The organism is Pseudomonas sp. GW821-FHT09C08 (genome assembly GCF_059418125.1).
Genome location: NZ_JBWKPG010000017.1, coordinates 1 through 56798, shown reverse-complemented (window position 1 = coordinate 56798; position 56798 = coordinate 1). Strand labels below are relative to the sequence as shown.

Genomic DNA, 56798 nt, shown 5'->3' with positions numbered 1-56798 from the left:
TAGCGGTTGGCCGGCACGTCCAGGCCAAGGTTGTCGCGCAGCGTGTGGCCGCTGTACTCGGTGCGGAACAGGCCGCGCTGTTGCAACACGGGCACCACCAGTTCGGTGAAGTACTGCAAGCCGTCCGGCAGCACCGAGTTGATGATGAAACCGTCGCTGGCACCGCGCTCGAACCAGGTCTGGATGGCATCGGCGACTTGCTCGGGGGTGCCGACAAAATCACGCTTGGGCCGCGAGAACCGCAGCGCCACTTCGCGCAGGGTCAGGCCTTCGTCCCTGGCCAGTTGCTTGATCCGGTCGGAGCCGCCTTTCTGGCTGTTGGCGCCGAGGTCGCCAAGTTCCGGGAAGGGCGCGTCCAGGGGGTACTTGCTGAAGTCATGGTCATTGAACGGGCGGCCGAGGGCGACAATCGCGTCTTCGACGGTGACCAGGTCCACGGCCTGCTGATAGCGGCGTTCCACTTCGGCTTCATCGCGGCCGACAATCGGCCGGATACCCGGCAGGATCGACAGGCTGTCGGCGTCACGCCCAAAGCCTGTGGCGCGGCGTTTCAGGTCCTGGGAATAGGCCAGGCCTTCCTCGATGCTCTCCACGTGCACAAAGATCGCGTCGGAGTTTTCGGCGGCGAAGTTGCGCCCATCCTCCGAGGTACCGGCCTGGAAAATCACCGGTTGACCCTGGCGCGAGCGTGCGATGTTGAGCGGGCCCTTGACCGCGAAGAACTCGCCCTTGTGATTCAGTGCATGCAGCTTGTCCGGGGTGAAGAATTCGCCGCTTTGCTTGTTGTAGGCAAAGGCGTCGTCTTCCCAGGAATCCCACAGGCCCTTGACCACGTTCACGTGTTCCTTGGCGATGCGGTAGCGCACGGCGTGGGGCGGGTGCTCGGCCTTGCCGAAGTTGTCGGCGGTGCCGCTGAGCCACGAGGTCACCACGTTCCAGCCGGCGCGGCCGCCGCTGATATGGTCCAGCGACGAGAACTGGCGAGCCACTTGGTAGGGCTCGGTGTAGCTGACCGTCACCGTGGCGACGAGACCGATGTTCGTGGTGATGGCGGCGAGGGCCGAGAGGATCGTCAGCGGCTCGAAGCGGTTGAGGTAGTGCGGGCTGGATTTGGCATGGATATGCAGGCTGTCGGCGATGAACACGAAGTCGAACTTGGCAGCTTCGGCCAGTTCAGTCTGCTGCTTGTAGAACCCGAAGTGGGTGCTGGCATTCGGTTGGGCGTTCGGGTGGCGCCATTCGCCCCAACCGTGGCCGACACCGTGGACCATGGCACCCAGTTTCAAATGGCGTGGCTTGGAGGGATGTGGCTTGCTCATGTTCTGCTCCTGTTAGCGCGATGCTTGGGAAAAGGGGACACGCTTGGCGTTAAAGCTCTTGTCGAAGCCTTGCGACACGTCGATGTGCTTGGTCAACAGGCCTTCTTTTTGATAAGTGTCGGCGGTCGCTTGCAGGCCGCTGATCACCGAGTCGTCGATGGCGACCGGGCTCAGGCGGGTGTCCTTGGCCACTTCCACGTGGACTGCCAGCGGCAGGCCGGTGATCTTGGCCTGGGCGGCAGCGTATTCATTGGGGTGGGTGTTGGCCCACGCATAGGCGCGGTCGAGGCGTGCGACAAAGTCGTCGAGTTGCGGGCGCTTGTCGGCGATGGCCTGGCTGGTGGCGGCGAGGTACAGGTGGTTGCTCAGCAGGTTGCTGCCACTGATCAGCACGCGGGCCTGGCTTTGCGAGGTGACCACGGTGGTGTACGGGTCCCAGGTGGCCCAGGCGTCGGCGGTGCCGTTATCCAGCACCAGGCGTGATTCGCTGGGCAACAGGAAAATGAACTGCACATCCTTGGTGGTCAGCCCGGCAGTGGCCAGGGCCTTGATCGCCAGGTAATGACCGATTGAGCCGCGTCCGGTAACGATCTTCTTGCCCTTGAGGTCGGCGACAGTCTTGATCGGCGAGTCCTTGGGCACCAGCAGCGCGGTGGTATTGCGCCCTTCGGCGTGGATGATGCTGACCACCTTGAGCGAGGCACCGGCACCCAGTGCGAACACGTAGGGCGCATCACCGAGGGCGCCGATGTCCACGGCGCCGGCATTCAAGGCTTCACCCAGGGGCGAGGCGGAGGGGAATTCCGACCACTGGATTTCATACGGGACGTTCTTGGTTTCGCCGGAGACTTCCAGGAGTGCCTTGATGGTGGATTTCTGGTTGGCCACCCGCAGTGGCTGCAGGTCGGCGGCGTGGGCGCCGCCGCTCAGGCCGAGGGCAAGGGCGGCGCCCAGGAGCAAGCGTTTGAAGGGGGTGGTAAAGACCATGGGATGCAGGCTCCAGGCAGATCAAGAAGGGGTTCGGTTACCTCCGCCTGGAGAAGGGGTCGGTGAGTGGGGTTAACGTTATGCCCATAAAAACTCGCTGTGAAGTTCTTTTTGGTTATATGTTAATTATTAAAATATTTGATTATGTGTGAACTGATTATTCTCTAATTGCATTTGGCGGCGCGCTGCGGGCCAGGGCGAAGATGCCATCCATGCGCCAGTGCTCGTTGCGGTGGGCAGGGTCATCGGCCCATTCGTCCCAGCCCGAGTCGCGGCGGTATTGGCCGAGCAGCCCGGCTTCGCGGACTGCCACGGGATCGGGGTGGCGCAGCTGCTCGCAGTCGGGGTCGACGTACAGTGCATCGCTGCTGCAATACAGCTCACACATGAAGCAGGTCTGGCAGGCCAGCTGGTCGGCAATCACGGGTTTGCCCAGGGCGTCGGCGGCAAGCACGTTGGTGGGGCAGACGGCGACACATTGGCCACAGCCGTTGCACAGGTCGGAGTAGATCAGTTCAATCATTGTGGGTGGCCTTGATGGATGGGGTCGAAACGCGCCTGCACCTGGCCCACTCCAGCCAACCGCAAATGCGCGTCAAACTGCGAATGCTGCCGCGGTGTGTCGCTGCGCTGGTGCATGCCGCGGCTTTCCTTGCGCAACGCGGCGGCGGTGTAGCACCAACGCGCGGTGGCGGCCATGGCCACGGTTTCGCGGGCGCGCAATGGGTTGTCGGGGCAGGGTGGGCCGTCGCTGATCTGGTCCCAGATGTTGTCCAGTTCACGCAGCGAGCGCGCCAGTTGGGCGCCGCTGCGGAACAGGTTCTTGTCCAGCGGATGGACTTCGGCCTGGATGCGTTGGATCAGTTCGGCACTGCCGCCCACCGCGCCGTCAAAGCCTCGCAGCGCGCCGTGATACAGCGCTTTTTGGCGGGCCAGCCGCGCGGCACCGCGACCGGCCCATTGCCCGGTGGAGAGCGCCCAGGCCGAATTCTGCGCGCCGCCGCCGGAGGTGGCGCCGGCAATCGGCTCGCGGCTGGCGGCATCCCCGGCAGCGAAGACGCCGGGCACAGTGGTCTGGCAATCGTCATCGACCAGGCGTAAACCGCCGACGCCGCGAATGGTGCCTTCGGGATGCAGGGTCACGGCGAATCGCTGGCGATAAGGGTCGACTCCGCGCCGGTCGAACGGCAGCATCAGGTTGGGCTGGATACTCGGCAGTTGTGCGCGGATATCCGGCGGCACGCGGTTCAGGCGGCAATACACCGGACCGTTGAGCAGCGCCCTGGCCAGGTCTTCGGTGAAGCCAGGACCGGTGGCAATCCCCAGCGGCCGATCCGCGGCATCGAAATACTCGCCAAAGCTGTACACCATCGAACGGGTCATGCTGCTGCCTGCGGCGGCGATGCAGTAGTAGTTGGAAAACTCCATGCCCGACAGTTCGGCGCCGGCCTCGGCGGCCATCAGGTAGCCGTCGCCGGTATTGGTGTGGTTGCCCAGCAGGCGCGACAGGAACGCGCAGCCACCCGTGGCCAGCACCACCGCGCCGGCGCGGATCAGCCAGTCACCGCCGGCCTGGCGGCGCCAGCCGCGTGCGCCGACCACTGCGCCGTGATCGTCACGCAGCAGTTCCAGCGCGGGGTGGTGGTCGAGAATCGTCACGCCACTGTCCAGCACGCGCCGCCTGAGGCCGCGCAGGTATTCGGGGCCGCGCAGCCCGCGATACTGGGTCACGCCATGTGCGTCCTGCGGGAAGTCGTAGTAGCCGCTCAGCCCCGGCAGGCTGGTCCAGGTGGTGTCGATGGCGCGGGCCATCCAGCGTGCATCGGCAAGGCCATAGGCGGTGCCCAGGCGTTTGTCGATCGCCGCTTCACGGGCGTCGGGCGGCACCCACCAGTGGCCGGGTCCGGCGGTGGCGGTCACGCCGCTGGTGCCGCAGTAGCCCTTGTCGACGAGGATCACCCTGGCTCCTTCGCGCGCCGCCGCGATGGCGGCCCAGGTGCCCGCCAACCCGCCGCCGATGATCAATACATCGCTATTCAATTCAGTCATTACCCGCGCCTCAGAAGTTATACGCCAGGCGCGTGTAGTAATACGCGCCACCAAATCCGAAGGGCGAGAACTGCCCATACTCGTACCCGCCGGCCCAGTCCTTGATGCCTTTTTTATCCGGGTAGACGTTGAACAGGTTGTTGGCCCCCAGGGCCAGGGTGAAATGCTTGGTGATGTCGTAGGCGGCGTCGACATCGCTGATCCATTTGGCGCTGAACTTGCGATCGTTGATCGGGTTGTTGTCACCTTCGATGTAGCTGCCGAAGCGGGTCAGGGCGAGGTTGAGGGTGTAGGCGCTGACCTTCCAGTTGGCCGCCAGGATCAACTTGGATTGCGGGGTGGCGACGGTCAGGTCCTTTTGCAGGCGGCGGTCGAAGATCTGGTAGTTGGAGCCCAGGCTGGCCAGCGCAGGTGGGGTGTCCTGGAGCTTTTCGATCTTGGTCTGGTTCCAGTTGTAGGCCAGGCTCCAGCGCACCTGGCCGTACTGGTCGAGCTGCTGGCGGTATTCGTTGATGATGTCGATGCCACGGGTGCGGGTGTCGACGGCGTTGGTGTAGTACTGCGCGTACAGGCCCGGCGACAGGCCGTTGGCGACCAGGATCTGCGACACCGCCGGCCCGCCCAGCAGACTGGTGGAAACGATGCGGTCGCGAATGCCGATCTGGTACAGGTCGGTGGTCAGCCGGTAGTTCGCGGTCGGCTCGTAGGTGAAGCCCAGGCTGTAGTTCAGCGACTTCTCGGGCTTGAGTTTTTCCGCGCCCAGGGCCTGGGCCTCGGGGGTGTCCACCGGCAGCACCTTGACCGGTACCGAGACCTGCTGGCCGTTGACTACGCCGCCGGAGGTGAAGGTCGACGAGGCGTAGATCGTCTGTGCCAGCGACGGTGCCCGGAACCCGTTGTTGATCGTGCCGCGCAGGGCAAACTCGGGCGTGAGCTTGAAGCGCGTCGACAGCTTGCCGCTCCACGTGCTGCCGATGTCCTGGGTGTAGCGCTCATAGCGGGCGGCGGCGCCGATGTACCAGCGGTCCGTCACGTCCAGGCCCAGGTCGACATAGCTGGCGACGTTGCTGCGACTGATCTCGCCGGCATCCGCGGTGCTGGTGCCGTTATACGACGCCAGGCCCGGCAACGGTGTTTGGCCGGCGAAGGGACCACTGGGCAGCACGTAGTTGCCGGGCGTATAGGACGCGTAGTCGCCGGCCTCGATCTGGTATTTCTCCCAGCGGTACTCGAAGCCGAATGCGGTTTGCAGCGGGTGGCTCAGGCCGATATCGAAGGTGCGGCTGAGGTCGAGGTTGTTGGTCCACTGGTCGAAGATCTGCGAGGCCAGGTTGAACGAGGTCGGGCTGGTCGGCCCCAGGGATGGGTTGAGGGTGTTGTTGGCGTTGAGGGTCGAATCGTCTTCACCCCAGGTGGAACTGATGTCGTAGTCCCAACCACCGACCAGGCCCTTGAAGCCGCCCGCCACCTGGAAGTCCTTGGTGCGGTTGCGCCGTTGCGCGTGGATGCCATCGGGGTAGGGCGTGTTCGGGTCGCCGGCCAGGGAGGTGATCTCATTGGGGCGGTAGTTGCCGGTGACCTTGGTGGTTTCCATGTAGCTGGCGGTGGAGAACGAGTAGAACTTGAGGTCGTCCTGCAGCGGCAGTTCAAGGTTGTAGCTGGCGTTGGTGACCTTCTCGCGACCCAGGCCGTAGCTGGGGTTCCAGCCGTGGCGGTTGACCGTCTGATCGCGGCTGTCGGGGGCGGCGGCGGTGCCGTAGAGGCGGCCGGTGGCACTGCCGGTGCGGTTGAAGGGTTCCTGTTCCTTGCTGTCCAGCGCCAGGTTGGCGAAGCCGTCGTTGGGCAGCGCCAGGCCGTAGTTGACGGTCTGGTGCACGGTGTCGCCGTCGCCCGCACCGTAGCGGCCGAAGGAGGTTTCGGCGCTGCCGCCGCTGTCGTTTTCCTTGAGGATGATATTGATCACCCCGGCGATTGCGTCCGAACCGTACTGCGCGGAAGCGCCGTCGCGCAGCACTTCGATATGGTCGATGGCCGACACCGGGATCAGGTCGAGGTTGACCGGTACCGCCGCCGTGCCGATGCGCGCCAGGTTGTTGATCAGCGCGGTGTTGTGGCGGCGCTTGCCGTTGACCAGGACCAGCACCTGGTCGCCGGACAGCCCGCGCATGGTCACTCCGCGCACCGACCACGACGTCCCACCGCCATTGATCGCCGGCAGGTTGAACGACGGCAGCAGGCGCGCCAGGAGTTCCTTGAGGCCGACCTTGCCACTGGCCTGCAGCTGTTCGGCACTGATCACGTCGATGGGCGAGGGGCTGTCGGCGATGGTCCGCGCCTGATTGCCACGGTTGCCGGTGACCACCACGGTACCGAGGGTTTTGTCCGGGTCTTCGGCTTGGGCCGGGACATTTATGGCGAGCAGGGTCAGCGCGACTGCGCCGTATTGAAAGCGGGATGGAGGCATGGGGGCTGATTCCAGGAGACCAAAGAACACCGCAGATCCCGTGTGGGCGCGGGCTGGCTCGCGAAGGTGGTGTCAGCTACCCATGAGCTGGCTGAACCGCCGCCTTCGCGAGCAAGCCCGCTGCCACAGTGAATCTGTGTGGGACTTTTAAAGGGTGATCAGGCCGCGTCAGCGGCTCTGACCCGATGCGGAATGTCGTCATAGGCAATCAGCACCCGCTCCATGCGACGCGGGTAGTCGCCGTAGTTGTAGACCGGGTAGTGCAGGGTCGAGCGGTTGTCCCAGAACGCCACCGAGCCCGGACGCCACTTGAAGCGCACCTGGTGCTCCGGCTTGTTGAATTCCTGCAGCAGGCGGTCGATCAGTTGCTTGCTTTGCTGGGGCGTCCAGCCGATCACCGAAGGGTTCTGCGAGAAGTTGATGAACAGCCCGTCTTCGCCGGTTTCCGGGTGGGTGCGCACCAGCGGGTGGGCGAGGATCGGGTAGTCGTAGCCGACCTTGTCGAGGGCTTTCTTGAAGTCGTGGACCACATGCAGGTTGTCGATTTCAGCGCGCAGGTCATCCGGCAACGCGCGGTACACCGCCCCGGTGTCGGCCCACAGGGTGTCGCCGCCGACTTCCGGCAAGTCCACCGCGCGCAGCACGGCGCCGAGCGTGGGTTGCAGCAACCAGCTGGTGTCGGTGTGCCAACGGCCGCTGGTGCGCGGGCCGTAGAGCTTGCGCTCGTCCTGGGCTTCGATCAGGTGGGCCTGGGGGCGCGACGGGTCGTTTTGCTGGGTGGTGGGGTGCACGTACAGCTCGCCGAATTCCTTGGCGAAGGCGATCTGCTGTTCGGTGTTGATGGCCTGGTCGCGGAAGAACAGCACCTTGTGCGTGAGCAGCAGGTGGCGCAGTTCATCGCGCAGCGCCGAGGTCAGCGGCTGGCGCAGGTCGATACCGCCGATTTCGGCGCCGAGGGTGGGTTCCAGGCGGGTGATATGCAGGGTCATGCGGGTGTCCTCTCGTGTGTGGGTTCAGCCTCCGCCTGGAGAGGGGTCGGATGTGGGGGCCTGCACCCGGGGTGGGTGCAGGCGGGTCAGGTCAATCAGATCACATAGAAACCGTGGGTGCCGTCGCGGCCCAGTTGCTCGACCAGGCCGAATTCCCAGTCCAGGTAAGCCTGCATGGCTTCCTTGGGGTTGTCGGTGCCTTCGTATGGACGGCGATAGCGGTCGATGCGCGGGGAGGCCAGGTGCGTCTCGCCTTCTTCCAGCGGCAGTTGCGCGTTGATCCAGCCGGCGGTGCCGTCCTGCAGCAGGAACACCTGCTTGCCGGTGATGGCCTCGACCTCGGCCACCGCCAGGCGCGCCAGTTGGCTGCTGCCGCAGGTGAGTACATAGCGCTGGGCGGCCGGCACCTTGGCCAGGGCTTCGGGCAACTGCGCGCGCAGGGCCCACCAGGCGCCGGGGATATGGCGCTTCACGTAGTTGGCGCTGGCAGTGAAATCCAGCACCACGGTGTCGCCATGGGCCTGCCAGTCGGCGAGGGTCTGCGGGCTGATCAATTCGGCCTGGGGCGGCGCGGGCACCGGGGCGACCCAGGCGCCTTTTTCGCTGAAGTGCGCCGCTTGCAGGTCATCCAGCACGTGCACTTCCCAGCCCAATTGCGCCAGCCAGGAGGCGGACATGTTGGCCCGCACGCCGTCGTCATCCGCCAGCACCAGGCGCGCACCGCGCACACTGGCGACGTGGTCGGTTTCCTGCACCAACTGGCCGCCGGGGGTGGAGCGGGCGCCCGGCAGGTGGCCGGCTTCGAATTCTTCCGGGGTGCGCACATCGAACAGGTAGGTGGTGCGCGCGGTTTGCTGCTGCCAGGCGTGCAGATCGGCGAGGGTGGCCCGGCCAACGCGGGCCTTGTCGGCGACGCGGCGGGCATCGACGGCGGCGACCTGGCGATGTTCTTCCGAGGTCGGTGCAAAGCGGCGTGATTGGCCATGGGCGAGTTTCTGCCCGGCCAATGTCCAGCCGATGGTGCCGTTGCGCAGTGCGGAGACGGGGTTGGCCACGCCGGCGTTGATCAGCGACTGCGTGCCGATAATGCTGCGGGTCCGCCCGGCGCAGTTGACGATGATGCGGGTGGCCGGGTCGGGCGCCAGTTCACGGGCGCGCAGTACCAGTTCGGCACCGGGCACGCTGATGCCGGTGGGGATGCTCATGGTCTGGTATTCGTCGAAGCGGCGGGCGTCGAGCACCACCACATCGGCCTGGTTGTCGAGCAGCGCCTGCACTTCTTCAGCGGCCAGCGAGGGTGTGTGGCGCTCGCTTTCGACCAGCTCGCCGAATGCTTTGCTGGGCACGTTGACGTCGATAAACAGCTCTCCACCGGCCTGGCGCCAACCTTCCAGCCCGCCTTCAAGCAGGCTCACCTGGGTGTAGCCCAGCGCAATCAGGCGCTCGGCGGCGCGGGCGGCCAGGCCTTCACCGTTGTCGTAGACGGTGACCTGGGTGTCACGGCGCGGGATGCGCGAATACACCTCCAGCTCCAGCTTGGACAGCGGGATGTTCGCGGCGAACAACGGGTGGGACTCGGCAAATGGCGCTTCTTCGCGCACGTCTACCAGGGCGACTTCTTCACGGTCCAACAGGGCCTGGCGAATCCGGGCGAAGCTACGGGTCGATACGGTACTCATAGGGCAGGGCTCTTTTCTTTGGACAAATCCCAGATATTCGGGAGGAAGGCGTTGGAATAACCGGAGATAAACAGTTTCTCGCTGCCGTCGGGCTGGTACACCGCGCGGCGCACGGCGCCGATATTGGCGCCGTACACATGAATGCTGATGGACACCTGGTCGCTGTGGGCATTGCTGACCTGATGGATATCGCCGACCTTGGGCGACACCGCCTCGACCTGGCCCGGCACCAGCTGGATCGGCTTGCCTTCGGCGACCAGGCGACCGTCAGGCGCGCGCTCGAAGCCTTGGGAAAATTCCGCGCCGCGCAACATGCCGATCAGGCCCCACACTCGGTGGTCATGGATCGGCGTGTTTTGCCCCGGCCCCCAGACAAAGCTGACGATGCTGAAGCGCTGGCGCGAATCGGCATGCAGCAAAAATTGCTGGTAGCGCTCGGGGTCGGGTTGGGCAAATTCATCGGGGAGCCAGTCATCATGGCTGACCAGTTGCGCGAGCAGTTTGCCGCCACGGTGCAACAGGTCGCCTTCGCGTGGATTGCCGTCGATCAATTCCGCCAGGGCGCCTATGAAGGCTCTGAGTCTCTCGGGGTGTCGGGCCTGGGTCATGACAATTCCATCGGTGGGTGTTGATGGGTTTATCTAAGCATAATGTTTATAGTTAATATGCTATTTTTTAATGATTAGCTTATAGCTGCAGGTAATTTAGAACCGGTCTGAATAGCGTTAGACGTTATCGATTGCAGCGCGGGCTATCCAGACTGCGTTCCTGCAACTATGCTTCGCACACATCTTAATGACTGTTCTCTATGTGCGGCCCAAATGAAAATTGACGATATCGATGCCTTTGTCGAAGTGATTCGTTGCCAGTCCATCAGCCATGCCGCCGAGTCGTTGCAACTGACCCAGCCGGCCATTACCCGCCGTGTGCAGAACTTCGAGCAGGCGCTGGGTGTGGAGTTGTTCGACCGCAACACCAAGCCCCTCAAGCCTACGCTGATCGGCACCCGCGTCTATGAGCAATGCCGGCTGATCCTGCGCGAGATGGATGCCCTGCGCGAGCTGGTCGCCACCGACGCACCGCCCACCGGCCTGCTGCGCCTGGGCGTGCCGCAGACCATCGGCGACGTGGTGCTGCTCGACGCACTCAAGCACCTGCGCACCGAATACCCCGATTTGCGCGCGCAGGTCGCCACCGGCTGGGGCAGCCAACTGGTGGGCAAGATCGAGCGCGGTGAGCTGGATGCCGCAGCGGCGCTGTTCCCGGCCGGCAAGATTTTCCCGGACAACGTGGTGGGCGAGTCGATCGGCAAGATGGAATTGGTGGTGGTGTGTGCCAAGGCACAACTGCCGAAGAAACCCTGCAAGCTGGCGGACGTGTACCAGAGCGGCTGGATCCTCAACCCGGACGGTTGCGGCTTCCGCGCGGGGTTGCAGCGCACCTTGTCGGACCAGGGCCTGGCCTTGCGGGTCAACCTGGAAACCTTCGGCACCGAGCTGCAACTGGGCCTGGTGGCGGACGGCCTCGGCCTGGGCCTGGTGCCACGGCCCCTGCTGGAGCGCAGCGCGCACCGCGAGCAACTGGCGGTGATGCCGCTCAAGGATTTCAAGCCGGTGATGGACCTGTGGCTGATCTACCCGCACTTCCTCGGCAACCTGCAGGGGCCGGTGGATGCGTTCGGCAAGCTGGTGGCAAATTCCCTGCACAAGATCCGCAACGCCGCCTGACCCGCCCGGTGCAGGAGCCCGGCTGGCCGGCGATGAGACCCTCGAGACCAGGGCATTGCTCAAGGACGCCATCGCCGACAAGCCGGGCTCCTGCGGGGGGAGATGGTGTTAGTTGGGTTATAAAAAAATATGATAATTAGCTTAGATTAAAATGTGCTTTTTATTATTTTTTTGCATCCCCTAGGCTTGCCTGGAAGTCCTTAAGGCCATCCAGGAAGTTTTGCCATGAGCAGCGTCACCTCGATCTCCAGCGTTTCCAACAATGTTCGCCAGCGCGTCACTCCGGAAGAATGGGAAGTGCGTGTCAAACTGGCCGCCGCTTATCGCCTGGCGGCCCTGTACAAGTGGACCGACCACATCTACACGCACTTCTCCGCCCGCGTACCGGGCCCGGAGGAGCATTTCCTGATCAACGCCTTCGGCCTGTTGTTCGATGAAATCAGCGCCTCCAACCTGGTCAAGGTCGACCTCGACGGCACCATCGTCGACGACCCTACCGGCCTGGGCATCAACTACGCCGGCTACGTGATCCACAGCGCCATCCACGGCGCACGCCACGACTTGCAAGCAGTGCTGCACACGCATACACGCGACGGCATCGCAGTGTCGGCGCAGAAAGACGGCCTGCTGCCGATCTCCCAGCATTCCATCGGTTTCTCCGGGCGCGTGGCTTACCACGGCTACGAAGGCGTGGCGCTGGACCTCGACGAGCGCGAGCGCCTGGTCGCCGACCTGGGTGACAAGAGTGTGATGATCCTGCGCAACCACGGCCTGTTGACCGCCGGGATCAGCGTTGAACACGCCTTCCAGCAACTGCAGGGGCTGGAGCGTGCGTGCAATATCCAGATCGCGGCGCAGGCGGCGGGCAACGCAGAGTTGATCTTCCCGCCGACCGAGGTGGTGGCCAAGGTCGAGAAGCAGGCTGAGGCATTCAAGGCGGGGGATGGACCGGGGGTGGCGCGGCATTGGAATGCGCTGATCCGGCAGTTGGAACGCACCGATACCGACTACAAGAACTGATCTGCATATAAGCGCCAGCCCCCTGCAGGGGCTGGCTTGCCTGCGCCTACAGGGCGTGTGTTTATGCCACTTGTTGTGCTTGCTCGCGCTCGGCGATCAGCTGGCGGGTGAGCGGGATCAACCGCTTGCCGTAATCGATCGCATCGTTGAGCGGGTCGAACCCACGGATCAGGAACGTGGTGATCCCCAAGTCGTAGTAATCCACCAGCGCCTCGGCGACTTGCTCGGCGGTCCCGACCAGTGAGGTCGAGTTCCCCTGGGCCCCGAGCAAGCCCGCAATCCCGGTCCACAGACGCTTGTCCAGGCGCGAGCCTTGTGCTGCCGCTGCCAGCAAGCGGCGCGAGCCCTCGTTCGGTGGTTCGCGGCGCACAAAGCCATTCTTCTCGGCCAGCGCGGTAGCCTGCTGCAGGATGGTCTCGGCACGTGCCCACGCCAGTTCCTCGGTCTCGGCCAGGATCGGCCGCAACGACAGGCTGAAGCGGATGGTGCGCCCGTGCTTGGCCGCCTCGGCGCGCACCTGGGTCACGATCTCGCGCACTTGCTCATAGGTTTCGCCCCACAACGCGTACACGTCGGCGTGCTTGCCCGCCACTTCAATCGCGGCCTGTGAGGAACCGCCGAAGTACAGCGGGATATGCGGCTGTTGCGGCGACTTCACCGTGGAATACGCGCCTTCGACCTGGTAGTAGGTGCCCGTGAAGTCGAACGGTTGCTCGCTGGTCCATTCCTGGCGCACCACGCTCAAGTATTCGTCAGTGCGCGCGTAGCGTTCGTCCTTGCCGATATGGCTGCCATCGGCGCGCAGTTCGCGGTCGTCGCCGCCGGTGATGATATGCACGGCGGTGCGCCCGCCGTTGAATACGTCGAGGGTGGTGAACTGGCGGGCGGCCAGGGTCGGCTGGGCAAAGCCTGGGCGATGCGCGATCAGAAATTGCAGCTTCTTGGTCACGCTGGCGGCATGCGAGGCGATCAGCGTGCTGTCCGGGCTATTGGAATGGAAGGCCACCAGGGCGCGGTCGAAGCCGGCCTCTTCGTGGGCGCGGGCCACGGTTTCCACGTAGTCCGGTTGCAGGGTCGGGCCGCTGCGCGGGTGGATCTCGGAAGCGTGGTGGCCGCCGATGTAGCCGATGAATTCAATGCTCATGGTCTGTCCTTGTCGAGTTCGCGGGTTGCACCTCCGCCGGGCAGGGGGTCGGTTATTCGCGTCCAAAGTAGGGGCAGGGAAGGGGCCTGTAAAATGCCGATTGGTTCTAACCTAATTATTAAAAAACAGAATCATAAATTATTTGATGTATCAGTAATTTGCATGTTGATCGCATTAGGTTATTCCCAGAAAGACTTTCACCAGGGTTTTTTATGCGCTTAGCATGGACCCGCAACGGCGCTCCCGGCCGTGACGTTTTGAACAGGAAGGCCAATGACCGAGACGATTTCCCTCAATAAAGCCGAGGGCCAGCTGAAAGCGACCCGTGGCTGGCGCACGCCCGACGCGGTGCTGCGGCTGGTCAGCCCGATCGTGCTGTTGCTGCTCTGGGAGCTGGCCTCGCAGTTGGGCTGGATCCCCACGCGCGTGATCGCCGCGCCTTCGCAGATCGGCGGCACGCTGTGGGCGATGATCGTCTCCGGCGAACTCGGCAAGCACCTGCTGGTGTCGCTGCAACGCGCGTTGTTCGGCTTGAGTATCGGCGTCAGCATCGGCGTGGTGGCGGCCTTGATCACCGGCTTGTCCAAGCGCGGCGAGGTGATCCTCGATTCGCCCATGCAGATGCTGCGCACCATTCCTTCGCTGGCCCTGGTGCCGCTGTTCATCCTGTGGTTCGGCATTGGCGAGTTCACCAAGATCGCGCTGATCGTCACCGGCACCACGTTCCCGGTGTACCTCAACCTGTTCGCCGGCATCCGCAACATCGACCCCAAGTTGATCGAGGCTGCCAACACCCTGGGCCTGAACCGTCGCGAGCTGATCTGGCATGTGATCTTGCCCGGCTCGTTGCCCTCGTTTTTTGTCGGCTTGCGCTATGCCCTGGGCATCTCGTGGCTGGCACTGGTGTTTGTCGAGCAGATCAACACCACCGCCGGCATCGGCTTCCTCGCCAGTGATGCCCGCGATTTCATGCGCACCGATGTCATCGTGATCTGCCTGCTGATCTACAGCGTACTCGGCCTGTTGATCGACGGCCTGATCCGCACCCTCGAACGTTTCGCCCTGGCCTGGCGCCCATCCTTTGTGAGGAACTGATATGTCGACGATTGAAGCTGCGGTGCAGTTGCGCAATGTGGTGCGCCAATTCGGCCAGCAACGGGTCATCGATGGGCTTGACCTGGACATTGCCCCCGGCGAATTCGTCGCCTTGCTCGGCGCCAGCGGCTCGGGCAAGACCACCTTGCTGCGCAGCCTGGCCGGGCTCGACAGTATCGACAGCGGCCAATTGCGGGTGCCCAAGGCGCGGGCGGCGGTGTTCCAGGAGCCGCGCCTGATGCCATGGAAGCGCGCCTGGAAAAACGTGATCCTCGGCCTGCGCATTCCCGAAGCCAAGGCGCGGGCGGTGCAAGCCTTGACGGAAGTCGGCCTGGCCCATCGCCTTGAGGCCTACCCGGCGACCCTCTCCGGCGGCGAAGCCCAGCGCGTGGCCCTGGCCCGTGGACTGGTGCGCGAACCCAAGCTGTTGTTGCTGGACGAACCCTTCGCCGCCCTCGACGCACTGACCCGGATCAAGATGCACCGCCTGATCATCGAACTGTGGCGCAGGCACACGCCCGCGGTGCTGCTGGTGACTCACGATGTGGACGAAGCGATCCTGCTGGCCGACCGGGTGATCGTGCTGGCCGACGGCAAGATCGCCGAGCAACTGCGCATCGATCTGCCGCGTTCGCGGGACACCGGCCAGGACGGTTTCCAGGCGATCCGGGCGCGCTTGCTGAACCTGCTCGGCGTGGAAGTCGATGCACCGGCGGCGCGTCCGCCGGCGATCAACCTGCGGCGCGTGGCGCATGGGTGAAGGCTGACCGAGCCTAACGTTGTAATTTCGCCTGGCCTGAGGTCTGATGGGCGCCGAAACGGGCACGTCAACGGTTGGGCAATGATGCGAGCAGAACTAGCGCAGTTTGGCGGGATTACCGTGATGGTTCCGGCTGCCCTCATCATTGCTGTGTGGCTGCGGTATTCCAGCCCGTGGGCACTGCGAGGCTGGATCGTGACGGTGGGTGTCACGTATTCGATCGTGGCGTTCAGCAAGTTGCTGTTCAAAGGCTGGGGCTTGTCCTTTCAACACGTGGACATTGCCGTACTCAGTGGCCACGCCATGAACACCTGCCTGATGCTGACCGTGGGCTCAAGCCTGCTGGCACGTCAGTTCAGCGCGGCCCTGCGCTGGCCGGCGGCGCTGGTGGGCCTGCTGCTGGGGCTCTGGTTCAGCGCCTACTGTGTCGCCCCCTTTATCCATCCGCTCAATGAAGCCCTGGCCGGTGCGGTGCTGGGTGGCGTCGCGGCGATTGCCTTTCTGTGGCGGATTGAACCCACCGAGGTCAAGGTGTCCCCGGCGTTCATCGGCGCCGGCCTGGCGGTGTTGCTGGTCTGCGCCCTGATGCCCAAATACAACGCCGAACTGTTGCTCAACCGCGTCGCGGTGACGCTGTCAGGGGCCGAGCGTGCTTATCAGGAGCCTGCCTGGCGCCTGGACGCAGCGCCCAGGCAGGCTGAGTAGGCTGCCAGGTCCAGCGCCAGGTTGCTGTCCACCATCAACGCCAGCAATTGCGTCTGTGCCTGAAAGCGTCGTGCATCACGTCGACGGCGCGCGCCCTTCATTTGCCCGAACAACGCCTCGGTGATCTGTTGCGGGGAGCTGCCGTGCAACTGGTCCAGCCAGTGCCCGATGGCCTGGGTGTTGCGCTGATACTGTTCTGGCGAAGCCGGCTCCGCAAACCCTTCGAACATTCCCGTGAGCTTTCGCAGCGCATACCCGCGTTTCACATCCCCCCACAGGCTCATGGCCGTTCCTCGGTGCCGGAGATATTCGCCAGCAATTCGGCGGTTTTTACCTGCATGAACTGGCTGTCACCGCGACTTTCCACGCACAGGCACACCGACAACGCGTCGCTGACCTGCAATTTGAAGCGCCAGTCGGCGAACACCATCGACAGCCCGGCGCCGGTTTCGTCGGTGTCCAGGGAGTTGCTGGCATAGAGCACCTGCATGCGCGCGACAACGCTGGTCGAATTATTCACATCAATATGGATGTTTCCCGAAGAGGGGAATAAGCCAATACGTTCTACCAATAACTTTGACGTGTTCATGGCCGCTCCTCGCCGTTCTGTTCAGGTGGCACTTTATTATGATGTTGCGAGGAAGTAAGTGAATGTTAGATTTTGTCGGATGATTAATGCTTGTTATTTTTCGTCTGCCTCAAGAGATGGTCGAATAATAAAGCCTGTGTTCATAATTGCCTGGCTGCTGTGTTGAGGTTGTGTTGCTGTTTTATTCAGGGCGCAGGCACTTACCTTTAACTATTCATCTTCTGCGGCGCGTGAGAGGTTGCCTTGTTCAATAGGATTTTGATCGTGTGTGTCGGCAATATCTGTCGCAGTCCCACCGCGGAAAAACTGCTCCGCACGGCGCTGGCGTCTTCCGCTATTGAAGTGAGTTCGGCGGGGCTGGCGGCATTGTCCGATCACCCGCTGGAACCCACGGCTTCACAGGTTTTGCAAGAACATGGGCATGGCCCGTGCCTGCACAAGGCGCGCCAGCTGACCAGCGATGCGGTGAGTGATGCGGACTTGATCCTGGTCATGGAGCAACGGCATATCGACGGGGTGCTGAGCCTTGCGCCCGAAGCGCGGGGCAAGGTGTTCCTGCTGGGCAAGTGGCAGCAGAACCGTGAGATCAAAGACCCTTATCGCCAGGGTAAACCGGCATTTGTGCATGCCTATGCGTTGATCGAACAAGCCGCCCAGGCTTGGGCGCAGCGGTTAGTCGGCTGAACACGGTCACTGCAATAAAACGCTATTGATCACTGTTAAAAAGAGTAACGCCTAGTTAAATAAGCCTGGGGTGTTTTATCCGGCACTAGTGAGCGTTTGTGTATTGAGTGAAGTCGTTAAACGTGCAGGGAGCCGGGCGTCTTGCACCCTGTGCCATGCCTTGACTATTTGCAGGAAAAAAGAACTGACTTATGCAATCAGCACCCACTGTAACGTCACATAACACTGAAGAAACTGATCTGGATTTTATGATGCTGGTGGGGACACTGCTGGATCATAAATGGCTGATTGGTGTCATCAGTGCCGCCTTCATGGCCCTTGGCGTGGCCTATGCCGTGTTGTCGACACCTGTCTACCAAGCCACGGCACTGGTGCAGGTCGAGCCGAAAAAGAGCGACATGTTGGGGTTTTCGGATGTCGGCAGTCTGTTGGGCAAGGAGTCGCCCACCGTCACCGAAATCGAGCTGATCCGTTCGCGAATCACCATCGGTACCGCCGTCGATAACCTGAACCTGGACCTTGAGGTCAAGCCCCGGCGCTTTCCGCTGGTGGGGGATTTTATCGCCCGGCGTTTCAAACCTGCCGAGCCGCGTGCCGTGGCCAGCCCCTGGTTCGGCCTGGACCGCTTCGGCTGGGGCGGTGAGCTGTTGACGTTTTCGCGGTTGCAACTGCCCGCTGAACTGCTTGGCCAGGAGCTGACCTTGACGGCCGGCGAGGGCACCAGTTTTACCCTGACGGACCCGGATGACCAGGTGTTGCTGGCAGGCCAGGTCGGGCGCTTCTATGAGAGCAATGGCATCAGGCTGCAGGTCGATGCGCTTCAGGCCAACCCGGGGACGCAGTTCAGCGTGGTCCGTTCGCCGCGCCTGACCACTATCCTGCGCTATCAGAAACTGCTGGATGTGGCGGAGCGGGGCAAGGAGTCAGGCATCATCGGCCTGGCGCTGGAAAGCACGCGCCCGGCGGCCGCGATCCAGGTGCTCAATGAAGTGGCGCGGATCTACGTGCGACAGAACATTGATCGCACTTCGGCCGAAGCGGCCCAGAGCCTGGCGTTCCTCAAGGATCAGTTGCCGCAGGTGCGCAAGGACGTCGAGCAGGCTGAAACCGCGCTGAACCAGTTTCAGATCCGCAATAAAACCATCGACATCAGCCTGGAAGCCAAGGCGATTCTCGACCAGATCGTCGCGCTGGATGCGAGCATCTCCGAACTCAAGATGCAGCAGGCGGAAATAGAACGAAAGTTCACCCCCCAGCACCCGGTGTATCGAGCGTTGCTGACCCAATTGGCCGAGCTGACCGCACGTCAGGATGAGTTGGCCAAGAAGGTCGAGAGCCTGCCCACCACGCAGCAGGAGCTGCTGAGCCTGACCCGCGACCTGAAGGTCAGCACCGAGATCTACACCCAACTGCTGAACAAGTATCAGGAGCTGGATGTGATGCGCGCCGGCACCGTGGGCAATGTGCGCCTGATCGACAGCGCCGATGTCGACTTGCGCAATCCCGTCCGGCCGCAGAAAGCGCTGATTGTGGTGATCGCCACGTTGCTGGGTGCCTTCGTCGCGATTGCCCTGGTGCTGTTTCGCAAGGCGCTCAACCGCGGAGTCACCAACCCCAACGATCTGGAAAAGCTCGGCCTGCCGGTGTACGCGGCCATCCCGTTCAGCGCGATCCAGAAGGATTTCGACCAGACGCTCCTGCGCACCCGCAAGGCCGATGCGCCGCAGCTGCTTGCCGTCAGCAACCCGACCGACCTTGCCATCGAGGGGCTGCGCAGCCTGCGCACCAGCCTGCATTTCGCCATGCTGGAAGCCGGCAACAATCGCCTGATGATTTCCGGGCCCAGCCCACAGGTGGGCAAGACGTTCGTCTCGGCGAACCTGGCGGCCGTGGTCGCGCATTCGGGGCAGCGCGTGCTGCTGGTGGATGTGGACATGCGCAAGGGCTACTTGCACAAGGTCTTTGGCGTGACGGCGGAGCATGGTTTGTCTGACGTCTTGGCCAGGCGCTGTGAGCTGAGCACGGCCATCCACGCCACGGCGGTGGAAAACCTCCACCTCATCAGCCGTGGGCAGATACCGCCGAACCCTTCGGAACTGTTGATGCACGCCAATTTCACCGCGTTCCTCGAACAGGTCAGTGGGCTGTATGACCTGGTGATCCTGGACACACCGCCGTTTCTGGCGGTGACCGACGCAACCATCGTCGGTCGCCAGTCAGGCACCAACCTGATCGTGGCCCGTTTCGAACTCAACTCGGTGCGCGAGGTGGAGTTGACGATGCGCCGCTACCAGCAAAACGGCATCGAGCTCAAAGGCGCGATTTTCAACGGTATCGAGAAGCGCTCATCGGCCAAATACGGCTACGGCGCCTACAGCTACTACCACTACGAATACAAGTCAGACAGCGTTTGAGCCTGGGCCACCGGCACTTTAAGCCCTGCGCGCAGCACCTTTACCACTGGCCGTACGTTCAACGAGAAACGCTATGAAAGTAACAGTATTTGGCATCGGTTATGTGGGCCTGGTCCAGGGAGCGGTACTCGCTGAAGTCGGTCACGACGTGCTGTGTGTCGATATCGACGCCCAGCGGGTCGAGCGCCTGAACCAGGGCCATATCCCGATCTATGAGCCTGGCCTGGAGACCCTGGTCAGGGAAAACCACGCGGCGGGCCGCTTGAATTTCACCACCGATGCCGTCGCCGGGGTCAAGCATGGTGAAGTGCAATTTATCGCGGTGGGCACGCCGCCGGATGAAGACGGCTCCGCCGACTTGAAATACGTGCTGACGGTGGCCGAGACCATCGGCCAGCACATGCAGGCCCCGTTGACCATCATCGACAAGTCCACCGTGCCGGTGGGCACCGCCGACAAGGTCAGCGCGCGCGTGGCTGCCATGCTGGCCTTGCGTGACCGTACCGACTTGACCTTCGACGTGGTCTCCAACCCCGAGTTTCTCAAGGAAGGCTGCGCGGTGGCCGACTGCATACGCCCGGACCGTATTGTCATCGGCACCGCCAGCCGGCATGCCGAAGCGGTGATGCGCGAACTGTATGCGCCGTTCAACCGCAACCACGAAAAGATCATCGTGATGGATGTGCGCAGCGCCGAACTCACCAAATACGCCGCCAATTGCCTGCTCGCCACCAAGATCAGTTTCATGAACGAGATGGCCAACCTGGCGGAAAGGCTGGGGGCCGATATCGAGATGGTGCGCCAGGGCATCGGCTCCGATCCGCGCATCGGCTACCACTTTCTGTATGCCGGCGTCGGGTATGGCGGGTCGTGTTTTCCCAAGGATGTCCAGGCGTTGATCCAGACCGCCGATGGCATCGACTTCGACGCCACGCTGCTCAAGGCGGTGGAACGGCGCAACGCCGAACAGAAAAATACCCTGTTCAACAAACTGTCCAGTCACTTCAAGGGTGAACTGGCGGGCAAGACCTTCGCGCTGTGGGGGCTGAGTTTCAAACCCAATACCGATGACATGCGCGAGGCGCCCAGCCGTGTGCTGATGGAAGCGCTCTGGCGTGCGGGCGCCAAGGTGCAGGCGTTTGACCCGCAGGCCATGGAAGAAACCCAGCGGCTCTACGGCGACCGCGACGACCTGCGCCTGTGCGGGACCAAGGAGGCCGCCCTCAAGGGCGCCGACGCCTTGATGATTGTCACCGAATGGCAGGTGTTCAAGGCACCGGACTTCACGGTGATCCAGCAGCAGCTCAAACAGCCGTTGATTTTTGACGGGCGCAACCTGTACGACCCCGCGAGTGTGCTGAAGAAAGGCATTCACTACATATCCATCGGGCGACCTCTCGACACCGTATAGGTCATCCCATGAGCGTAGTTAAAAGAATCGTCAATGGCATTGGTGCCAACTCGTTCGGCCAGGTGGTCAACCTGCTGATCCAGTTGGTGAGTGTGCCGGTACTGATCGCCAGTTGGGGCTTTGGCGCCTACAGCGAGTGGGTGGTGCTGTCGGCGATCCCCACCTACCTGGCGCTGTCTGACCTGGGCGTGACCACGGCGGCGTCGAGCAAGGTGGTGATCTGGCATGAACGCGGGCGGGTCAGGGTGGCCCGTGCGGTCTACAGCACCAGCTTTGCGTTTTTAGTCCTGGCGGGGCTCAGCGTGCTGGTGCTGGCCCTCGGGGCCATGGCGTTTTTCGACCTGTTCGGCGTGCTCAATCTCCACGCCATCAGGAGCCACGATGGGGTGTTGATCCTGTCGGCACTCACCGGCTATTCGCTGCTGTGCCTGTTCACCAACATGATCTCGATCCGCTACCGGGCCAGCAAGGCGTTGCCGTTGTCGGCCTTCATCATGAACGTCATCAGGATGCTCGAATGGACGGCCGCATTGGTGTGCGCTTCGCTCACCCACAGCCTGGTCGCTACCAGCCTGACGCTGCTGGGCGTGCGCCTGATCGGCCTCCTCAGCAAAAACCTGATTGCCAATCGGCTGGGCATCACCTTGCGTTTCGACCCGGCGGCGATCGGCAAGCGTGCGTTCACCACCTTGATCAAACCCTCGATTGCCTCGCTGGCGTTTCCCATCGGCCTGGCGCTGAACGTGCAGGGCTTGATCATCCTGCTGTCGGTGCTGCTGTCGCCGGCCCATGCGGCGATCTTCGGCTTGTACCGCACCATTTCGAGGGTGCTGGTGCAGTTCTCGACGGTGGTCAACCAGTCCCTGTGGCCGGAGATCTCCTATGCATTTTCGGTCGGAGACAACCAATTGGTCAGGAAGATGATTCGCTACGCCTTGAAGTTTTCACTGCCCATCGCCTGTGTGCTGGGGGTGCTGGTGGTGGTGTTTGGCGGCACCATATTCGATGTGTGGTCGGGCCGGAAGGACGATTACTCCAGCACCATCATGCTGGTGCTGACCCTCGGCGCACTGACCCATGTGGCCTGGCAGGTGTACTGGGTCGCGTTGATGGCGACGGCGTCCTACTCGCGCTTCGCACTGGTGTTCATGCTGGTGTCGATAGCCAGTGTGCTGGCGGTTTTCGGCCTGGCACAACCCTTCGGCCTGCTCGGCGTCTGCTATGTGCTGGTGGCCACGGAAGTCGTGTTGTTCTGCTTTGCCAGGCACGGTTTTCATCGTCTTGAAGTGAGGATGGCCCGTGTTGATCAATGACTTGATTCGGCAGCGATTGAAAGTCAACCCGCTGACGCTGGAGGGCCTCAAGTACCTGGCCAAGCGTGTGCTGTTGCTGGGCCGGCTGCTCAAGGCCAGTCGCCGCCAGCGTGCATTGCGTCGCCAGGGCGCCACGCTGGGCTCGCTGGTGATGATCAACGCTTGCGAGTTCGAAGGGGCGCTGGCGCGCTTCAGCATTGGTACCGGCAGCTTTATCGGCCAGCGCAGCTTCATTCAATTGCACGCCCCCGTGCGCATCGGCGCCCACGTCGCGATCAATGAGGGCGTGAGGATCCTGACCGGCACCCATGCCCTCGATGACCCGGCCTGGCGCCTGAAGGTTGCAGCGGTGGTGATCGGTGATTACGCCTGGATTGCCACCGGCGCGATGATCCTGCCGGGCGTCACGATCGGCGAGGGCGCCGTGGTGGGGGCGGGCAGTGTGGTCAACCGCGATGTGGAACCCTTCACGGTCGTGGCGGGCAACCCGGCGCGGGTCGTCAGGCAGCGTGCCACGCGCACGTTCACCTACAGTCCGGCGCGTTCAAGTGCCATCGTCGAAGCCTGGATGGGGAAATAAAATGATTCTCGTCGCCCATCCCGTCGGTAACCAGAATGTCCGTGCGTTGCTGCGAGCGTTGAACCAACGACAGCTGCTGCATTCCTTTCATACCTCGCTGGCGCTGCACAAGGATTCGCTGCTGTGCCGCCTGCCTATCGTAGGCAAGGAGTGCCTGCGCCGCACCTTTGACCAGGTCGATGGCGCGCTGCTGCACAGCTACCCGCGCTACGATGTGCCGCGCGTGCTCTGCGACAAGCTCAAGTGGTTTCGCCTCACGCAGCGCAACAGCGGAATGTTCTGCCCGGAAAATGTGTACCAGCACATTGACCAGTCCAGCGCGCAGTTCTTGTACCGCTCCGCGCGCAAACCCCGGCACGTGTACGGCTACGACGGCAAGTGCCTGGCCTTGTTCCGCGCGGCCCGCGACATCGGCGGGATCACCCTCAATTATGAGGCGGCCTTTGGCTCGGTCGCCTACGCGTGCAAAGTCCTTGAGCATGAGCGCGAGGCCAACCCCGCGTGGCGCGCCAGCATCCCGAACATCAGTGACGACACCGTGCGCAAGCAGACCACCGAGTTGGCGCTGGCGGACAGGATCATCGTCGCGAGTACGTTTGCCAAGCGAACCCTGGGTGACTTTGGCATCGCCCCAGGCAAGGTCTCGATCACACCCTACGGTGCACCGGCGCCGCTGGCACATCCGCCGGCAGCGGTGCGCCCCGGTGCGCGGTTGAAGGTGATGTTTATCGGCGCGCTGACCCAGCAGAAAGGCCTCTCGTACTTCTTCGAGGCGCTGAACCTGGCCGCCAGCAGTGTTGCCCTCGACGTCACGGTGATCGGTGGGGACTACGCCAACGGCCGTAACCCGACGCTCAACGCCGAGCTGAAAAAGGTCCAGTGGTTCAGCTCGGCCTCCCACGATCAGGTGATTCGCCATCTGCAGGAGGCTGACGTGCTGGTCCTGCCGTCACTCGCCGAGGCGTTCGGCCTGGTGGTCGGTGAAGCGCTCTCCACGGGGACGGCGGTGATCGTCTCGCAGAACTGTGGCGCGGCCGACCTGGTCGTCGAAGGGGTCAATGGCTACGTGGTGCCGATCAGGTCCGCCGAAGCCATTGCCAGCCGCCTGGTGGAACTGGCCAGTGATCGGCAGAAACTCGCGACGTTGAAGCACAACGCGCTGCTGTCTGCCGGCGGCACGACCTGGGACAGCTACGCCAGGGAGGTGCTGGATGCAATCCTTTGCCAGCCCTGAACGGCTCAGCCTGCACGAGCGCTACCGGGCCCGCGTGGTCAGTGCGTTCGTGCTCATCTACCTGCTCATCCTGTTCGAAGGGATCTTGCGCAAGTGGGTGGTGCCCGGCCTCAGCTCGGTGATCTATTTCATCAAGGACCCGATTGTCCTTTACATCTACTGGTGTGCCTTCAGGTTCGGGTTCTTTTCGAAAAACCTGGTGTCGGCTTACTTCGTGGTGCTGGTCATGGTGTTCTTCGTGCTGGTGTCGGCGTTTTTATTGAGCAGCCCTGAAGGGTTCGTCATCTACGGCTACGGCGTGCGCAACTACCTGCTGTATTTCCCGTTGATCTTCGTGGCCGGCAAGACCCTCAGGCTGACGGATGTCTATCGGTTCGCGCGCATCACACTGTTTGCCGCGATCCCGATCAGCGTGCTGGTGGTGCTGCAATATTCGTCCGGGCCCCAGGCGTACGTCAACAAAGGCATCGGCGATGACGACTTCATCTTCATGATCGCCGACGGTGTCGTCAGGCCGTATGGGACCTTTACCTTTACCGCCGGGCACGTGGTGTATGTCTCCGCCTGCTTTGCGTTCCTGGTCGCGTCGATCTTCGACAAGGCGCTGTTCCAGGCGGTGTTTGCGCGCCGCTATGGCCTCTTTGCGGTGTCTGCGGCCTCGGTGGCGGTGATGTGTTTTCTCACCGGCTCAAGGGCCATCTATGCCTATGCGGCGATCGTATTGCTCGCTGCGCTGGTGGTGGCCTTGATCAAGAAGTCGCAGCGCAACCTGCTGGCGCTGTTCCTGCTGGCGGCCGCGTTGTTTGTCAGCCTGTTGATCTTCATGTCGACCGACAGCTACCAGGTACTGGTCGAGCGCAACCGCAGCGCGGTGGCCAGTGAAGGCTCGCCGGTGACCCGCGCATTTTCCAGCCTGTATGCATTTACCCGGGTGGTCGACGACGCGCCGCTGTGGGGGCACGGCATCGGGTCGGGCACCAATGCCGCCTCGACCCTGCTGCGCGCCGGGCGCGAGCAGGGCGCAGGCTTCTTGCTGGCCGAGGACGAGTGGTCGCGAATTGTCCTGGAGATGGGCCTTCCTGCCGGGGCGATGTTCATCCTGTTCAGGATCTTTGTCCTGCTCTGGTTGCTGCTCAAATCCTATAAGGCGCTGGTGCGCCAGGGCACGGGGGTGCCGCTGCTGCTGTGCGGGTTCCTCGCGCCGATTTTGTTCAACGGGGTGATGACCATGCAGGGCACGTTCCTGGCGTTTGGCGTGCTCTACGCCTGCCTGATTCTCGCCGCCTGCAAGAAATCCTGAATCCACTCAACGCATCAGCGGACGACAGCACTTGAAGTTACTAAGAATCATCTCTTCGGTTAAACCGGAAAATGGCGGCCCGATCAACGCCGCTCGGGAAATTGACAAGGTGCTGGTCCAGGACGGGCATCGGGTGGATGTCTTGACGCTGGATGCGCACTTCGCGGTCGACTACCCGGGCGCTGTGCACTTCATGGGGCCGAGTCGGTTTGGCTACGGGCTGAACGGCAATATCCGCCAATGGCTGGAGCAGCACGCGCGCGAGTACGACTTCTTCATCATCAACGGGTTGTGGCAGTACCACGGTTTCGTCGCCCGCCGGGTGCTGAACGCGCAGGATAGGCCGTACATTGTGTATACCCACGGCATGCTCGATCCCTGGTTCAAGCACGAATACCCGCTCAAGCATTTGAAGAAATGGTTGTATTGGCCGTGGGGTGAGTACCGGGTGCTGAGGGATGCCAAGCGCGTGGTGTTTACCAGCGAGGAAGAGAAAATCCGCGCGCGTGAGTCGTTCTGGCTGTATCGCGCCAACGAGACGATCACCGCCTACGGCACCGCCAGCCCGCCGGCTGACGGCGCGCGCCTGGCGCAGGCCTTTATCGAGGATCACCCCGAGTTGCAGGGCAAGCGGCTGATCCTTTTCCTGAGCCGCATCCACGTCAAAAAAGGCTGCAATCACCTGCTGCAGGCGTTTGCCCAGGTCGCTGGCCAGGACGCGCGTTTGCACCTGGTGATGGCCGGCCCCGATCAAGGCGGTTGGGGCCAGGCGCTGCGGGCGCAGGCCGAGCAGTTGGGGATCGCCCACCGCGTGAGCTGGCCTGGCATGTTGCAAGGCGCCGCCAAGTGGGGGGCGTTCTATGCGGCCGAGGTGTTTTGCCTGCCTTCCCATCAGGAGAATTTTGGCGTGGTCGTGGCTGAAGCCCTGGCCTGCGGCAAGCCGGTGCTGATCAGCAACAAGGTGAATATCTGGCGTGAAATCGACCAGGACGCCGTCGGGTTTGTCAGTGAAGACACCGCCGCCGGAACCGTGCTTAACCTGCAACGCTGGCTGCAGCTCGATGTGCCAGGCTACGCGCAGATGTCGGCACGCGCCAAGGTGTGTTTCAGCCAACGCTTTCATATCCGCCGCGGCGCCCAGCGCCTTTTGGAAATCGTGCGGGAGTGTTGCCCATGATTCTCCAAGGCAACGACCCGCATCGCTCGGCGTCATTTTCACTCGGCCATCGGATCCGCCGTCAGCTGTGGAACATGGTGTACGTGGTGCTGTTTCGCACCAGCCCACGCCCGTTTCATGCCTGGCGGGCGTTCTTGCTGCGCCTGTTCGGGGCGCGACTGGGCAAGGGCGTGCACGTGTACCCACGGGCGAAAGTCTGGGCACCGTGGAACCTGGAGCTGGGTGACCACGTCGGGATTGCCGATGGCACCACCCTCTACAACATGGCGTTGATCCGGATCGGGCGCTACAGCGTGATTTCCCAGGGCGCGCATTTGTGCGGTGGCTCCCACGACTACAACAGTCGCAATTTCCAGCTGTATGCCAAGCCCATCGTGCTGGGCGAGCACGTGTGGGTGTGTGCCGAGGCCTTTATCACCCTTGGCGTGTGTATTGCCGATGGCGTGGTGGTGGGCGCGCGCACCCTGGTGATCAAGAGCATCGCGCAGCCATGGACTGTACATGCCGGGCATCCGTCGCGGCAGATCAGCCAGCGCACCCAACACGTGCAGGAGTCGAGGCCATGACCCGCGAAACCGTCAGCGTCATTATCCTGACCTACAACGAAAGCCTGCACATCGCCCGTGCCATCGACTCGGCACGCGCCTTCAGCGACGAGGTGCTGGTGGTCGACTCGTTCTCCACCGACGACACCTGCGACATCGCCCGCCGTCACGGCGCGCTGGTGGTGCAGCACCCCTTCGTCAACCAGGCCAAGCAGTTCCAGTGGGCGTTGGACCACCTGCCGATTACCGGCAACTGGACGATGCGCCTGGACGCCGACGAGATCATCGAGGCCGACCTGGCCTCCGCGATCAATACCCGCTTGCCGACATTGGCCGGCGATATCACCGGCATCAACTTCAAGCGCAAGCATATTTTCATGGGGCGCTGGGTGCGCCACGGCGGGCGCTACCCGCTCAAGATGCTGCGCCTGTGGCGCAGTGGGCTGGGGCGCGTGGAAGACCGCTGGATGGATGAGCACATCTCGGTGGCCGAGGGCCGCACCATCACCCTGGACGGCGGATTTGCCGACCATAACCTGCATGACCTGACCTTCTTCACCCACAAGCACAACCAGTACGCCACCCGCGAGGCGATCGAAGTGCTGAACGCACGGCTGGGGTTGTTTGCGATCCGCGATGAACTGCACACCGGGCAGAGTTCCTTGCAGGCCCGCACCAAGCGGCTGGTGAAGAACCGCCTGTACAACCGCGTGCCATTCACCCTGAGTTCCACCGCGTATTTCCTGTGGCGCTACATCATCCAGCTGGGGTTTCTCGATGGCCGCAGTGGCCTGGTCTATCACCTGCTGCAGGGCTACTGGTACCGCTTCCTGGTGGGCGCAAAAGTGCTCGAACTGGAAACCGCGATTGCTCACTTAACCGACAAGGAAGCCATTGTCCGGGAACTTTCAAAGTTGACCGGCCATAACTTGAACCTGCCCACACCGAAGTAACTGACCGTTTTTAACAAACACCCAAGTTTGGGTGAAGGCCTTCGCTCGCCTATCAATCGGGAGACAGACATGAACAAAGTTGCGCTTATTACCGGGATTACCGGTCAGGACGGCTCGTACCTGGCGGAGCTGCTGCTGGAAAAAGGCTATACCGTGCACGGTCTCAAGCGGCGTTCATCGTCGTTCAATACCCAGCGCATCGATCATATTTACCAGGACCCCCAAGCCCTGCACAAAAACCTGATCCTGCACTATGGCGACCTGGCGGATTCGTCGAACCTGACGCGCATCATCCAGCAGATCCAGCCGGACGAAATCTACAACCTCGGCGCGCAATCCCACGTCGCCGTGAGCTTCGATTCACCGGAGTACACCGCCGATGTGGATGCCCTCGGCACGTTGCGTATCCTTGAGGCAATCCGCCTGCTGGGCCTGGAAAAGAAGACCCGCTTCTACCAGGCCTCGACCTCCGAGTTGTACGGGCTGGTGCAGGAAACCCCGCAGAAGGAAACCACGCCGTTCTACCCGCGCTCGCCCTATGCGGTGGCCAAGCTGTATGCCTACTGGATCACCGTGAACTTTCGCGAGGCCTACGGGCTGTACGCGTGCAACGGCATCCTGTTCAACCACGAGTCGCCGCGTCGCGGCGAAACCTTTGTGACGCGCAAGATCACCCGCGCCCTGACCAACATCGCGCTGGGCCTGGAGCAGTGCCTGTACATGGGCAACATGGACGCGCTGCGCGACTGGGGCCATGCCAAGGACTACGTGCGCATGCAGTGGATGATGCTGCAGCAGGACAGCCCCGAGGACTTTGTGATCGCCACCGGCGTGCAGTATTCGGTGCGTGACTTCATTCGCTGGTCGGCGGCGGAACTGGGTGTGCGCCTGCGCTTTGTCGGCAAAGGCGTGGAGGAAGTGGCGGTGGTGGAACACATCGACGGTGATCTGGCGCCGGGCGTCCTGGTCGGCGATGTGATTGTGCGGGTGGACCCGCGTTACTTCCGTCCGGCGGAGGTCGAGACGCTGCTGGGCGACCCGTCCAAGGCCAAGCACAAACTGGGCTGGACCCCGGAGATCAGCGCCCAGGAAATGTGTGCGGAGATGGTGCGCGAAGACCTCAAGGTCGCCCAGCGCCATGCCTTGTTGCGCCTGCATGGGCATGACGCACCGATTGCCGTGGAGAACTGAGCATGGCACGTGATCTGGATGCGCGGATTTTCGTCGCCGGCCATCGCGGCATGGTCGGCTCGGCCATTGTGCGGCGCCTGTGGGCCTTGGGCTATACCCGAATCCTCACGGCCAGCCGTGATCAACTCGACCTGCTCGACCCCGCGGCGGTGCAGGCGTACTTCGCCGAGCAGCGGGTGGAGCAGGTGTACCTGGCGGCTGCCAAGGTCGGCGGGATTCATGCGAATGCCACGTACCCGGCCGATTTCATCTACCAGAACCTGATGATCCAGGCCAACGTGATCCACGCCGCCCACAGCCATGGCGTGGCGAAACTGTTGTTCCTCGGCTCCTCCTGCATCTACCCGGTGCATGCACCGCAGCCGATGATCGAAGCGGTGTTGCTCGACGGCGCGCTGGAACCTACCAACGAACCCTACGCGGTGGCCAAGATCGCCGGCATCAAGCTGTGCGAAAGCTACAACCGCCAGCACGGCCGCGATTACCGTAGCGTGATGCCGACCAACCTGTATGGCCCTGGCGACAATTACCACTCCGAAAACAGCCATGTGATCGCGGCGCTGTTGCGGCGCTTCCATGAGGCAACCCAGCGTGGCGATGACGAGGTGGTGATCTGGGGCAGCGGCCGGCCCCGGCGTGAGTTTCTTCATGTGGACGACATGGCCGCGGCCAGCGTGCATGTCATGGAGCTGAGCCTCGAGCGCTATCGCGAGCAGACCCAGCCGATGCGCTCGCACTTGAATGTCGGCACCGGCGTGGACTGCACCATCGCCGAATTGGCCCAGGCGCTGGTGCGGGTCACCGGCTTCAAGGGGCGCTTGCGCTTTGACGCGAGCAGGCCCGACGGCGCCCCGCGTAAATTGCTCGACGTGAGCCGCATCAATGCCTTGGGCTGGGAGGCCTATGTGCCGTTGGAGGAGGGCCTGCGCGATGCCTACAACGCCTATCTCGCCGCCCTTGAACAGCCACGGGGCCAGTGATGAAGATCCTTCTGTACGGCATCAATTACAGCCCGGAACTCACCGGTATCGGCAAGTACAGCGGTGAACAGGCGCGCTGGTTGGCCAGCCAGGGGCATGACGTGCGCGTGGTGACGGCGCCGCCGTATTACCCGCACTGGCAGGTGGGCGCGGGCTATTCGCCGTGGCGCTATCGCACTGAACAAGACCATGGCGTGACGGTGATTCGCTGCCCGCTGTATGTGCCACGCCAGCCCACCGCGCTGACGCGGTTGCTGCACCTGATCAGCTTTTGCGCCAGCTCGTCGTTGGCGGTGCTGGGGCAGCTGCGCTGGAAGCCGGACCTGGTGATGCTGGTAGTGCCGACATTGTTTTGTGCCCCCCAGGCGTTGCTGCTGGCCAAGCTCAGCGGCGCGCGCTCGGTGCTGCATATTCAGGACTACGAAGTCGATGCAATGTTCGGCCTCGGCCTCGGTGGCGGATCACTGTTGCGGCGCGTGGCGTTTGGCATTGAACGCTGGTTGCTGCGGCGGTTCGACCGGGTGTCGACGATTTCCACCGGCATGCTCGACAAGGCCCGTGGCAAAGGCGTGCACAGCCAGCGGTTGCTGTTTTTTCCCAACTGGTCGGAGACCGCGCGTTTTCGCCAGGTGCCGCGCAACCGCGCATTGCTGCAACGCCTGGGGGTGCCGGTGGGCGCGCGGGTGCTGTTGTACTCGGGCAACATCGGCGAGAAGCAGGGGCTGGAACTGATCCTCGAGGCTGCCAAGGCCCATGCCCAGCGTGCAGAGCTGGTGTTTCTGATCGTCGGCGAGGGCACGGGCAAGGCGCGGTTGCTGGAGCGCGTCGAACGCGATGGCTTGCGCAATGTGCTGTTTGCACCGTTGCAGGCGTATGCCGACCTGCCGGCCCTGCTGGCGTCGGCAGACGCGCACCTGGTGATTCAGAAGCGCGGGGTGGCGGACGCGGTGCTGCCGTCCAAGCTCACCAACATTCTGGCGGTGGGGGGCAACGCGATCATCACCGCCGATCCAGGCACTACCCTCGGCCGCCTGTGCGAGGAGCACCAGGGCATTGCCGTGCTGATCGAACCGGAGTCGGTCGCCGCGCTGAACGCCGGGATCGAGCGCGTGCTGGCACTGCCCGCGCGCAATGAGGTGGCGTTGAACTACGCCAAGGAGTTCCTCGACAAGGAACGCATTCTGCAACGTTTCCTGGCACAGGTTTGACGTGTATGTGGCTTGATTTACCGACCTTCCAGACGGTCGTGGCATCGACGCCGCTGGTGGCGATTGACCTGGTGGTGCGCAACAGCCGAGGCGATGCGCTGCTGGGCCTGCGCGTCAATCGCCCGGCCTATGGGTACTGGTTCGTGCCCGGCGGGCGTATCTACAAGAACGAAAGCCTCGACAACGCGTTTCGGCGCATCAGCCGCGACGAGCTGGGGCACCCGTTCGAGCGCGCCCATGCACGGCTGCTGGGCGTGTTCGAACACTTCTACGATGACAGCGTATTTGCCAACGCCGGAGCTGGGCCGGACACCCACTACGTGGTGCTCAGCTATTGCCTGGAGCTGGCTGACCACCAGACGCTGCAGCCGCCCACGGAGCAACACCGGCAGTATCGCTGGTGGCCCCAGGACGAACTGCGTTTCAGCCCACGGGTGCACGAAAACACCCGCGCCTATTTCTGATTCTCCCGAGGATGCTCTGATGTTATTACCGGTGATCATGGCGGGAGGGTCGGGGTCGCGCCTGTGGCCGCTCTCGCGGCAATTGAACCCCAAACAGTTCCTGCGCCTGACCGACGCACACCTGTCGATGCTGCAGCAGACCATTGCCCGGCTGGAAGGCGCCAATGTCGCCGTGCCGCAGTTGATCTGCAACGAGCAGCACCGTTTCCTGGTGGCCGAGCAATTGCGTCAGCTGGGCCTGGAGCACGCGAGCATCCTGCTTGAACCGGTGGGGCGCAACACCGCGCCGGCCATTGCGCTGGCGGCGTGCAAGGCGCTGGCCGAGGCCGATGACCCGATCCTGCTGGTGCTGGCCGCTGACCACTTGATCGAGGATATCCCGGCGTTCCATGCCAGCCTCGAGGTGGCGCTGCCGCTGGCCCGCGCTGGCAAGCTGGTGACGTTCGGCATCACACCCACCCGTGCGCACACCGGCTATGGCTATATCGAGCGGGGGGACGAGGTAGGCGAGGGCGGTTACCAGGTCCGGCGCTTTGTCGAGAAACCGGACGCGGCCACGGCGGCAACGTATGTGGCCAGTGGCGGGTATTTCTGGAACAGCGGCATGTTCATGTTCCGCGCCAGCCGTTACCTGCAGGAGCTGGAGCGCTTTCAACCGGCGATCCTCGAAGCCTGCCGCGTGGCACTCGAGGGCGGCAGCCAGGACCAGCCGTTTACCCGGGTTCACGCGGCCACCTTCGCGGCCTGCCCGGATGACTCCATCGACTACGCCGTGATGGAGAAAACCACCGACGCGGTGATGGTGCCGCTGCAGGCGGGCTGGAGTGATATCGGCTCCTGGTCGGCGTTGTGGGAGGCCAGTGAAAAAGATGCCAGTGGCAACGTCATACGCGGCGACGGGTTGACCCTGGATACGCGCGACAGCTACGTGCACGCCGACAGTCGTCTGGTGGCCACGGTGGGCGTGCAGGACCTGATTATTATCGAGACCAAGGACGCGGTGCTGGTGGCCCACAAGGACCAGGTGCAGCAGGTCAAGGCTATCGTCGACCAGCTCAAGCAGGCCGGTCGCCATGAGCACCTCAACCACCGCGAGGTGTACCGGCCCTGGGGCATGTACGACTCGGTCGACGCCGGCCCGCGCTATCAGGTCAAGCGCATCACCGTGAAGCCCGGGGCAAAGTTGTCGGTGCAAATGCACCACCACCGCGCCGAGCATTGGATCGTGGTCAGCGGTACGGCACGGGTGACCAATGGCGAGCAGACCTACCTGGTCTCGGAAAACCAGTCGACGTATATCCCCATCGGCCAGGTGCATGCACTGGAAAATCCCGGGGTGATTCCACTTGAGTTAATTGAAGTGCAGTCGGGCGCTTATTTGGGCGAAGACGATATTGTGCGCTTTGAAGACAAGTACGGCAGGGCCTGAAGTTTTCGACAATTAATAACATTCGCCCTGACGCCCATTGCTACCAATGCACACACTGCCGGGCGCTTCATCGCTAAAACGTTATTTTCAACTGAGTGAGCACGTTTTTATCCGTCTGGTGTGCGGTTTAGTTGAATGGCACTATCGGCCGGACTACTCACTGACGATAAGGAGTCTGTTATGAGAAAACCACTGGCTATTATGTTGCTCAGTCTCTTGAGTACGTCGGCGCTGGCTGCCGAGTTGCCGTTGGGCCTCGACACGACCGTGGTGGGTTCGGTGACGGTCGGCGAAACCCTGCTGATCGGCAGCGCGATTGTCGCCGGCGTGGCGGCTGCGTCCAACAGCGGCGGCAGTTCCAACGGTGGCACGACCACGGGCACAACCGGCACGACCGGTACCACGGGCACCGGCAACTAAGTTGTAGACCTTCCTTTTACAGGCCGCTTGGAATCCCCTCCAAGTGGTCTTTTTTTCTTGTCGAATATCGCGAGTGTCCAAGCACTATGAGGCGTCTTTTTCCTGTTGCGGCCGTGGCCGCTGCATTGTTGCAAGGTTGCATGTTTGCCCCGGGTCAATATATGGATACCGCGGCAATGACCCAGGAGGGTAGCGCTGAAAGTAGCCGCGTGGAGTTAATTCCGATCACCCCAAAGTTATTGGCCATGGACGCCGCCACGCGCGAGCCTTATTCATTACCCAAAGAACTACTGGATTATAAACCGGCGCCTTATTTGATCGGTCCCAATGACGCGTTGTATATCACGGTCTGGGACCACCCCGAACTGACCGCGCCGTCCGGCCCGCAACAGCAGATCGATGCCAACGGCCGGCTGGTCAATCCGGATGGCAACCTGTTCTACCCGTATGTCGGTGAAGTGGTTGCCAAGGGCCGGACCCTGGCCGCGCTGCGCAGTGAGATCACCGAGAAGCTGCGCCAATACATCGACAGCCCGCAAGTGGATGTCAGCGTCCTGCGCTTTGCCAGCCAGCGCGTGGTCGTGACCGGCGCGGTCGCCAAGGCCGGGCCGGTGCCGATCACCACGATCCCGATGAGCGTGATGGAGGCGGTGGCCACCTCGGGTATCGACCCGCAGAATGCCGACCTCTCCAACCTGACCCTGACCCGTGGCGGCAAGCGCTACACCCTCGACCTGGACACGTTGAACAAGGACCTGTCGCGCCTCAACGATATCTACGTCAAGGACGGCGACCAGCTGTACCTGCCCTACAACGACCGCAAGCGTATCTATGTGATGGGCGAGGTCATGCAGCCCCGCGCCCTGAGCTTCAAGACCCGCAGCATGAACCTCTCCGATGTGCTGGGCTCGGCAGGCGGGGTCAACCAGAACACCTCGAATGCCGACGCCATCTACGTGATCCGTGGCGCACAGAACATCGAGGTGGAGCCGGCCAAGGTGTTCCAGCTGGAAGCCGCGTCGCCCTCCGCCATGGCCCTGGCCACGCGCTTTGATGTGCAGCCCCAGGACGTGGTGTTTGTCGGCCCCGCCAATATCACGCGCTGGAACCGTTTTATCAGCCAGTTGCTGCCGTCCGCTTCGATCATTGGCATCGGCGCTTCCACTCAAAACAACCTGAGCGAAGCCAGCAGCCGATAAGGTGGACCTTGCGTGAACAGTCTGAAGCGTACGATTTACGCGTCTACGGCGTGGTTACTGTGTGCCTGCAATCCACTGATGCAGGCCTCGCTCGATACCTTCAAGGCGGCGGCTGGCGGGCCTTCGCCGCTGGTGGTGAGCCAGGCCCAGGTGGACGCCGTGCCCTTTCCCCAGATCAAGGTCACCACGGTGTCCAGCGAAGGCGTGATGGCGCTGATTCGCCAGCGCGGCGACCTGCAGTTCTGGGTTGCTTCCGGCAAGCAGGTGCTGCTGATACGCGATGGCCTGGTGGTGCGTACGGTCGGCCTGGGTGCCGATCTGGATGGCACGCGCTGGCAAGGCCGGTCGCCGTTCCAGCAGGGCTTGCACCGCGTGCCCGACGGCTATCGCAGCACACGCCAGATTGATGTGGTCGAGGGCTATCAGTTGGGGATCACGGTCACCAGCCGCTTCCAACGCCGAGGCATCGAGACCCTGGAGATCCTCGACAAACCCTACGCCTTGCTGCGCATCGATGAGGACATCGAGGCCCAGGCCCTGGGTTTTCATGCGCGCAACCGTTATTGGGTCGACCCGGTTGACGGCACGATCGTGCAGAGCGAGCAGCACCTCACCCCGCGTTTAAGCCTGACCATCACCCAACTCAAACCCGCCCGCAAGGAGGCGCCATGACGCTGCGCAGAAGATGGGCCCTGGCGGTGCTGTGGAGTTGTGCCACGGCTTGCCAGGCAGCGGTTACCGTCAGCGGCGAGGTGCGTGACACGCAGCCCATCAGCTGGCGACCGGGTATGCGCCTGCTCGACGTCATGACCGCCGCGCAACCGGATGCCCAGGGCTATTGGCTGGCGGCGGCGTGGCTGCACCAACCCTTGCTGGAGCGCCAGGCACGGCTCAAGGCCGGCGTGCTGTTTGACCTGGACACCCTGCGCCGTGCCGCGTTGGCGGCCGGGCGTGAGAGCCGGGCGCGGGCAGCGGCGCAGCTGTATCGACAGGTACTGGCGCTGCCGGTCACCGGTCGCCAGATCGCCAAGCTCGACCCGGTGGCGGTGGAGGTCGGCTTTGCGCCCAACCTGCCGGTCAGTGAGGGTGATCGGCTGATCTACCCGTCACGACCCGACACCGTGCGCGTGTTCGGCGCCGTCGTCGCCACCTGCACCTTGGCATTCCAGCCGATGCAACTGGCGCGCGCTTACCTGCGCGCCTGTCCGGCCCTGGCAGAGGCGGATGCCGACCAGGTGTGGCTGATCCAGCCCGACGGTAATGTCACGCGCCTGGGCGTTGCCCCCTGGAATCGCGCAGACGGCCTGCCGCTCGCGCCCGGCAGCACGCTGCTGGTGCCGATCCGCAGCGATGACCTGGATCCGCCCACGCCCGAGCTGAACCCGCAACTGGCCGAGTTTATTGGCACCCAACCCCTGGCCGAGGTCTCGCCTTGAAATTATGTATTGCAGCCGTGCTGCTGGTGCCGTGTGGCGTCGTGCATGGCGATCCCCGTTATACCCAAAGCGATTTCGGCGGCGTCGGGCTGCTGCAAACGCCCACCGCCCGCATGGCGCCCGCCGGCGAACTCAGCGTGAACGCCAACCGGACCGAGCCCTACAGCCGCTACAGTTTTTCCGCGCAGCCGCTGGACTGGCTGGAAGGCACCTTTCGCTACACCGCGATTACCAACCGCCCGTATGGCGCCGAGTCGTTCAGTGGTGGCCAGAGTTACAAGGACAAGGCGGTCGATGCCAAGGTGCGCCTCTATCAGGAAAGCCACTGGTTGCCCGAGGTGGCGCTGGGGCTGATGGACCTGGGCGGCACCGGCCTGTTCTCCAGCGAATACCTGGTGGCCAACAAGCGCTACGGCGACCTGGATTTCAGCGCCGGCATCGCCTGGGGCTACCTGGGCAGTCGCGGCGATTTCGGCAACCCGCTGGGCGCGGTGGACGACAGTTTCAACACGCGGCCCACCGCCGAAGGCTCCGGCAGTTTTTCCAACGGCTACTTTCGCGGCCGCCCCGCAGTGTTTGGCGGTGTCGCCTACCAGACACCCTGGGCGCCGCTGAGCCTCAAGCTCGAAGTGGAGGGCAACGACTACAAGCACGAGCCCCGCGACAACCACTTTCGCCAGGACTCGCCGATAAACCTGGGCATGGTCTACAAGCTCGCTGACTCCATCGATGTGAGCGCCGCCTGGGAGCGTGGCAACACCGCCATGTTCGGCATCACCTTGCACACCAATTTCGTCAGCCGCAAAGCGCCGGTCAAGACCTACGATCCACCGCCGCCCAAGCTGCCGCCGACGCCGCCCACCACGCCGCTGGACCAGGTCGATTGGGCCGCGGTGTCCCAGCGCCTGCACGACAACGCCGGCTACAACGTGCAACGTATCGCCCAGCGCGGGCCGGAGTTACTGGTGTATGGCGAGCAGCAGCGCTACTTCTACAGTGCCAAGGCCGTGGGTCGCGCCAGTCGGATCCTCGACAACAGCGTCAATGACCAGATCGATTGGTTCACCCTGGTCAGCGAGCGCTACGCCATGCCGATCGAGGAAACCAGTGTGCCGCGCAAGACGTTCCGCGAGGTGGTCGACAACCGCGAGCCCCTGGAGAACCTGCACCGCCAGGCCGAAGTCAATCGGCCCAGCGCCACTCCACCGACCGTACTCTATACCCAGCCACCCAAGCCCTTTAGCTATGGCTTGGGCCTGGGCTACAAGCAGAATGTCGGCGGGCCGGATGGCTTGCTCTATCAGGTCTCCGCCGACCTCGACGCCGAGTACCGCTTCACCCGCAATACGTGGTGGAGTGGCCTGCTCAGTGTCAACCTGCTGAACAACTACGACGGTTTCACCTACGACGCCCCCACTGGCCTGCCCAGGGTGCGCACCGACCTGCGCCGCTACATGACCAGCTCCGATGTGACCCTGCCGACCTTCCAGCTCAACCATGCGCAGCGACTCGACCAGGACCTGTACGGCATGGTCTACGGCGGCCTGCTGGAGTCGATGTATGCCGGGGTCGGCAGTGAAGTGCTGTACCGCCCGATGGGCCAGCGCTGGGCATTGGGAGCGGACCTCAACTACGTGCGCCAGCGCGGTTTCGAGCAGGATTTCAGCCTGCGTGACTACCGCACCGTGACCGGCCATATCACTGGCTACAGCGAGTTGCCGTTCAACCTGCAGGGCGCATTGAGTGTCGGCCGCTACCTGGCCAGGGACTGGGGCGCCACCCTGGACCTGTCGCGCGAATTCAACAATGGCGTGCGGATTGGGGCCTGGGTCACGCGCACCAACGTGTCCAAGGAAGACTTTGGCGAAGGCAGCTTCGATAAGGGCCTCTACCTGTCCGTTCCCTTTGACGAGTTGATGAGCCTGTCGACGATGCGCCGCGCCAACCTGGTGTGGGCGCCGCTGACCCGTGATGGCGGGGCCAGGTTGAACCGCGCGTATTCACTGCATTCGATGACTGATGGACGCGACAGTGACCTGTTCTACAAGAACATCGACAAGATCACTGAGTGAGACGGGAAGGGGGGCAGGATGCCCCCCTTTTTTTGCGTCAGTAGATGTCCTTGGACAGCAGCGTGAACGGCGTCTTAATCAGGATCTTGATGTCCAGCCACAGTGACCAGGTATTGATATAGCGCAGGTCGATGTCCACGCGCCGTTGCATCTTTTCCAAGGTCTCGGTCTCGCCCCGGCAACCGCTGACCTGGGCCAGGCCGGTGATGCCGGGCTTGATGCGATGGCGGGCCATGTAGGCGTGGATCTTCCCCGAGTAGTAGTCGTTGTGCGCAATCGCGTGAGGGCGCGGCCCGACCAGGGCCATGTTGCCTTGCAGCACGTTGAACAACTGCGGCAATTCATCGATTGAGGTTCGGCGGATAAACCGGCCCACCGGGGTAATGCGCGAGTCGTTGCGGCTGGCCTGGCGTACCTCATGGTCGTCATGCACACGCATCGAGCGGAATTTCCACACCTTGATCACTTCGCCATTCCAGCCGTGGCGGTCCTGTTTGAAAATCACCGGGCCCGGGGATGTGAGCTTGATCAACAGGGCGAACACCAACAACACCGGGCTGAGCAGCAGGATCGCCAGCAGGGCGATGCTCTTGTCCAGCAATGACTTGCTCAAGGCGGCGGTGGGGCGGCTGGTCAGCGGGCTTTCATTGAGGAAAATCGCCGGCAGCCCGTCCACTTCGGCCACGCAGTGATTGAGCAGCAGCATGTTGTTCAGGTCGGGCACCCAGATCACGTCCACGCTGATGTCCAGCAGGTTGAGGTACAGCGCCTCGATGTGCGTGGCGTCCTGCAGTGAGTGGGTGATATAGAGCCGGCGGATACCGTGCTGTCGGATCAGCAGGGGCAATTGCGGCAGGTCGCCGAGGATCTGCGCGGGGGCGTCAGCGGCGATCTCGCTGTGGCTGCCAACGAGGCCCACCAGCGGCGAGCGTTTCTGCCGCGAGAGGGTCTTGGCCAGGTCCACGGCGAGCTTGCCGGTGCCGACAATCAGTGACTTGTGCCGTTCATGAAGTTGGCGGTGGTAATACCGGGAGGCACTGTGCAGCGGGATATAACACAGGGCAAGTAACGGGTAACTGACCGCCGCCCACAGTAATAACGTTTCCAGCGGAAACAGTTCGCTGGCATTGCAAATAATGCCGACAATAAACACGATGCCCACGGTCAACAGCCACCCCATGAACAGTCGTCCCAGGCCTACGCCGTAATCATCTTTTTTACTGTAGACATCACACACACTGTACGCCGGGAGCGAGGCCAGAATGGTGAAGGCGGCGAGCACGCGGTAGTTATATTCAAGTTGTCCCGTCTTGAGGAAAACCAGCATAAACAACAGCGCAACGACCAGGCTGGATGCAAGCATCCACTGGCCCCAGAAGGTTAAACCCTTGGGGGTCAGGTTGCGATGCATTCTAGTGTTATTCAGCATACTTCTGCTCCCGGTGGTGACCACGCACGTGGTGGCAGGGTTTAATGAAAAAACAACAGGCACGCGCAAGCGCGTACCCATGAATGGTAATGAACGGCCGGGGGCAATGGCTGACGACTTATAACAAGGTCAGGTGCGTATTTATTAGAGGTGGGTGTTATAAAAGGGCAGCTGAGAGAGGCAGTAAATGGCAGGGTTTTTAATAGAGTCCGGGTGTTTTTTTTATTTTAGCGACGCGCGGGAGTCAGCTCTAACGGCTTCTTGATTTTTTGCGTGAGGCAATAACCACGGTTCCTGACGGCGCGAAACAGGCGCTCGCCATCGTTGACCCGTTTGAACTTTTCCTGCAGTCGGCTCAAGCACATTTCGAGTCCCCGGTATAACTCGGGTTCACGCCCTATATTACGGATCAACTCTTCTTTGCTGACCACGCGTTCTTCATGGTGCAGCATCTTCTTAATTAAAGCCGACTCAATGGTGGTCAATGAAATCCGCAGACCACCTTTGACCAGGGTGCGGTCGTGTTGGGTCAGCAGCCAGAAATCCTGCGGGTGCAGTTGGGGTCTTTCGCTATTGATCTCCGTCGTTCGAGTGTGGGGCGTTGGCGGACTGTCCGGCGCCTCGGGCGCTGGCATTCTTGAAGCCTGCCGCGCAGCGTTAACCGGCTGTGCGTGCAAACCGAGGGAGTGAGTAATCACATAAGTGTTGAACCGTGCGCGCGTCGGTTGTGGGTCGAGGAAAGATGACGTTTTAGGCGCAGTGAGTTCGTAATGGAATAACTCTGCATTGGGCGTGAAGTCCTGCAGCGCTATCGCAGGAAGTGTCGCAGTGAAGGCATGTTTCTTGAGGGAGCTCATAGTGTCCACCGATATCAGGAAGGGGCAGTTTTACAGGCAGTCAGCAGGGGAGTAATAACCGCCCTGAAAGTATTCGAACGGCAGGTTTTTAGCCAGCATCGCACTGTCGGCAAACTCGACCGTGTCGGCGATGAAGCGCACCCCGCTGGCACTGATCAGCGCCAGCATGCGGTCGTAGAGCCTGTCGAACAGGTCCGAGCGCGTATTCAGACTGAGCCTGAGAGCGGAATCCGGAAAAGGCATTTTTATATAGTCGTACAACTTGAGGTCGATCAGCAGGTCCCCTGGCTTTGTGTCGAGTCTGTAGTTGTTATAGGCCAACGTAATACCACTGTGATCTTTCAACTTATATAACTGGCGCACCATGGCCCGGCGTTCGACCGGGCCGGGCAGGGCATCCAGACGGTTGTCGAGCGTGAGAGTGAGGGGCTGGCGATGTTTTTCCAATGACTGCGCGGTCTGGATAATTGCCTTGAACGTGTCTTCGTTCATCAAGGCCGCTTGCCCGATACGCAGGAACGCATGACGAACCCCTTGGCCTGTGACCTGGAGTGTCTTGCGTCGCGGGTTGATGCGCAGCATTGCCTCGCGCCAGGCACTTTCCGGCAGCGCGTCCTCACCGTGATGTTCCGCCCTGATTTCACTGCCCCATAAGGCATGACGACGGTCGACGATGGCTTGCCGGATGAGCGTGTAGCCCGTGGTAGTGGCACAGGGTTGGTGTTCGTTATTCACCGTGCGAACTCCCCTTGGCGGGCGGGAAGTCGCTGACGCAAATTAGACCCCGGCTTAGTTTGTAACCGTAACCGCGAATATTCTGGATAATGTTTTCACCGTAGTGCGCCTTGATTTTACTGCGCAGGCGACTGATGGATTTTTCCAGTGCGCGGGAGTCGTAGTACTTGGTATTAAGGCCCATGACGGCGGCGATCTCATTATGACTGAGCAGTCGGTTATGAATGAGCGCTTCGAGTACTTTCATTTCGACGAAGGATATTTCCAGCTTCTTGCCATCGCCGTAGATGCACATGCGGTCCTGGTCCAATACCAGTCCACGATGAAGTCGCTCGCTCTCGTTGAGAAAGGTATCAAACAGGCTTATCTTTTTTTCCGCAGAAGTTTCCACGGCCTTGACGCAGTAATCCGCACCGGCCAGATAATATTTTGTTTTGCTCAAGGTCGAGGCAAACGTAACGACCACAAATATGGTCGAGCCCGGGTGCTCTTCGCGGGTTTTTCTTATTATGTCCAGGGTTTGCTGGCTGGCGGAGGGTGTATCGATTTCTATAATGATGGCACGGTAATGTCCGTGGTGTTGCTGAGGGTCAATTAGTTGTCCGTAGCAACGTGTATCGACTTTTAAATTATTCGCTACAGTGCGAACTAAAAGCGCCCGAAAGTCCTCCGATTTCGATTGAGTCCGGGCAATAGCGAGGACGTTGGAAAAATGCATTACCCTACTCCCTTTTCCGGCATGCAGGCCGTCAGTTCAATCGCTGCTAGCGTTTAGATACTAATCGAATTGAATACGCTAAAACGTGACAAATTTTAACATTCGCCACTTTGTTTTTACGAGCGAGGAGGGCTAATAGGCACAGTTTGTGAAGGGGTTGTGCGGACTTACACATATGCTAGTGCAAATTTTTAATCGCCTATAAGTATTTTAGCCCAAACGATTTTTTTGATTGCACGCGAGGTTGGCCATTGCCTTTCCCAGGCGCCGACGCCACCAGGCCAGGCGAGCACCAGGGGTGAGAAGGGTTCCCATCGCGCCCTTGTGTTTGACCGCCGACAGTACCGTCGGTGCCTCACCGTCTTAGCTGTATTTCGCCCTCGATGCACCCCACCAGAAACTCCATCACCACCTTCACCAGCGGCGAGCGGCGCATATCGGGGTACACCGTCAGCCAGATATCGCGCTGCGGACCCTCGGTCGCCGTCGGCAGCTTGACCAATTGCGGGTCGTGATCGCCCACCAGCGTCGGCAGCACCACCACCCCCACTGCGGCCCTGGCCGCCATTTGCTGGGTGATCAGCTCGCTGGCGGCAAAGGCAATCTCGCGCGGGCCGCGCAGTTGGTGCATCCATGCCTGTTGGGGCAGGTGGTCGCGGCTGCTGTCGTAGGCGATGAAGGTCCATTGTTCGGTGGGCAGTTGCTGTAAGGCCGGCGGGCCGTACAGCCCGAAGCGCACCACGCCGACCTTCCTGCGCACCAGCGCGTCTTCATCGGGACGCAGCGTGCGCAGGGCGATATCTGCTTCACCTTTGTCCAGCGCGGCCAAGTGGGTGGAGGGCATCAGCACCAGGTTCAGTTGCGGATACTCGGCACGCAAGCGCGCCACATGCGGAGCGATGCAGTAATTGGCAATGGACGGCGGGCAACTGACCCGCACCGTGCCAGCCATTTCGATGGACGCCACCCGCGACAGGCGCAGCACCTGGGTCGCCATCTCGTCCATGCCGGCGGCCAGTTCGGCCAGCGCCAGGCCCTGGGCGGTGAGAGGGCGGCTGCGCGGCAAGCGGTCGACCAGTTTCACGCCCAGGGCTTTTTCCAGGGCGTCGACCCGGCGGCCCACTGTGGCGTGCTCCACCTGCAACTCGCGGGCAGCGGCCGACAGCGACGGGCTGCGGGCCAATACGGTGAAGTAATACAGATCCTGCCAATCGAACATCGGGTAATTTCCGCACAGAGGCTGGGACGGTTTGGGGAATATTCCAACGGATTGCGTCCTTTTACCATGGCCGCTTCCCCGTGCACATGGAGTTGTTCCTGGATGAAAGCCATCACTTTGCAAACCTACGGCGGCCCGGATGTCGCGCAACTGCAGCTGGATGTGGCCAAGCCGCTGATACGCGCGGGCCACGTGTTGATCAAGGTGGCCTGCGCCGGGATCAATTTCATGGACATTCACACGCGCCAGGGCAAGTACGCCCAATCAGTCACGTACCCGGTGCGCCTGCCCTGTACGTTGGGCATGGAAGGCGCGGGTGTCGTGGTGGAGGTCGGCGCGGACGTGCATCACTTGGCCGTGGGCGACCGCGTGGCCTGGTGCATCGCCTGGGGCGCGTATGCCGAATACGCGCTGGTGCCGGTCGACAAGGTTGCGCAGATACCCAGCGCGATCACCTTCGATCAGGCTGCGGCGGCGATGTTCCAGGGGTGCACGGCCCACTACTTGATTGAGGATGTGGCCCGTTTGCAGGCGGGCGACACCTGCCTGGTACACGCCGCTTCGGGCAGCATCGGCCAGTTGCTGGTGCAGATGGCCCGGCACGTGGGGGCGACCGTGTTCACCACGGGCAGCACCGCACAAAAGTGCGCGATTGCCCTGCAGCGCGGCGCGCACCAGGCCTGGACCTATGATGACGGCGGCTTTGTCGAGCGTGTCCTGGCAGCCACCGACGGGCAGGGCGTGGACGTGGTGTTCGATTCCCTGGGCAAAAGTACCCTGCGTGACAGCTTCCGCGCCTGCCGCACACGTGGACTGATCGTCAATTACGGCAATGTCTCGGGCTCGCTGACCGACCTCGATCCGATTGAGCTGGGCGAGGCCGGTTCGCTGTTCCTGACCCGTCCACGGCTGGCCGACCATATGGCCGACGGTGCGACGGTGCAGCGCCGCGCCAATGCGGTGTTCGCGGCAATGCTCGAAGGGGCGTTGAGCGTGGAGATCGAAGGCCACTACCGCCTGGAAACCGTGCAGCAGGTGCATGCGCGTATCGAGGCTCGGCAACAGATCGGCAAGGCGGTGCTGTGGGTGGACCGCGACTTGGATTAATGACAGGCGAAAAAAAACCGGCTGATCAGGCCGGTTTGGGGTTCCCGCCAACAGCGCGGGATTATGCGTTGTTGCCTTGCAGACGATCCGCACCGCCTTCAGCCAAGCCACGTTCTTGCAAGCGATCCGCACCGCCTTCCGCCAGGCCGCGTTCCTGCAGGCGATCCGCACCGCCTTCAGCCAGGCCACGTTCCTGCAAGCGATCCGCGCCGCCTTCAGCCAGGCCGCGTTCCTGCAGGCGATCCGCACCGCCTTCAGCCAGGCCGCGTTCCTGCAGGCGATCAGCGCCACCTTCAGCGAAACGGTTGCCTTGCAGGCGGTCCGAGCCACCCTCTGCAACACGGCTTTCGATCAGGCGATCCGCACCGCCTTCAGCGACGACAGGGTGGGCAAATGCGTTTGCAGCGAGTACCGAGAAAGCGAGGCTAAGCAAGATTTGGCGTTTCATGTGAGTGTGCTCCGAGTGTTTTAGTTGGGTTGTTGCCGGTATGGGTTTGATGTTACGCGTTGGATTTTTTAAGAGAACTTCATTGGGCTGATGGTGACTATCGACGCCAGCGATGGCCCGCTTGCGCGGACCTTCGCCGAGCCGGTCATGGCATCTGCGGCAGCTCATTGGGGCGCAGGTCGAACACCAGCACCTCGGCATCCTCGCCGTGACCCAGGCGGATCTGCCGCTCATCCCGCACGCGGGCGCCGTCGCCTTCCTGCAAGCGCTGGCCGTTGACCTCAACGCTGCCTCGGGCCACATGCACGTACACATGGCGATCTGGCGGCAAGTCCAGGGTGGCGCTTTCGTCAGCATTGAACAGCCCGGCATACACCCGTGCGTCCTGGCGCACGCTGAGGGAACCGTCTGCACCGTCCGGCGAAATGATCAACTGCAGGCGTCCGCGTTTCTGCGCTGCGCTGAAATGCTCTTGTTGATAGCGCGGCTCGGCACCGGCCACGGCGGGCACGATCCAGATCTGCAGGAAGTGCACGCCACGGCTCTGGCTGTGGTTGAACTCGCTGTGGGCCACACCGCTGCCGGCGCTCATCAGTTGCACGTCGCCGGGGCGGATCACCGAACCGGTGCCCAAGGTGTCCTTGTGTTCCAGGGCGCCTTCGAGCACGTAGGAGAAAATCTCCATGTCGCGGTGCGGGTGCTGGCCGAAGCCCTTGCCGGCGGCGACACGGTCATCGTTGATCACCAGCAGGTCGGAAAAACCTTGCTCGGCGGGGTTCCAGTAGTTGGCGAACGAAAAGGTGTGGAACGACTTCAACCAACCGTGATTGGCGGCGCCGCGTTCCGAAGCTTTGCGAAGGGTCAGCATGGTGGTGTCCTCAAGTGAGCGCGGGCTGCGAGATGCAGGGCGCTGGCGTTGAGAAGAAGGTTACTGGTTACTGTTTGATTCATTAAGGAGGTGAAATCTGAATAACTGTCTCCTTGAAGTTGACAGTAATCGACGTGCCATAATGGCTGACGCTTTCCCTTCCTTATAGGTCTCCCGCTTGATGAAAACCGTGGCCATGGCGCTGTTTCCGGACTTCCTCCTGCTCGACATGGCGGGGCCGCTCGAGGTGTTTTCCATCGCCAACCGCTACCTGCCTGCGGCCGACCACTACCAGATACTCACCATCGGCACCGAGCCTGGCCCGTTGCGCGCCTCCAATGGGGTGGTGGTGCAGGCCGACCTGGCGCTGGGCCAGGCGCACGCGGCCTACGACCTGCTGCTGGTGCCCGGCGGGCCCGGTGCCTATAACGAATGCCATCCCGCGCTGTTGCCCTGGCTGCAAGAGGCCGCGCCGCGTGCCCGGCGCTTTGGGTCGATCTGCACCGGAGCGTTTGTGCTGGGGCATGCCGGCCTGCTCGATCATCACCGCGTGACCACCCATTGGCACTACACCGAGCGCCTGATCAAGGCCTTCCCCAAGGCCATCGTCGAGACGGACCGCATCTACCTGCAGGACGGGCGATTGATTACCTCTGGCGGCGTCACGGCCGGTATCGACCTGGCGCTGTCGATTGTCGCCCAGGACCACGGCAAGCAGGTCGCGGTGGACGTGGCCAAGGTGCTGCTGGTGGTAATGAAGCGCCAGGGCGGCCAGGCCCAGTTCAGCCCGATGACAGCCGCCGTCGCGCCCCAGGAAACCGCGATCACCCGCGTGCAGCAGCACGTACTCGACCACCTGGACCAGCCCTTCAGCATCGAGTCGATGGCCACGCTGGCAGGCATGAGTGCGCGCCACTTCGCGCGGCTGTTTGCCAAGGAGGTGCAGATGACGCCCATGGCCTTCCTGCAGGGCGCGCGTATCGACCGCGCGCGCCAGCTGCTGGAAGCCACCGACCTGCCGCTGAAGACCGTGGCCTTCCACGCAGGTTTTGGCAGCGTGCGGCATATGCGTTTTCTGTTCAGTGAAAAGCTCGGTCTCAACCCGACCCAATACCGGCAGCAGTTCAGTTAGCGCCAGGATGTCCGTCTCGCGCACTCGAATGTCCGTGTCGCTCCCCGTGCCAGCATTGTCCTGTCATTGCCAAGTGGCAAGATAGCCACAGGCCCATGGAACAGGACGCGCAAACGCCCAAGGCCGGGTGTTCCAGCGCGATGACAGCGATGAACAACCTTCAGGCGATGGATGCGAGCGGCACGGTGCGTTTCGGTGCCTATGCCTTTCACCGGCAACAGCGGCTGCTCAGCAAGGCTGGGTGGCCGGTGCCCTTGGGCGGCCGCGCGCTGGATATCCTCGCGGTGCTGCTCGAGGCGCCCGGGCAGTTCATCAGCAAAGCCACGCTGATCGAGCGCGTCTGGCCGTGCAGCGTGGTCGAGGAAAGCAACCTGCGCGTGCACATCGCCGCCTTGCGCCGTGCCCTCGACGGGCAACGCTGCATCCTCAACGATCCCCAGCGCGGCTACTGTTTCATTGCGCCGGTCCACGGCGAGCTGTCGTCGCAGTTGCCCCGGCACAATCTGGCGACGCGGCTCAGCCCGGTGATGGGGCGCGATGAATTGCTTGGCGTGCTGGTGCGGCGCCTGTCCGGGCAGCGTCTGATGACCCTCACCGGCTGTGCCGGCGTCGGCAAGAGCACCCTGGCCCTGGCGCTGGCCGAGCGCGTATTGCCACGCTATCGCGCCGGCGTGTGGTGGGTGGACCTCGCCACCGTGCAGGCGCCGACAATGCTGCTACAGCACCTGGCCACAGTGCTGCACCTGGTACCCACCCGGAGCCCCGTCGAACTATGCCGCCAACTGGCCGGCCGGCAGTTATTGCTGGTGCTCGACGGCGTTGACCCGCTGCTGGGTGCCTGCCGGCATCTGGTGCGCGCGCTGCACGAGCAGGCGCCGCAGGTCAGCGTGCTGATCAGCAGTCGCGAAGCCTTGCACGTGCCGGGCGAATGGGTGCTGCGCGTGCCGCCGCTGGCGGTGCCTGCACCGGCGGTATTGGGCAGCGTCGACCACGCGATGGCTTGCCCGGCGGTGCAACTGTTCGTCGCCCGCGTACGTGCCAGTCAGCAGGACTATGATTTGCGCCCCCAGGACCTGGCACCCCTGCGCGATATCTGCAGACGCCTCGACGGCCTTCCCCTGGCCCTGGAACTGGCGGCCGCCCAGGTCGACGCCCTGGGCGTGCGCGGTTTACAGGCGCAGCTGCGCAGCGGCATACAGACGCTGAGCCGCGGTCGACGCACGGCCGTGGAGCGCCACCAATCGCTTGCCGCTGCCCTGGACTGGAGCTACGAACGCCTGAGCCTGCCGGAGCGCTGGCTGTTCCTGCAATTGGGCTTGTTCAAAATGGCCGTGACCTTGCCGTCCTTGAGCGTGCTGGTCGCCGGCACCGAGCTGGAACACGCCGACCTTGCCTACCTGCTGGCGCGACTGGTGAGTACCTCATTGCTGAACGTCGAGCCGGGCCCGGGGCCCGCGCGTTATCGTTTGCTCAACAGCACCCGCAGCTACGCCCTCGCGCAGTTGCGCGACCCGGCGCAGGTGGCACGGTTGCAGCAGGGGTATGGGCATTATCTGGGGGCGTTTTCAGGCCGGACGTTTGTCCTGCAACTCGTCGAGCAGGCGGCGTACGCGCAGTAGGTCGCGGGTGGCAAAGCCTTCGGTAAAGCGCCCGTAGACTGAACCGAGCAGATCGCGCGCAGGCTGCAGGCGACCTTGCTGCTGCCAGCGCTGCGCCAATGAGGTCGCGCAACGCAGTTCCCAGGCCAGCGCGCCTTGCTGGTTAGCCAGGCCGAGGGCTTCGAGCAGCAGCGCTTCGGCGGTGCCGGTGTCGGCCATGCCCTCGGCGTGCACGCGGATCACTTCGGCGGCGCACCAGCCGGCTGCCCCCGTGCGGGCGCGCTCGAAGGCTTGCTCATCGACGACACGCGCGCCGAACGTGATCAGGATGTCGTCTATCAGCCCCAGGCCCTGCAGGTCCTGGTGGCCGGGAATCCCGGCGTAGTGCCCCGCCCAGGTCTGGAACAGTTGCACCGAATGCTTGTGGGACTGCTCCAGCAGCAGCGTCTGCAGGCGCTGCGCCGCCTCGTCATCGCCGTTGTAGCGGGCGATGACCACGCCGGCCAGGGCCAGGGTGTAGCAGATCGACGTGCCGTGATTGATCTGCAGCGCCAACTCCAGCGCCTGGCTGGCCACGGCCCAGGCGCGCTCGGGAAAACCCTGCAACCACAGGATGCGCGCCAATACCGTCAGTGAGGCGACGCTCTGGTCATATTGCACGCCCAAGCGATAGGCAAAGCGATTCAGCGAGCCGCTGTGCGCCATGCGCTGGATGACCTGTTCGGCCGTGTGCCGGGCGAGTGCCTGGTTGCCGGTGTAATGCTGCGCCAGCACGTGCAGGCGCTGGGTACTCAGCTCCAGCAGCGGCTCGGTGCGCGGGTCGAGGTGGTCGAATTGCACGCTCAGCGCCTGTGCCTGGCGATAATGGCCTGCGCACAGGTTGACCGCCATGTAGCCGGAGACCGCACGCAATTGGCCGGCGAGGTCCTGGCGTTCCTCGGCCAGGCGCCTGGCGCTGGCAAACGCGGCGATGGTCCGCGGTGCGCCGCCCAACGCGTGATAGGACAGGCTGCCCAGGGCCAATTGCAGCTGCATCGTCAATTGCGTGCAGGGCGCACTGGCCTCGGCCATCAGCGCCAGCGCCTTGTCGACATACATCGCATGTTCCCTGACCAGCGACAACTCTTGCCAGAGCGGCATGGCGCTGACCGTCAAGCGGATCGCCAGCAGGTGTTCGCCGCCCTCGGCAAGGCCCCAGTCGAGCGCGGCACGCACGTCCTCGCGCAGTGGCGCGTAGCGGTCGAGCCACGGTTGGGTCGCGATCAACTCCCAGTCGTCCTGCGCCTGCTCCATCAGCGTCAGGCAGCGCACCGCATGGCGCTCGCGCGTGGCGTGCAGCTCGTTGGCGAGGCTGAGCTTTTCCAGGGCGTAGGTACGGGTGATGTCCAGCAGGCGATAGACCATCTCGTCATCGCCCGGCTCCACATTGAGCAAGGATTTGGCCACCAACTGGGTAATCGAGCCCAGTACCTCGGCCGGTGCAATCTGCTCGCCGGCAATCACCGCCGCCGCGCTGGCCAGGCTGAAACCGCCACGGAACACCGCGAGGCGACGCAGGCACACCTGCTCGCACGCGGTCAGCAGGTCGAAGCTCCAATCCAGCGTGGCGCGCAAGGTCTGATGACGGGGCAGGGCGCTGCGCCGGCCACGGGTCAGCAGGCGGAAGTTGTCTTCCATCTGCACCAGCAGGCGCGGCAGGCCGAAGCGTTCGATCTGCGCCGCCACCAACTCGATTGCCAGCGGGATGCCGTCGAGGCGCTGGCAAATATCAATCGCCAACGGCAGTTCGGCTTCGCTCAGCTCAAAGCGGTCCTGGTGCGACATGGCTCGCTCGATCAGCAATTGCAGGGCCGGGTAGCCCATGGCCTGGGCGCGATTGCCGGTGGCAGGCGGGCAGGCCAGGGGGTCGAGGCGTTGCACCGACTCGCCCTCGGCGCGCAGGGCCTCGCGGCTGGTGGCCAGGATATGCAGCCGGGGCGCATGGCGCAGCAGGCTTTCGCTGATCAGCGCGATGTCGTCCAGCAGGTGCTCGCAATTGTCGATCACCAGCAGCCACTGGCGTTCCTGCAGGCGGCGCGCGAAGGTGTCCAGGGGTTCATGCTCGACGTGTGTGAGGCCGAGCAGGGCGGCGAGGTTGGGCAGGATCAGTGCCGGTGCGCTGAGGGGCGCCAGGTCCAGCAGGTGGATGCCGTCGCGGTAATGTCCGATCAGCAGTTCGGCCACGCGCAACGCGACGGTGGTCTTGCCGATGCCGCCGGCGCCGGTCAGGGTGATAAAGCGCTGTTGCGGCAGCTGTTGCACCAGGCGGTCGATCAAGGCCTGGCGGCCGATCACGCGGGTGCGCCGCAGTGGCAGGTTATGGCCCTGGGCTTGCGGGGTGCCATCAGCCGGAAAGGTCATCGGTTCGATGCTCAGTGGCGCAACAAAACTGTAGCCACGCTGGGCCACCGTGACGATATAGCGCTGCCCGGCCTGGCCGTCGCCCAATGCCTTGCGCAACGCGGCCATGTGCACCCGCAGGTTGCCGTCTTCCACCACGCTGTGCGGCCAGACCCGGGCGATCAAGGCCTGCTTGCTCACTACGTTGCCGGCCTGCTCCAGCAGGATCAGCAGGATATCCAGCGCGCGCCGGCCCAGGCGCAATGGCTGGCCGGCCTCCAGCACCAGGCGTTGGCGCGGATGGACGCGGTAGGGGCCGAAATGTACGGCCTGGTCGCTGAGGTCGCTGAGGTCGCTGAGGTCGCTCATGGCGCGCCATGCTCGGAAAAAGGAGTGCGGCCAGCATAGGCCAGGTGCGCCGCCACCACTAGGCCGCGATCACGTCGGGCTTGTGACGCAATTGGTGATTTCGCCAGGTCATCGGGTTGACGCCTTCGCTGCGGGTGAACATATGGCAGAAATGCGCCTGGTCGCAGAAGCCGCATTCGAGGCTGATCTGCGTCAGGCTCAGGGCGGAACCGGTGATCAGTTCCTTGGCCCGCTGGATGCGCTGCTGGCGAATCCATTCCTGCGGCGACAGCCCGGTGGTGCACTTGAACGCGCGGGAGAAATGGCTGCGTGACAGCGCGCAGGCCTGGGCCAGGTCGGCAATCGCCAGGCTTTCGCCGAGGTTGGCGAGGATCAATTGCTTGGCAATGCGCTCGCGCCGGGGGCAGAGGCCGCCGGTCGCGGGCAAGCGGGGAGCACAGTACTCAAGTCGGGCCATGACAGATATCCGCAGTCGATGGGAGCGTTCCCGGTGAATGGATGCAGTGTAGACCGCTGCATTCTTGGCGCCGGACCGTCTGGCTGACGAGTTAATCGTTGTTAATTTTGCCAGCTCAGGCGGAAAAAACCGGCGGAAAAGACAGCACAGCCATGCAATACCACGGGTGGCTTGCGTGCTTATCTGTGGGCTTTTCAGCCGTTTGGATTGCCCCATGAACCGCAACGACCTGCGCCGCGTCGACATGAACCTCTTGGTGATTTTCGAAGCACTGATGTTCGAGAAGAACCTGACCCGCGTCGCCGAAAAGCTCTTCATGGGCCAACCGGCGGTCAGTGCGGCACTCGGGCGCCTGCGCGACCTGTTCGACGACCCGTTGCTGCTGCGCAACGGCCGGGGCATGGAACCTACGCCACGGGCGCTGGCGATACTCAAGGAGCTGCAACCGGCCATGGACACTATTTCCGGCGCGGTCAGCCGCGCCAAGGATTTCGACCCTTCCACCAGTTGCGCGGTGTTTCGCATCGGCCTCTCCGACGACGCCGAGTTCGGCCTGTTCCCGCCGTTGCTCAGCCAACTGCGCGAAGAGGCGCCGGGCATCATCGTGGTGGTGCGTCGCGCCAACTACCTGTTGATGTCGTCGCTGCTGGCCAGTGGCGAGATCACGGTGGGGGTGAGCTACACCACTGAATTGCCGGCGAATGCCAAGCGCAAGAAGCTGCGCGATATTCCCTGCAAGGTGCTGCGCGGCGACGCCGGCGTGGCACCGCTGACCCTCGACGACTACTGCGAGCGGCCCCACGCAATGGTGTCGTTCTCGGGGGATTTGAGCGGCAACATTGACCTGGACCTGGCGCGTATCGGCCGGGCCCGCCGGGTGGTGCTGGCGGTGCCGCAGTTCAGTGGGTTGCGCGCGCTGTTGGCGGGCACGCAGATCATCGCCACAGTGCCGGATTACGCGGCCTGCGCGTTGACCGAGGGCACGTCGCTGCGGGCCGAGGACCCGCCGTTTGCGATAGAGGCAGCGGAGCTGTCGATGGTGTGGAGCGGGGTGCATGACAATGACCCGGCGGAGCGGTGGTTGCGGGCGAGGATTTCGGAGCACATGGCGGGGGCTTGATTGAGGAGGTGGGCCCAGCCCACCAGGAATTGGTCACCCATTCTTCCCCGGAATTGGATATTCCTCCCACCACCTCCGGTCACTAACCTAGCGATCAACCCCCACCGTTCCGGAGAACCACCATGCAAGCGCGTACCGATTTCTACACCGCCTCCCCAGACGCCATGAAAGCCATGCTCGCCCTGGAAGCCGCTGTCGGCAAACTGTCCATTGAGTTGCCCCTGCTGGAACTGATCCGCCTGCGCGTTTCGCAGATCAATGGCTGTGCCTTCTGCCTCGACATGCACACCGCCGATGCCCGCAAGGGCGGTGAGACCGAGCGTCGCCTGTACACCGTGTCGGCCTGGCGTGAAACGCCGTTCTTCACCCCGCGTGAGCGCGCCGCGCTGGCCTGGGCCGAAAGCCTGACCCTGCTCAGCCAGACCCACGCGCCGGATGAGGACTTCAATACACTCGCCGCCGAGTTCAGCGCCCAGGAGCAGGTCGACCTGAGCGTGGCCATCGCCACCATCAACAGCTGGAACCGCCTCGCGGTGGGTTTTCGCAAGATGCCCAAGTAAGCCTTAGAAATTCACCGAAGCACTCAGGCGCGCCGTCAGTGGCGCGCCCTGGAACAGATAGTCATCGCCCATGTACTCGCCCGCGTCGCGCCAGTAGCGCTTGTCGAACAGGTTGTCGACGCTCAGGCGAAACACCGTCTCGTAGCCGTCGACCTTGGTGGTGTAGCGGCTGCCGACATTGACCACCGCATAATCCCCGACCTCCACATTCCCGGTACGGTTCGCGTACTTCTTGGCGCTGTACTGCACGCCGCCGAGCACGGCCAATCCATTCACCCACGGCAACGCATAGTCGGCGTACACACTGGCGCGCAGCTTGGGTACGTTGATCGCCTGGTGGTCTTCGTATTCCGGCGTACCGCTGCCGGTCACCCGCGCGCGAATCGCCGCCACACTGGTCGCGATCTGCAAACGGTCGGTGGCCCAGCCGTTGGCCGACAACTCCAGCCCGGTGTTCTTCTGCTCGCCCTGTTGCACATAGATGAACTGATCGGCGCCTTCCGGCTTGGCGTACTGGTAGGCCTGGCGCGTCTGGAATACGGCAGCAGCGAAGCTGATGCGGCGCCAGTCGTATTTCACCCCGGCTTCGATCTGGCGCGAAACGGTCGGCGCGAGGGTTTCACCGTCGTTGGTGGTTGTCCACGGCGCCTGGCCGCCCAGGGACAGGCCTTTGCTGTAACTGGTGTAGAGCGAGATGTTTTCGACTGGCTTGTAGATCAACGAAGCCTGCGGCAGGAACACGTATTGCTGGGTGTGGCGAACCTGATTGCCAGTGGTCCCGTCGAAGGCTTTTTCGTCCAGGCGCACTTCACGGCCGCCGAGGATGGTTTGCCATTGCTCGTTGAAGCGGATGCGGTCGGTGACGAACAGGCCGTACTGGCGGCTGTCGAGGTTGCGATGGCTGTCGTTGAGCGGCTTGTCGGTGGGGGTGAACGTCGGAGCATCGACGTTGATATTGGTGCTGCCGATGTATTCGTTGACCGACTTGCGTTTGTCGACCACCCGGCGAAAGGCGCTGGTGCCGAAGGTCAGTTCATGGCCCAGGCTGCCCGTGTCGAACAGCCCGGTCATGGCCGCCTGCACTTCGTCGTCGCGGCGGGTGTCGTCGGGGCTGCGGTAGTCGTAGACGTCGTAGTCGCCAGTGGGGCTGAAGAAGGCGGTGCCGCAATCGGTCACGTAGAAGCAGCCATAGGCAAACGAACTGTAGTCATCGATCACCACTTTGCTGCGCGCCGCGCTGAGGTTGCCTTTCCACTGGTCGCTGAAGCGGTATTCGAACTTGCCGTTGAGGTTCAGTGAGTCGATGCCCACCTGCTTGGAACCGCTCTGGTGCCCGAGCAACTTTTTCGGCGACGCGCCGTGTGGCACTTCAGTGCCGCCCAGCAACTGGTAGCCGGGCACCGAGCGTTGCTGCTTATCCTGGTATTCCGCATCCAGCTGCAGCACGGCGTCGGGGCTGATGTTCCAGTCAAAGGCCAGGGACACGAAATCGCGCTGGCCATTGGCGTGTTCCACGTAGGAATTGAGGTCTTCATGGGCGACGTTGGCACGCAGGCCGAATTGCTGCTCGCTGCCGAACCAGCCGCCGACATCGGTAGCGATATAACCGCTGCCGCGATCATCGGTGGACACCGTCACCTGGCGCACGTCCTCCGGGCGCTTGGTCACGTAGTTGATCACGCCGCTGGGCTCGGAGATGCCGCTTTGCAGGCCCGCCAGGCCCTTGAGCACTTCCACCTGCTGCTTGTTTTCCAGGGCGACGTTCTGCTCGCCGGTGATGGTGCGCCCGTTGATTTTGTAGCTGCTGGCGGCATTCAGCGAGAAGCCGCGCACCACAAAGTTTTCGTAGTAGCCGATGGGCGCATAGCTGTCGCCCACCGAGGCATCGTTGCGCAGCACTTCACTGAGCAGGCGCGCCTGCTGGTCCTTGATCATCGCGGCGTTGATCACCGTGATCGAGGCCGGCGTGTCCAGCAGCGGCCCCTCGTCGAAGCCCCCGACCGAGGCGGTTTCAGCGCGATAGCCGGACTCATCCTGGCCCTGGACCTGCACCGCTGGCAGCTCCAGCTCCGCCGCCAGACTGTGACCGATGCCGCCACTGAGCAGCAGGCCGAGGGCAAAACGTGAAGTGACGACGGGACGAAAACGCAAAACCATGGGGGCAAGGCCTTAAAGCGCAGGGCGGGGGGCGCATAAGCTAGGCATAAGTGCGTGCTTTTACAAGTTTTCGAGAATGATTCGCACGCTGAGACATCCCGTCTCAGCCCCCACGCCAATCGCCGCGCGCCTCGACAGCCGCCCCGGCGACCTGCGATAGACAAGGCTTCTCTCATCATTGCAGGAGATCGTCATGGGGATTGCTGGAAAAATCGCGCTGGTCACCGGCGCCGGGCAGGGCATTGGCCGGGCCATCGCCCTGCGCCTGGCACAGGACGGTGCCGACATCGCCCTGGTGGACATCAATGGCGCCAAGCTCGAAGCCGTAGCTGCTGAAGTGGTCGCCCTGGGACGCAAGGCCTCGGTGTTTGTCGCCGACGTGTCCAAGCGCGAACAGGTGGTGGCCGCCGTCGAACATGCGCACCAGACCCTGGGTGGCTTCGACATCATCGTCAACAACGCCGGGGTGGCGCAGATCGATTCGCTGCTGGACGTCAGCCCGGAACAGGTCGAACGCACGCTGGGCATCAACGTGCAGGGTGTGTTGTGGGGAATCCAGACCGCCGGCAAGAAATTCAAGGCGCTCAAGCAGAAGGGCAAGATCATCAACGCGTGCTCCATCGCCGGCCATGAAGGCTTCGCGCTGCTCGGGGTGTACTCGGCGACCAAGTTTGCCGTGCGCGCCTTGACCCAGGCGGCGGCCAAGGAATTGGCCAGCGCCGGGATCACGGTCAATGCGTACTGCCCGGGCGTGGTGGGCACCGATATGTGGGTCGAGATCGACAAGCGCATGGCCGAGATTACCGGCGCTGACGTCGGCGCGACGTACAAGAAGTACGTGGAGGGCATTGCCCTGGGCCGCGCGGAAACGCCGGAAGACGTTGCCGGGCTGGTGGCCTTCCTGGCCGGGCCGGATTCGGACTACATGACCGGCCAAGCCCCGTTGATCGACGGCGGGCTCGTCTACCGCTGACGTGCTTGGCTGACGCGTTCAAAAATGTGGGAGCGGGCTTGCTCGCGAAGGCGCAGTGTCAGTCAACCATGATGCAGCTGATCCACCGCCTTCGCAGGCAAGCCAGCTCCCACACTGATTTGCGGTTGGACTGAA

Annotated in this window: 51 protein-coding genes and 1 pseudogene (1 of these 52 running past the window's edge); 31 read left to right on the top strand and 21 right to left on the bottom strand. The window is 62.8% G+C overall.

Features of this window, described 5'->3' with window-relative positions; all coding sequences use genetic code 11:
- The 8 genes from AC07OJ_RS30090 to AC07OJ_RS30055 all read right to left on the bottom strand — a co-directional run.
- On the bottom strand, window positions 1-1319 hold the 5' portion of the coding sequence (locus AC07OJ_RS30090) for an LLM class flavin-dependent oxidoreductase (RefSeq protein ID WP_065906148.1). Its footprint begins 46 nt before the window's first position; the window shows 1319 of its 1365 coding nt (coding positions 1-1319); the start codon lies at window positions 1317-1319; its stop codon lies off the left edge, out of view.
- Between the two features lie 12 nt (window positions 1320-1331).
- Window positions 1332-2306, bottom strand: coding sequence for an ABC transporter substrate-binding protein (locus AC07OJ_RS30085; protein WP_106804271.1), 975 nt, complete (start codon window positions 2304-2306; stop codon window positions 1332-1334).
- A 157-nt stretch (window positions 2307-2463) separates the two neighbouring features.
- Window positions 2464-2829 (bottom strand): 4Fe-4S dicluster domain-containing protein, encoded by a 366-nt coding sequence (locus AC07OJ_RS30080; RefSeq protein WP_065906152.1) that lies wholly within the window; start codon window positions 2827-2829, stop codon window positions 2464-2466.
- Window positions 2826-4355 (bottom strand): FAD-dependent oxidoreductase, encoded by a 1530-nt coding sequence (locus AC07OJ_RS30075; protein WP_495095755.1) that lies wholly within the window; start codon window positions 4353-4355, stop codon window positions 2826-2828. The genes AC07OJ_RS30080 and AC07OJ_RS30075 overlap by 4 nt, the downstream gene beginning before the upstream one ends.
- A gap of 10 nt (window positions 4356-4365) precedes the next feature.
- Window positions 4366-6819 carry a TonB-dependent receptor plug domain-containing protein gene (locus tag AC07OJ_RS30070; RefSeq protein ID WP_495095754.1) on the bottom strand — a complete coding sequence of 818 codons (2454 nt, stop codon included), beginning with the start codon at window positions 6817-6819 and terminating at the stop codon, window positions 4366-4368.
- Window positions 6820-6977: 158 nt separating this feature from the next.
- Complete coding sequence (locus tag AC07OJ_RS30065) at window positions 6978-7808, bottom strand: TauD/TfdA dioxygenase family protein (RefSeq protein ID WP_065906160.1); 831 nt, start codon at window positions 7806-7808, stop codon at window positions 6978-6980.
- Window positions 7809-7903: 95 nt separating this feature from the next.
- Window positions 7904-9487, bottom strand: a complete 1584-nt coding sequence (locus AC07OJ_RS30060) for a rhodanese-related sulfurtransferase (RefSeq protein WP_495095753.1) — start codon at window positions 9485-9487, stop codon at window positions 7904-7906.
- Complete coding sequence (locus AC07OJ_RS30055) at window positions 9484-10095, bottom strand: cysteine dioxygenase family protein (RefSeq protein ID WP_495095752.1); 612 nt, start codon at window positions 10093-10095, stop codon at window positions 9484-9486. Before AC07OJ_RS30055 ends, AC07OJ_RS30060 begins: the two co-directional genes overlap by 4 nt.
- A gap of 213 nt (window positions 10096-10308) precedes the next feature.
- Here AC07OJ_RS30055 and AC07OJ_RS30050 point away from each other — a divergent pair, with 213 nt between their 5' ends.
- Window positions 10309-11214: a LysR family transcriptional regulator gene (locus AC07OJ_RS30050; protein ID WP_065906163.1), complete on the top strand. Its 906-nt coding sequence runs from the start codon at window positions 10309-10311 to the stop codon at window positions 11212-11214.
- A 225-nt stretch (window positions 11215-11439) separates the two neighbouring features.
- Window positions 11440-12234, top strand: a complete 795-nt coding sequence (locus AC07OJ_RS30045; protein WP_495095751.1) for a class II aldolase/adducin family protein — start codon at window positions 11440-11442, stop codon at window positions 12232-12234.
- Between the two features lie 61 nt (window positions 12235-12295).
- On the opposite strand, the gene AC07OJ_RS30040 is transcribed toward AC07OJ_RS30045, so the two are convergent.
- The gene (locus AC07OJ_RS30040; RefSeq protein WP_065906169.1) at window positions 12296-13378 is read right to left on the bottom strand and encodes an LLM class flavin-dependent oxidoreductase; all 1083 of its coding nucleotides are present in this window, start codon (window positions 13376-13378) and stop codon (window positions 12296-12298) included.
- 330 nt (window positions 13379-13708) lie between these two features.
- Here AC07OJ_RS30040 and AC07OJ_RS30035 point away from each other — a divergent pair.
- From AC07OJ_RS30035 to AC07OJ_RS30025, 3 genes and pseudogenes are all read left to right on the top strand, one after another.
- Window positions 13709-14473 (top strand): annotated as a pseudogene (locus AC07OJ_RS30035) (ABC transporter permease); the annotation flags it as partial.
- 1 nt (window position 14474) lies between these two features.
- Window positions 14475-15233, top strand: a complete 759-nt coding sequence (locus AC07OJ_RS30030; protein WP_201144116.1) for an ABC transporter ATP-binding protein — start codon at window positions 14475-14477, stop codon at window positions 15231-15233.
- Window positions 15234-15317: 84 nt separating this feature from the next.
- On the top strand, window positions 15318-15938 hold the full coding sequence (locus AC07OJ_RS30025) for a hypothetical protein (protein WP_495095750.1): 621 nt from the start codon (window positions 15318-15320) through the stop codon (window positions 15936-15938).
- Here AC07OJ_RS30025 and AC07OJ_RS30020 read toward each other — a convergent pair.
- Window positions 15890-16222, bottom strand: coding sequence for a hypothetical protein (locus AC07OJ_RS30020; RefSeq protein ID WP_495095749.1), 333 nt, complete (start codon window positions 16220-16222; stop codon window positions 15890-15892). The genes AC07OJ_RS30025 and AC07OJ_RS30020 overlap by 49 nt on opposite strands.
- The gene (locus AC07OJ_RS30015) at window positions 16219-16527 is read right to left on the bottom strand and encodes a phosphomannomutase (RefSeq protein ID WP_226939989.1); all 309 of its coding nucleotides are present in this window, start codon (window positions 16525-16527) and stop codon (window positions 16219-16221) included. Before AC07OJ_RS30015 ends, AC07OJ_RS30020 begins: the two co-directional genes overlap by 4 nt.
- Before the next feature lie 243 nt (window positions 16528-16770).
- On the opposite strand from AC07OJ_RS30015, the gene AC07OJ_RS30010 reads away from it, so the two are divergent.
- From AC07OJ_RS30010 to AC07OJ_RS29915, 20 genes are all read left to right on the top strand, one after another.
- Window positions 16771-17211, top strand: a complete 441-nt coding sequence (locus AC07OJ_RS30010) for a low molecular weight protein-tyrosine-phosphatase (protein ID WP_065906177.1) — start codon at window positions 16771-16773, stop codon at window positions 17209-17211.
- 191 nt (window positions 17212-17402) lie between these two features.
- A complete protein-coding gene (locus AC07OJ_RS30005) occupies window positions 17403-19625 on the top strand; it encodes a polysaccharide biosynthesis tyrosine autokinase (protein WP_495095748.1) in 2223 nt (740 codons plus the stop codon).
- 73 nt (window positions 19626-19698) lie between these two features.
- A complete protein-coding gene (locus AC07OJ_RS30000) occupies window positions 19699-21036 on the top strand; it encodes a UDP-glucose dehydrogenase family protein (RefSeq protein ID WP_107339005.1) in 1338 nt (445 codons plus the stop codon).
- Window positions 21037-21044: 8 nt separating this feature from the next.
- Window positions 21045-22349 carry a lipopolysaccharide biosynthesis protein gene (locus AC07OJ_RS29995; RefSeq protein WP_495095747.1) on the top strand — a complete coding sequence of 435 codons (1305 nt, stop codon included), beginning with the start codon at window positions 21045-21047 and terminating at the stop codon, window positions 22347-22349.
- The gene (locus AC07OJ_RS29990; protein ID WP_495095746.1) at window positions 22336-22929 is read left to right on the top strand and encodes an acyltransferase; all 594 of its coding nucleotides are present in this window, start codon (window positions 22336-22338) and stop codon (window positions 22927-22929) included. Before AC07OJ_RS29995 ends, AC07OJ_RS29990 begins: the two co-directional genes overlap by 14 nt.
- A 1-nt stretch (window position 22930) precedes the next feature.
- Complete coding sequence (locus tag AC07OJ_RS29985; RefSeq protein WP_282397559.1) at window positions 22931-24163, top strand: glycosyltransferase family 4 protein; 1233 nt, start codon at window positions 22931-22933, stop codon at window positions 24161-24163.
- Entirely contained in the window at window positions 24141-25463 is a 1323-nt protein-coding gene (locus AC07OJ_RS29980; protein WP_495095745.1) for an O-antigen ligase family protein, read from the top strand. The genes AC07OJ_RS29985 and AC07OJ_RS29980 overlap by 23 nt, the downstream gene beginning before the upstream one ends.
- A gap of 31 nt (window positions 25464-25494) precedes the next feature.
- Entirely contained in the window at window positions 25495-26640 is a 1146-nt protein-coding gene (locus AC07OJ_RS29975) for a glycosyltransferase (RefSeq protein ID WP_495095744.1), read from the top strand.
- The gene (locus tag AC07OJ_RS29970) at window positions 26637-27206 is read left to right on the top strand and encodes an LbetaH domain-containing protein (protein ID WP_065906189.1); all 570 of its coding nucleotides are present in this window, start codon (window positions 26637-26639) and stop codon (window positions 27204-27206) included. The genes AC07OJ_RS29975 and AC07OJ_RS29970 overlap by 4 nt, the downstream gene beginning before the upstream one ends.
- On the top strand, window positions 27203-28138 hold the full coding sequence (locus tag AC07OJ_RS29965; protein ID WP_106804263.1) for a glycosyltransferase family 2 protein: 936 nt from the start codon (window positions 27203-27205) through the stop codon (window positions 28136-28138). Before AC07OJ_RS29970 ends, AC07OJ_RS29965 begins: the two co-directional genes overlap by 4 nt.
- 69 nt (window positions 28139-28207) lie before the next feature.
- Window positions 28208-29329, top strand: coding sequence for a GDP-mannose 4,6-dehydratase (gene gmd, locus AC07OJ_RS29960; protein WP_065906193.1), 1122 nt, complete (start codon window positions 28208-28210; stop codon window positions 29327-29329).
- 2 nt (window positions 29330-29331) lie between these two features.
- Window positions 29332-30309 (top strand): GDP-L-fucose synthase, encoded by a 978-nt coding sequence (fcl, locus tag AC07OJ_RS29955; RefSeq protein WP_495095743.1) that lies wholly within the window; start codon window positions 29332-29334, stop codon window positions 30307-30309.
- Window positions 30309-31517, top strand: a complete 1209-nt coding sequence (locus AC07OJ_RS29950; RefSeq protein ID WP_495095742.1) for a glycosyltransferase WbuB — start codon at window positions 30309-30311, stop codon at window positions 31515-31517. Before fcl ends, AC07OJ_RS29950 begins: the two co-directional genes overlap by 1 nt.
- A 5-nt stretch (window positions 31518-31522) precedes the next feature.
- On the top strand, window positions 31523-31981 hold the full coding sequence (locus AC07OJ_RS29945) for a GDP-mannose mannosyl hydrolase (RefSeq protein WP_282397555.1): 459 nt from the start codon (window positions 31523-31525) through the stop codon (window positions 31979-31981).
- 19 nt (window positions 31982-32000) lie between these two features.
- Entirely contained in the window at window positions 32001-33410 is a 1410-nt protein-coding gene (locus tag AC07OJ_RS29940; RefSeq protein WP_495095741.1) for a mannose-1-phosphate guanylyltransferase/mannose-6-phosphate isomerase, read from the top strand.
- A 180-nt stretch (window positions 33411-33590) separates the two neighbouring features.
- Entirely contained in the window at window positions 33591-33830 is a 240-nt protein-coding gene (locus AC07OJ_RS29935) for a hypothetical protein (protein ID WP_065906202.1), read from the top strand.
- Between the two features lie 86 nt (window positions 33831-33916).
- Window positions 33917-35029, top strand: a complete 1113-nt coding sequence (locus tag AC07OJ_RS29930) for a polysaccharide biosynthesis/export family protein (protein ID WP_495095740.1) — start codon at window positions 33917-33919, stop codon at window positions 35027-35029.
- Between the two features lie 12 nt (window positions 35030-35041).
- On the top strand, window positions 35042-35701 hold the full coding sequence (locus AC07OJ_RS29925) for a YjbF family lipoprotein (protein WP_495095739.1): 660 nt from the start codon (window positions 35042-35044) through the stop codon (window positions 35699-35701).
- Entirely contained in the window at window positions 35698-36465 is a 768-nt protein-coding gene (locus AC07OJ_RS29920) for a capsule biosynthesis GfcC D2 domain-containing protein (RefSeq protein ID WP_495095738.1), read from the top strand. The genes AC07OJ_RS29925 and AC07OJ_RS29920 overlap by 4 nt, the downstream gene beginning before the upstream one ends.
- A complete protein-coding gene (locus tag AC07OJ_RS29915; RefSeq protein ID WP_495095737.1) occupies window positions 36462-38537 on the top strand; it encodes a YjbH domain-containing protein in 2076 nt (691 codons plus the stop codon). Before AC07OJ_RS29920 ends, AC07OJ_RS29915 begins: the two co-directional genes overlap by 4 nt.
- Before the next feature lie 37 nt (window positions 38538-38574).
- On the opposite strand, the gene AC07OJ_RS29910 is transcribed toward AC07OJ_RS29915, so the two are convergent.
- From AC07OJ_RS29910 to AC07OJ_RS29890, 5 genes are all read right to left on the bottom strand, one after another.
- The gene (locus AC07OJ_RS29910; protein WP_495095736.1) at window positions 38575-39966 is read right to left on the bottom strand and encodes an undecaprenyl-phosphate glucose phosphotransferase; all 1392 of its coding nucleotides are present in this window, start codon (window positions 39964-39966) and stop codon (window positions 38575-38577) included.
- A 227-nt stretch (window positions 39967-40193) separates the two neighbouring features.
- Window positions 40194-40823, bottom strand: a complete 630-nt coding sequence (locus tag AC07OJ_RS29905; protein ID WP_065906212.1) for a winged helix-turn-helix domain-containing protein — start codon at window positions 40821-40823, stop codon at window positions 40194-40196.
- A gap of 30 nt (window positions 40824-40853) precedes the next feature.
- Window positions 40854-41558, bottom strand: a complete 705-nt coding sequence (locus AC07OJ_RS29900) for a YuxH family protein (protein ID WP_065906214.1) — start codon at window positions 41556-41558, stop codon at window positions 40854-40856.
- Complete coding sequence (locus AC07OJ_RS29895) at window positions 41551-42276, bottom strand: winged helix-turn-helix domain-containing protein (RefSeq protein ID WP_120448302.1); 726 nt, start codon at window positions 42274-42276, stop codon at window positions 41551-41553. The genes AC07OJ_RS29900 and AC07OJ_RS29895 overlap by 8 nt, the downstream gene beginning before the upstream one ends.
- 355 nt (window positions 42277-42631) lie before the next feature.
- Window positions 42632-43495: a LysR family transcriptional regulator gene (locus tag AC07OJ_RS29890; RefSeq protein ID WP_495095735.1), complete on the bottom strand. Its 864-nt coding sequence runs from the start codon at window positions 43493-43495 to the stop codon at window positions 42632-42634.
- A gap of 102 nt (window positions 43496-43597) precedes the next feature.
- Between AC07OJ_RS29890 and AC07OJ_RS29885 the strand changes: the two genes are divergently transcribed.
- On the top strand, window positions 43598-44602 hold the full coding sequence (locus tag AC07OJ_RS29885) for a quinone oxidoreductase family protein (protein WP_495095734.1): 1005 nt from the start codon (window positions 43598-43600) through the stop codon (window positions 44600-44602).
- Window positions 44603-44663: 61 nt separating this feature from the next.
- Here AC07OJ_RS29885 and AC07OJ_RS29880 read toward each other — a convergent pair whose 3' ends face one another.
- Together AC07OJ_RS29880 and AC07OJ_RS29875 are read right to left on the bottom strand one after the other, a co-directional pair.
- Window positions 44664-45050, bottom strand: coding sequence for a hypothetical protein (locus AC07OJ_RS29880; RefSeq protein WP_065906224.1), 387 nt, complete (start codon window positions 45048-45050; stop codon window positions 44664-44666).
- 145 nt (window positions 45051-45195) lie between these two features.
- Window positions 45196-45918: a pirin family protein gene (locus AC07OJ_RS29875; protein WP_065906226.1), complete on the bottom strand. Its 723-nt coding sequence runs from the start codon at window positions 45916-45918 to the stop codon at window positions 45196-45198.
- 181 nt (window positions 45919-46099) lie between these two features.
- Between AC07OJ_RS29875 and AC07OJ_RS29870 the strand changes: the two genes are divergently transcribed.
- Window positions 46100-47050: a GlxA family transcriptional regulator gene (locus AC07OJ_RS29870; RefSeq protein WP_120448306.1), complete on the top strand. Its 951-nt coding sequence runs from the start codon at window positions 46100-46102 to the stop codon at window positions 47048-47050.
- Between the two features lie 95 nt (window positions 47051-47145).
- A complete protein-coding gene (locus AC07OJ_RS29865) occupies window positions 47146-48669 on the top strand; it encodes an ATP-binding protein (protein WP_495095733.1) in 1524 nt (507 codons plus the stop codon).
- Here AC07OJ_RS29865 and AC07OJ_RS29860 read toward each other — a convergent pair.
- Window positions 48616-51396: an ATP-binding protein gene (locus AC07OJ_RS29860; protein ID WP_495095732.1), complete on the bottom strand. Its 2781-nt coding sequence runs from the start codon at window positions 51394-51396 to the stop codon at window positions 48616-48618. The two genes, AC07OJ_RS29865 and AC07OJ_RS29860, sit on opposite strands and share 54 nt — an antisense overlap.
- A gap of 58 nt (window positions 51397-51454) precedes the next feature.
- A complete protein-coding gene (locus AC07OJ_RS29855) occupies window positions 51455-51853 on the bottom strand; it encodes a helix-turn-helix domain-containing protein (protein WP_065906233.1) in 399 nt (132 codons plus the stop codon).
- Window positions 51854-52067: 214 nt separating this feature from the next.
- Between AC07OJ_RS29855 and AC07OJ_RS29850 the strand changes: the two genes are divergently transcribed.
- Together AC07OJ_RS29850 and AC07OJ_RS29845 are read left to right on the top strand one after the other, a co-directional pair.
- Window positions 52068-52973: a LysR family transcriptional regulator gene (locus AC07OJ_RS29850; protein WP_106804244.1), complete on the top strand. Its 906-nt coding sequence runs from the start codon at window positions 52068-52070 to the stop codon at window positions 52971-52973.
- A 122-nt stretch (window positions 52974-53095) separates the two neighbouring features.
- Complete coding sequence (locus AC07OJ_RS29845; RefSeq protein ID WP_495095731.1) at window positions 53096-53533, top strand: carboxymuconolactone decarboxylase family protein; 438 nt, start codon at window positions 53096-53098, stop codon at window positions 53531-53533.
- 3 nt (window positions 53534-53536) lie between these two features.
- On the opposite strand, the gene AC07OJ_RS29840 is transcribed toward AC07OJ_RS29845, so the two are convergent.
- Window positions 53537-55690, bottom strand: coding sequence for a TonB-dependent siderophore receptor (locus AC07OJ_RS29840; RefSeq protein ID WP_495095730.1), 2154 nt, complete (start codon window positions 55688-55690; stop codon window positions 53537-53539).
- A 193-nt stretch (window positions 55691-55883) separates the two neighbouring features.
- On the opposite strand from AC07OJ_RS29840, the gene AC07OJ_RS29835 reads away from it, so the two are divergent.
- Window positions 55884-56663: an acetoin reductase gene (locus AC07OJ_RS29835; RefSeq protein ID WP_495095729.1), complete on the top strand. Its 780-nt coding sequence runs from the start codon at window positions 55884-55886 to the stop codon at window positions 56661-56663.
- Window positions 56664-56798: the final 135 nt, after the last annotated feature.

Coding starts and splice junctions, on each gene's coding strand:
- AC07OJ_RS30085 (WP_106804271.1), bottom strand. CDS start 2,306: ATGGTCTTTACCACCCCCTTCAAACGCTTGCTCCTGGGCGCCGCCCTT.
- AC07OJ_RS30080 (WP_065906152.1), bottom strand. CDS start 2,829: ATGATTGAACTGATCTACTCCGACCTGTGCAACGGCTGTGGCCAATGT.
- AC07OJ_RS30075 (WP_495095755.1), bottom strand. CDS start 4,355: ATGACTGAATTGAATAGCGATGTATTGATCATCGGCGGCGGGTTGGCG.
- AC07OJ_RS30070 (WP_495095754.1), bottom strand. CDS start 6,819: ATGCCTCCATCCCGCTTTCAATACGGCGCAGTCGCGCTGACCCTGCTC.
- AC07OJ_RS30065 (WP_065906160.1), bottom strand. CDS start 7,808: ATGACCCTGCATATCACCCGCCTGGAACCCACCCTCGGCGCCGAAATC.
- AC07OJ_RS30060 (WP_495095753.1), bottom strand. CDS start 9,487: ATGAGTACCGTATCGACCCGTAGCTTCGCCCGGATTCGCCAGGCCCTG.
- AC07OJ_RS30055 (WP_495095752.1), bottom strand. CDS start 10,095: ATGACCCAGGCCCGACACCCCGAGAGACTCAGAGCCTTCATAGGCGCC.
- AC07OJ_RS30050 (WP_065906163.1), top strand. CDS start 10,309: ATGAAAATTGACGATATCGATGCCTTTGTCGAAGTGATTCGTTGCCAG.
- AC07OJ_RS30045 (WP_495095751.1), top strand. CDS start 11,440: ATGAGCAGCGTCACCTCGATCTCCAGCGTTTCCAACAATGTTCGCCAG.
- AC07OJ_RS30040 (WP_065906169.1), bottom strand. CDS start 13,378: ATGAGCATTGAATTCATCGGCTACATCGGCGGCCACCACGCTTCCGAG.
- AC07OJ_RS30030 (WP_201144116.1), top strand. CDS start 14,475: ATGTCGACGATTGAAGCTGCGGTGCAGTTGCGCAATGTGGTGCGCCAA.
- AC07OJ_RS30025 (WP_495095750.1), top strand. CDS start 15,318: ATGCGAGCAGAACTAGCGCAGTTTGGCGGGATTACCGTGATGGTTCCG.
- AC07OJ_RS30020 (WP_495095749.1), bottom strand. CDS start 16,222: ATGAGCCTGTGGGGGGATGTGAAACGCGGGTATGCGCTGCGAAAGCTC.
- AC07OJ_RS30015 (WP_226939989.1), bottom strand. CDS start 16,527: ATGAACACGTCAAAGTTATTGGTAGAACGTATTGGCTTATTCCCCTCT.
- AC07OJ_RS30005 (WP_495095748.1), top strand. CDS start 17,403: ATGCAATCAGCACCCACTGTAACGTCACATAACACTGAAGAAACTGAT.
- AC07OJ_RS30000 (WP_107339005.1), top strand. CDS start 19,699: ATGAAAGTAACAGTATTTGGCATCGGTTATGTGGGCCTGGTCCAGGGA.
- AC07OJ_RS29995 (WP_495095747.1), top strand. CDS start 21,045: ATGAGCGTAGTTAAAAGAATCGTCAATGGCATTGGTGCCAACTCGTTC.
- AC07OJ_RS29985 (WP_282397559.1), top strand. CDS start 22,931: ATGATTCTCGTCGCCCATCCCGTCGGTAACCAGAATGTCCGTGCGTTG.
- AC07OJ_RS29980 (WP_495095745.1), top strand. CDS start 24,141: ATGCAATCCTTTGCCAGCCCTGAACGGCTCAGCCTGCACGAGCGCTAC.
- AC07OJ_RS29970 (WP_065906189.1), top strand. CDS start 26,637: ATGATTCTCCAAGGCAACGACCCGCATCGCTCGGCGTCATTTTCACTC.
- AC07OJ_RS29965 (WP_106804263.1), top strand. CDS start 27,203: ATGACCCGCGAAACCGTCAGCGTCATTATCCTGACCTACAACGAAAGC.
- gmd (WP_065906193.1), top strand. CDS start 28,208: ATGAACAAAGTTGCGCTTATTACCGGGATTACCGGTCAGGACGGCTCG.
- fcl (WP_495095743.1), top strand. CDS start 29,332: ATGGCACGTGATCTGGATGCGCGGATTTTCGTCGCCGGCCATCGCGGC.
- AC07OJ_RS29950 (WP_495095742.1), top strand. CDS start 30,309: ATGAAGATCCTTCTGTACGGCATCAATTACAGCCCGGAACTCACCGGT.
- AC07OJ_RS29945 (WP_282397555.1), top strand. CDS start 31,523: ATGTGGCTTGATTTACCGACCTTCCAGACGGTCGTGGCATCGACGCCG.
- AC07OJ_RS29940 (WP_495095741.1), top strand. CDS start 32,001: ATGTTATTACCGGTGATCATGGCGGGAGGGTCGGGGTCGCGCCTGTGG.
- AC07OJ_RS29935 (WP_065906202.1), top strand. CDS start 33,591: ATGAGAAAACCACTGGCTATTATGTTGCTCAGTCTCTTGAGTACGTCG.
- AC07OJ_RS29930 (WP_495095740.1), top strand. CDS start 33,917: ATGAGGCGTCTTTTTCCTGTTGCGGCCGTGGCCGCTGCATTGTTGCAA.
- AC07OJ_RS29920 (WP_495095738.1), top strand. CDS start 35,698: ATGACGCTGCGCAGAAGATGGGCCCTGGCGGTGCTGTGGAGTTGTGCC.
- AC07OJ_RS29910 (WP_495095736.1), bottom strand. CDS start 39,966: ATGCTGAATAACACTAGAATGCATCGCAACCTGACCCCCAAGGGTTTA.
- AC07OJ_RS29905 (WP_065906212.1), bottom strand. CDS start 40,823: ATGAGCTCCCTCAAGAAACATGCCTTCACTGCGACACTTCCTGCGATA.
- AC07OJ_RS29895 (WP_120448302.1), bottom strand. CDS start 42,276: ATGCATTTTTCCAACGTCCTCGCTATTGCCCGGACTCAATCGAAATCG.
- AC07OJ_RS29890 (WP_495095735.1), bottom strand. CDS start 43,495: ATGTTCGATTGGCAGGATCTGTATTACTTCACCGTATTGGCCCGCAGC.
- AC07OJ_RS29885 (WP_495095734.1), top strand. CDS start 43,598: ATGAAAGCCATCACTTTGCAAACCTACGGCGGCCCGGATGTCGCGCAA.
- AC07OJ_RS29880 (WP_065906224.1), bottom strand. CDS start 45,050: ATGAAACGCCAAATCTTGCTTAGCCTCGCTTTCTCGGTACTCGCTGCA.
- AC07OJ_RS29875 (WP_065906226.1), bottom strand. CDS start 45,918: ATGCTGACCCTTCGCAAAGCTTCGGAACGCGGCGCCGCCAATCACGGT.
- AC07OJ_RS29870 (WP_120448306.1), top strand. CDS start 46,100: ATGAAAACCGTGGCCATGGCGCTGTTTCCGGACTTCCTCCTGCTCGAC.
- AC07OJ_RS29865 (WP_495095733.1), top strand. CDS start 47,146: ATGGAACAGGACGCGCAAACGCCCAAGGCCGGGTGTTCCAGCGCGATG.
- AC07OJ_RS29860 (WP_495095732.1), bottom strand. CDS start 51,396: ATGAGCGACCTCAGCGACCTCAGCGACCTCAGCGACCAGGCCGTACAT.
- AC07OJ_RS29855 (WP_065906233.1), bottom strand. CDS start 51,853: ATGGCCCGACTTGAGTACTGTGCTCCCCGCTTGCCCGCGACCGGCGGC.
- AC07OJ_RS29850 (WP_106804244.1), top strand. CDS start 52,068: ATGAACCGCAACGACCTGCGCCGCGTCGACATGAACCTCTTGGTGATT.
- AC07OJ_RS29845 (WP_495095731.1), top strand. CDS start 53,096: ATGCAAGCGCGTACCGATTTCTACACCGCCTCCCCAGACGCCATGAAA.
- AC07OJ_RS29840 (WP_495095730.1), bottom strand. CDS start 55,690: ATGGTTTTGCGTTTTCGTCCCGTCGTCACTTCACGTTTTGCCCTCGGC.
- AC07OJ_RS29835 (WP_495095729.1), top strand. CDS start 55,884: ATGGGGATTGCTGGAAAAATCGCGCTGGTCACCGGCGCCGGGCAGGGC.